This window comes from Enterobacter sp. 50793107 (assembly GCF_001463365.1).
In the GTDB taxonomy this organism is placed as follows: domain Bacteria; phylum Pseudomonadota; class Gammaproteobacteria; order Enterobacterales; family Enterobacteriaceae; genus Enterobacter; species Enterobacter cloacae.
The window spans coordinates 1-56,085 of record NZ_LNII01000021.1 but is presented as its reverse complement, the minus strand read 5'-3'; the positions used below and the strand labels follow the sequence as shown (position 1 = coordinate 56,085).

Here is a 56,085-nt window from a genome sequence, read left to right as displayed (position 1 = left end):
TCCAGTCGAGATTCGTTGACCAGGCATAAATTCCGGCTCCAGCATCATATCGGGCAAACCCGGATGCGGCGGACTGGGATGCATTCACCCCGTAATAAGTCTGCATGTACTTGCTGCTGCCCCAGCTACCGGTCAGCGACAGCGTCACCGCGTTGTTCGGTGAGGTAAAGAGCGGGCTGGAAATGCCGAAATGCAGCGCTTCGCCGTTGTCTCGCTCCGAAACCGGCACCTCTGCCTGTAATTGCAGATTCAGCCAGTCGGTCACTTTGTACCCCAGCCCTGGCACCACCAGCGCCGAACCTTTGATGTCGCCCATACCGCGCAAATAATCGCTGCCGCCGCTGATCGAATCGCTGTCCACGTCCCGATCCTTACGGCCCGCGCGATAGCTCAGCGCCGCGCTGTAATCCAGGTTGCCGATGTTGTTGCCGTAACCGATCCCTCGCGTGGTGCTGACGAAGAATCCGTTATACATCGCGTAATCCACCACCACCGCCGTGGTGGCGCGGTTTTTATCCGAACCCGAATAGCGGGGCGCAACATACACGCCTCCGCCTAAGGTCAGCACGTTGCCCTGTTGTTCTGCGGCCAGTACCGGGGTGGCCAGTAATGCCAGCAGCGCACCTGGCACGATGTTCTTCAGACTGAGCCCCGGGAGCGAAAGGGGGAACGAGTGACGCAGTTCGATATGTCTCATTAAAGAAGTCCTTTTGGATTCAAATGATTACGTTACAAGCGGTGTTAATCGCCAGAGCGCCCAGTTTGAATGTCCACCCTAAGGTTCTTATGAGCTCAAAATGAAGAAAGACTGAAGCAGATGCTGATGCTGCAAAACTGTTAAATTACCTGTTACCGTCTCTTTCTTAAGACGTTCTTCATTCACGGTTGATAAAGTTGCCCTTGTGAAAATATTACTTATTGAAGACGACCTGGATCTCGGCAATGGCGTGCGTATTGCCCTTGCAGATCAAGGATTAGATGTCATATGGGTCCGCCGCAAAGAGGATGCGCTGCATCAACTTGCTGTCTGCGCACCTGAACTTATTCTGCTCGACCTGGGGCTGCCGGATGGCGATGGCATGAGTCTGATGGCGTACGTACGTCAGCAGCTAAAAGGCATCCCCGTTATTATCCTGACGGCGCGAGGAACGCTGCAGGATCGCCTGAGCGGGCTGGATGCCGGTGCCGATGACTATCTGGTTAAACCGTTTGTGCTCGCCGAGCTGCTGGCCCGGGTGAGGGCGCTGGCGCGGCGCAGTTATGGCTATCAAAACGAGGCGGTAGAAATCAGAGGATTATCCCTGCATGTGCCGACGCGTCGCGTCGCGGTGAGTTCCCGCCATATTGAGCTGACGGCCAGCGAATACGCGCTGCTTGAAACCCTGATGTTGCGTGCTGACCGCGTGCTTACGCGCCGTTTTCTGGAAGAAAGGATCTTTGGTGCGAAAGAAAATATGAGTAATGCGCTTGATGTGCATATGGGGAACTTGCGTCGAAAAATTGGCGACGGCTATGTACGAACGGTGCGGGGCGTCGGGTATGTCATTGATACCGTTGCGATTCAGAAGGGAGCATATTGATGCAAAATCTGTGGCGTTTCCTGCGGGTGCCCACGCTGGTGCGGCGAATTATGGTCGCTCAGATGCTTCTGCTGACTCTGCTGTGGTGTCTTTTTTTAACCTGGATGCTGTGGGATGACTTACGTAGCCCCCCGATCCTGACCGGCGATACGACATATAAAACCATATTTACCCTTGTTGAACGCATGGAAGGACGTACGCAGGAGCGAAGCGAGGTGCTGGAGCAGTTCAGCCAGGCGTTGCGGGAAGATTACGGCGGCGGGGACGATGCGGGACTCTCCATCACCATGATTATTCGCAAGCATAACGCAATACTGTATGCCTCTGCTGGCGCGCCGATGGGCGTGAAAAATACCCGGTTGGGGAAGATCGAGCGAATTCACAGCGACGGGCGTAGCTGGACCATCCGCACGCTAAAATCCGCGAATTCCGACGTGGAGGTGACGCTGGTGACGCCTGCTGCGGGGTGGAATTTCTTTATCTACCTCAACTCGCGTGGCTACTACATCATGCCGCTGCTGGTGTGTATTCCTTTTCTGCTGTTTCCCGCATGGCTGTCAATCCGCATCGCTATGCGCCCGTGGAACAACGTCGTTAATGAAATTGCCTCGCGCGCGCCAGAAGATCTCTCTCCGTTAAAGGCTGTGCCAACGCACCGGGAGCTTAGCCAGATGGTGAATGCGATTAATCAGTTCCTTGCCAGGGTGCGAGAAAGCACGGAAAGGGAGCGGGTATTTATTGCCGATGCCGCTCACGAACTGCGCACGCCGCTGGCTGCGATGCGAATCAATGTGGAGGCGTTGCAGGCCTACGTCAGCAGTGATAATCAACAGGCGCTGCTGGCGGGAATTATTCGCAGCAATAGCCGGGCAGCGCGTCTGGTTAATCAGCTTTTACTGATGATGCACAGCGAAGCAAGCGTGGATACGGCGATGGAGCCGGTGCCGCTTACGACGCTCATCCAGGAGCGCATGGCGGTGCTGGCACCGCTCGCCGCGGAACGCAATATTGAGCTTGAATTCTACGCTCTGGAAGAAAGCTGGGTGAGCGGTGTCAGGGAGCGTCTGATGTCGCTTATCGATAACGTGATTGAAAATGCCATCAAATACAGCCCGCAAGGCGGGCGGGTGGCGGTCGATCTCTTTTCGGCGGAGACGTCCACTCAATTCAGCGTCTCCGATGCCGGGCCGGGTATTCCGGTGGCGTTGAGGGAACGGGTGTTTGACCGGTTTTTCCGCGATCCGAATCAGGTGCAGAACGGGAGCGGGCTGGGTCTGGCCATCGTTAAAGCGGTGGCGCAGCAGCACAACAGCAGCGTGAGCCTGAGTACCTCTGCTGACGGTGGGCTCAGGGTGACGGTGGATTTCCCCAACCCGGCGTTTGCCTGAAGAAAACGGGAGGGTGATCCCATTTCGTGCGCGATGGAAACTCTTTTTTACGGGACGGGTCAAAGTAGATAGCTTCAAAATAATTACGGTATTTGTTATATTGTTGCTTATTGATTATTCACCTCTGCGGTGCCAAAAAGAATAAGATTCACCGCAACCCAGGATACGTAAATGTTAGATTACCGCTTCCCGACAGCTTTGCAGATGGTTCTCAGCGTAGCGATGGCGGAGCAATTGGGTGAACGTTCGACGAGTGCGATTCTGGCCTACGGCCTGGAAGCGAATCCGAGCTTCATCCGCAAACTGATGGTTCCCCTCACGCGTGACGGCATTATCGTCTCAACGCTTGGTCGCAACGGCTCAATTCATCTTGGCCGCCCGCCGGAACGGATCACCCTGCGTGATATCTACCTTTCTGTTATAGAAGACAAAAAGCTGTGGGCGTCGCGCCCCGACGTACCGGCGCGCTGCGTGGTGAGCGCGAATACGTGCTGGTACTTTAAATCCATCGCTGAAGAGGCCGAGCAGGCATCCCTCGCGGTCTTAGCCGGTCATACCGTGGCAAGCGCGCTGGAAGAGCTCAAGAAAGCGGATACCAGCGGGTGCGATCCGGTGCCCGAACTGATTGCCCAGTACAAGAAAGCGCATTAATGGCTGCATAAAAAAACCGCCTTCATCGTGAAGGCGGTTTTTTGTTATCTGCAGCGTATTACGCGGGCAAGACCTCTCTTTCCACTTTGCCGCGCGTGACAAATTTACGCAGCGTCACGTAAAACACCGGCGTCAGGAACAGGCCAAACAGCGTTACGCCCAGCATACCGGAGAATACGGTGATCCCGGTGACGCCGCGCACTTCTGCACCCGCACCGTGGCCGAGGATGAGCGGGATGGTCCCGGCGATAAAGGCGATGGAGGTCATCACAATCGGGCGTAAACGCAGGCGGCACGCTTCGAGCGCCGCTTCCATTATACCTTTGCCCTGGATTTCCAGCTCGCGGGCGAACTCCACGATAAGAATCGCGTTTTTACACGCCAGCCCCATCAATACTACCAGCCCCACCTGCACGAACACGTTGTTATCACCGCCGGTCAGCCAGACGCCAAACAGGGCAGAGAGCATCGTCATCGGCACGATAAGGATCACCGCCAGCGGCAGCGTCCAGCTTTCGTACAGTGCCGCCAGGACCAGGAACGCCAGCAGAACCGCGACCGGGAAGACGATTAACGCCGTGTTCCCCTGAGTGGCCTGCTGGAAGCTCAGATCCGTCCACTCGATATTCATCCCGTTCGGCAGGATCTGCTTAGACATCCCCTCCAGTTGCGTCATTGCCTGGGTAGAGGAGAGGACGCGCGGGTCGGCATCGCCAATCAGGTCCGCCGCCGGATAGCCGTTGTAGCGGATCACCGGATCGGGCCCGTAAGTGGTACTGATATTGACCATACTGCCAATCGGCACCATCTCACCCTGGTTATTACGGGTGCGCAGATTCGCAATATCTTCCACGCTGTCGCGATACGGCCCGTCGGCCTGCGCCATCACGCGCCAGGTGCGCCCGAACTGGTTAAAGTCATTCACATAAGACGATCCCAGATAGGTTTGCAGCGTCCCGAACAGATCGGTCAGCGACACGCCCTGGGCTTTGGCCTTATCCCTGTCGACCTGCACATCCAGCTGCGGAACGTTCGCCTGGTAGGTGGAGATAGGGAAGTGCATTCCCGGCGTCTGCATAATTGCGCCCGACATGGTGTTCACCGCATTTTGCAACGCACCGTATCCCAGACCGGCCCGATCCTGGATGTACAGCGAGTAACCCGACCCCTGACCCAGCCCCAGAATAGGCGGCGGCAGAATGGAGAAGCCAAAGCCCTGCTGGATTTGCGCGATTTTGGCATTGATCTCGGCGTTAATTTCCGCCGCCGTGTGTTTACGCTGGTAAAACGGTTTCAGGCCAAAGAAGACCGTCCCGGTATTCGGCGTATTGGTGAACTGCAGCGCATTCAGCCCCGGGAAGGCGACCGCATAATCCACGCCCTCGGTGTTCATACCGATTTCGCTCATTTTGCGGATCACCGCATCGGTACGTGCCAGCGATGAGCCTTCCGGCATTTTCACGCCGCCAATCAGGTACAGCTTATCCTGAGTGGGAATAAACCCGCCGGGTACGGCTTTAAACATCACGCCTGCGGCACAGAGCAGCAGCACATAGACCACAAACACCGCACCGCGTCGTCCGAGCGTTTTGCCCACCAGCCCCTGATAACCGTTCGAGCTACGGTGGAAGAAGCGGTTAAACGGACGGAAAATCCAGCCGAACAGGCGATCGATAAGCCGGGTAGGGAGGTCTTTCGGCGCGCCGTGCGGCTTCAGGAGCAGGGCGGCCAGCGCAGGCGAAAGCGTCAGCGAGTTAATGGCGGAGATCACCGTTGATATCGCAATCGTCACCGCAAACTGCTTGTAGAACTGACCCGTAACCCCCGAAAGAAACGCCATCGGCACGAACACCGCGCACAGAACCAGCGCAATCGCGATAATGGGCCCGGAGACCTCACGCATCGCCTGATGCGCCGCCGCCAGCGGAGCCAGCCCCTCTTCGATGTTTCGCTCGACGTTTTCCACCACCACAATGGCATCGTCCACGACGATACCGATCGCCAGCACCAGCCCGAACAAACTCAGGGTGTTAAGCGAAAAGCCCAGCAGATAAAGAACGCTGAACGTGCCCACCACCGAGACCGGCACCGCGATCAGCGGAATGATCGACGCACGCCAGGTTTGCAGGAACAGAATGACCACCAGTACAACCAGCACCACCGCTTCCAGCAGCGTCTGCACGACCGCGCGAATGGAGTCACGCACGAATACCGTCGGATCGTACGGTGCCGCCCATTTCATGTCTTCCGGGAAACGGGTAGACAGTTCTGCCATTTTAGCGCGCACCGCGTTAGACAGATCGATGGCGTTCGCTCCCGGCGACTGGAAGATACCAATCCCGACCGCGTCTTTATTGTTGAGCTGCGAACGCAGCGCATAGCTGCCGGAGCCCATTTCAATGCGCGCCACATCGCGCAGGCGCACCAGCGAGCCGTCCTGCGCGGTTTTCAGGATAATATTGCCAAACTCTTCTTCAGTATGCAGACGACCCTGCGCGTTAATGGAGATCAGGAAATCGCTCTCTTTCGGCAGCGGCTCGGCGCCCAGCTGTCCGGCGGACACCTGCACGTTTTGTTCCTGCATTGCCGTTACCACGTCCGAGGCGGTCAGGCCGCGTGCCGCCACCTTATTCGGATCCAGCCAGACGCGCATCGCGTATTCGCCCGAGCCAAAAATCTGGATTTGGCCGACGCCGGGCAGACGCGCCAGTTCATCCTTCACTTTCAGCGTGGCGTAGTTACGCATATAGAGTGAATCGTACTTACCGCCGGGCGAAAACAGATGCACCACCAGCGTCAGTGTCGGCGACTGCTTCTGGGTGGTGATACCCAGACGGCGAACGTCTTCCGGCAGGCGCGCTTCGGCCTGTGACACGCGGTTTTGTACCTGAACCTGGGCCTGATCCGGGTCGGTTCCTGGGCGGAACGTGACGGTGGTCACCAGTACGCCGTCGGAGCCGGCGACAGACTTCATGTACATCATGTTTTCAACGCCGTTGATCGCTTCTTCCAGCGGCGTCGCCACGGTCTCTGCAATCACCTTCGGGTTGGCGCCGGGATACTCCGCGCGCACCTGCACGCTTGGCGGCACAACGTCAGGGTATTCGCTCACCGGCAACAGCGGGATGGCGATTAATCCTGTGATAAAAATCAGTATCGACAACACCGCGGCGAAGATCGGCCTGTCGATAAAAAAGCGGGAAAAGTCCATGGGTCGGATTCTCAGATAAGGGATCAGTTAAGGGCGGCGCGGGTGGTCATGGCAACGGTTTTCGCGTTTACCGGCATGCCCGGCATAAACACTTTTTGTAAACCGTCGACGATGACTTTATCGCCAGGCTTCAGCCCCTGCTGGACGATACGTAAACCGTCGGCCAGACGCCCTGGCGTAATATCACGTCGCTGCGCTTTACTCTCTTTATCAACGACATAGACATACTTACGATCCTGATCGGTCAGCACCGCTTTGTCGTCAATTAGCGTGGCCTGGAACTCCGCGCTGCCCGGCAGGCGGACGCGGGCAAACAGTCCCGGCGTGAACTGACGCTGTGTGTTATCCAGCAGCGCGCGCATGCGGATGGTGCCGGTACTGGGTGTTAACTGATTATCAAGAAAATCGACTTTGCCCTGATGGGGATAGCCGTCTTCGCCCACCAGCCCAATCTCAACCGGTAGCGCCTGGTGATTGCTGGCGGCACCTTGCCCGCTGAGGGCGAGTTTTTGATAGTGAAGGTAGGTTGACTCATCCACGTCAAAGTAGACGTAAACCGTCTTCTGCGAAACCAGCGTGGTGAGCACGCTGGCGCTATCACCGGCGGTAACGAGGTTCCCGCTGGTGATCAACGCGCGGCTGGCGCGCCCGTCGATAGGGGCGGTCACTTTAGTGAAATCCAGGTTCAGTTGCGCGGCATCCACCGCCGCCTGTGCGGCGCGAATGTCGGCCTGGGCCTGGACGGCAGCAGCGCGGCGCTGCTCCCACTCTTCACGTGAGACCAGATGGGTATTGACCAGTTTATCGGTACGGTTTGCCTCGCTTTGCGCCAGACTGGCCTGCGTTTTGGCTCTTGCCAGCGCTGCCTGCGCCTGTTCCAGCGTGGCGCGATAGGTTCTGTCATCGATCGTGAACAATACCTGGCCTTTTTTGACCTCCTGACCGTCGGTGTAATTCACTTTATCAATGTAGCCGGAGACGCGAGGGCGGAGCTGTACGCTTTCCACCGCTTCGATCCGGCCATTAAAGCTATCCCACTGGCTAATGGATTTGACGACCACGTCAGCGGCGCTGACGGTGGGCGCTTGTGGCGCGGCATTTTGCGCGACACCCTCGTCACACCCGACGAGCAGGGCGGAGAGTAACACCGCGCCCAACGCGTTCAGATGAAAATTACCCCAGGTTTTTTGCAGGCTCATTATTTTTATTCCGGTAGTTGTAGCCGCCGGGCAAGACGCAACGGGGGACGCCGCGCCACTTCCTTTGTCCGGGCTGGCTTAAGGCCATTTGTGTCGTTCATCGCCACAAAACTGTAACAATTGTGAATACACTATCGCGGCGATTGTAGGTAGGCGCTAAATTTAGTGCAAGAATAATTGTTGCACTTTATGTGCTATTTGATGCCGGGGAAAAAGGCGCGTTTCCGGCAGGGATTTAAATGCAACAATACAACTTGCATTTAACATCAAAACGGGCCATCTTTAAATGCAACAAACAAAGGTGCTTTTTACTACGTGGCGTGTGGGGGAGAAGATGGACACTGGCGCATTTATTCACGATCTGCTCGACTGGATCGATAACAACCTGGATAGTCGTCTGGACATTGAGACCGTATCAAAGCGTGCAGGCTATTCAAAATGGCATCTTCAGCGGATCTTCAAAGAACACACGGGTTATCCTATTGCCGAGTATATCCGTGCGCAGAAACTTCAAAAATCGATGGAGCGGTTAACCCATAGCGATGAGCCGATCCTGAACGTGGCAATCGCGTTGGGCTTTGACTCCCAGCAGTCTTTCAACCGCAGCTTTAAGCGTCAGTATGGTCAGGCGCCGGGGGCATGGCGTCGCAGCATTGTCAGCCCGAAAACGCGGCATTTATGCCAGACATCACCCTAGCCTGGGCGGGAACCGTTTTGCTCCCGCCTAAGGGGGTAATGTGCGGGGTTAACTGTTTATAAAGGCGAGAAGATCGGCATTGACCTGATCGGCATGTGTCGTTGGGATACCGTGAGGCGCGCCTTTATAGGTATGCAGGGTTCCGTTTTGGACCAGCTTGACTGACATCGCGCCGGAATCTGCATACGGCACCACCTGATCGTCATCCCCGTGGATGACCAGAACAGGGATGGATATCCCTTTGAGGTCTTCCGTGAAGTCAGTCTGCGAGAAGGCCACAATCCCATCGTAATGCGCCTTGGCGCTTCCCATCATTCCCTGACGGTACCAGTTATAGATGACCGCTTCGGAAGGCTTCGCCCCCGGGCGATTAAATCCATAGAACGGTCCCGCGGGCACGTCATAATAAAACTGAGGACGATTCGCCGCCAACTGGGCCTGAAAATCATCAAATACTGACTTTGGCGTACCCTGAGGATTACTCTCCGTCTTCACCATCAGGGGCGGTACAGCACTGATCAGTACGGCTTTGGAAACTTTGTCTTCACCGTGCCGGGCGATATAACGCACCACCTCACCGCCGCCGGTTGAATGCCCGACATGCATCGCACCCTGTACGCCAAGATGTTCCACAACGGCGGCCACATCGTCAGCGTAGTGATCCATATCATGGCCGTCCCACACCTGATCTGAACGACCATGACCGCGACGGTCATGGGCCACAACGCGGAATCCTTTATTGACGAAGAACAGCATCTGGGCGTCCCAGTCATCACTGCTTAGCGGCCAGCCGTGATGGAAAAAGATCACTTTCCCGTCTTTTGGACCCCAGTCCTTGTAGTAGATATTGACGCCATCGCGAGTTGTTACATAACCCATGATTATTCTCCACTCAGATAGACAGATTGCATGAAAGGCAGAAATGAAATGCGGTATACGGCCCGACTCCGCCGCGAATTAAGAAGTGTAGTTCATACGCTGGCCGTCTGGGTTAAGGCTCACCCACTGGCGGGCAGAGTGGGGCAGCGGTAAGGGGGACGGACAGAAAATAAATTTTAGCTGCAACCTACACCGTGAAAGGTTATACTGTATATAAATACAGTTAAAGGGGCGCATCATGGCGGTTGTAACAAAATATGTTGTTGTAAGAAAAGGTGAAGAGAAAATGACATTTGCCAGTAAGAAAGAGGCTGACGCGCACGACAAACTGCTCGACATGGCAGACGCGTTCACCGACTGGCTGCTGCAAAGCGGACTGCAGATGGACGAAACGCAGGCTGAAGATCTGGGGTTGTATCTCGCCGAGCAGAAAGAGGCCGTGCAGCATATTCTGCGTACCAGTAAACTGCCCGATCTCAACGCTGTAACCGATAAAACAGCCTCTGATGAGGCTGGCAGTAAAAAAATCCGAGCCGTGAAAGCTGCCTGACAGGGACATTAACGGTGGAAAAACAGTCGAGATACTGCAATACGTCTTACACCAGGGCGCCGGTGGCGCCTTTCACACCCTGACTGCTACGTCCTGGCCCGGGCGATTAATTTTCTCTCATTTCACAGCACCTCAACCACTTCAAATTCTTCTGCGATCAACTCCATATCTTCAGAAAAATGACCTTCTCGGGTGAAAAATCGCTGATGCTCTTTCTGCCAGTATTCAAGGCTTAAATCGCCTTCACCTTCTTTACGGGCAAACGCCTCGGTCACATCACAAAAACGCACCAGTCGCATTGAAACCAGCCGGGTTACACAGACCGGAACATTCTGGCCATCAAGAATAATGTTATAACTCCCGATCCGCGGGGCAGACTCCTCCTGCTGATAAGAGGCAAAAGATCCGCAGGAAGCGGTTTTGATCCCTTTTTTAATCAGGTCTGCAAGCTCGCTGGCCAGTTCCGGGCTGTCGCCCATTTGCCAGGCACCGGCGCCTGGGTACTTCACTTTTAATTTCTCAACCGCAAACATGACAAGCCCTTTTTATATGCAGGTCTGATGAATAATGATTACGATATAATAAAAACGTCTTTATTTCAGACTGTATAGAGTCTCTCCATACGTAAGGCGACAAATATGAAATCCAGGAGTGCGTTAGTTTTAGACGAGCTCAGATCCAAATTACGTCCTGCATCGGTGGCACAAGTGGGCGGTTTTCGTCCCCCGGCAGACCCCCTTACATCCTGGTTTTTAAACGGTGTCGCTCTTCCCGGTGAAGGATTACCACTCTGGAAGGAGCAGCCGATGTTTCCGCTTCTTCAGATTCGTATAGATGAGCTTCCCGTTATCCCTGAGCAACTGAAGGACGTGGCACTCCTGGTGCTCTTTCACAATATTGAAAGCCATCCATTTGATAAACCTCATGGTGAAGGTTGGCTCATACGGGAATATGCCACCCTTGAAGGGCTTGAGTTATTGCCAGCAACAGACACGCCTTATCGCGCATTTCCGGTTCTATGGAAGGGCGTTAATGATGATGCGCCGGGATGGGAGGATGCCTGGGATATTATCGACCTTTCTGACGTAAACGGTGATCAGGAGGCAAGTGACCGCTTCCATGATGATTTTAAACGCTACAGGGGAACCAAGGTCGGAGGATACCCGATGGAGATACAACATGGCGTGGGGATAGAAGACTTTGTCTTTCAGGTGGGATCAGAGGAAAAGGTCAACTGGATGTGGGCGGATAATGGTATCGGCTATTTTCACAAATCACCGGAGGGACTCTGGACGTTTTCGTGTCAGTTTTACTGAGCATACAACGTTAGCGTCTTGCTTCAGGTGGATTCTCCGTGCCACCGTCCCAACTCATTCATAAGAGACAGTGCATGTCTGCTACGGATTTATCAAAAATGGGCACCGCGAAAGTAATGCTGAGTGTAAGTGACTGCGGGCATAAAGTGATTGAAAAATGTCCTGTCGGAGAGGTGGAGTACAGCTTTTATCAGTACGCTGCAACGGAGCTTAATCAGGCTGGCATTGTTACCCCAATGCTCTTTTCCGCTAATGCCCCTTTACGCAAGTTAATACTGGAATATATTCCTGAAAAGGTTGAACAGAACGATGTCGCAGGTGACGACGCCACCGCTATGTTGGCACGCTTGCATGGTTTCCCCGCAAATTCTGAATGGATTTACCACAGCCACTCGTGGTCAGAACTGGCGCTCGAAAAGTCCCTCATGCTTTTAGCGTTACCAGATAAAAGTACACAGCAATTTCGGCTATTTCAGGAATGTAGTGATGTTTTGTTCGCTTACCCAAGCCTGATCTCTGGTGATAGCAATGCTGGCAATTGGGGAAGAAGAGAAAACGGTGATTTGGTTCTTTTCGACTGGGAACGATTTGGAAAAGGGAGTCCTGCGATCGATCTTGCCCCTCTGATAAAAGGGATGGGTTCGAAGCTAATGTTTACTGATATTGCTGAACGCTATTGCCAGTTCTCTTTCCATCATGACCGTAATGCGTTAGCGAGAGAAATTGCCATTGCCAAAGCATGGATTGTCACCGAAGTCATTGTGCTACTTAATGAGCGGCAAAACGCAGACTTTCCTTTATATCTCGACTGGTACAGGGAACATCTTCCTGGCTGGTTAGATGATGTCATCACGATGCTATGAATGATCATCTTCAGGCTTCATCGACATATTGAGTAGACAATATTCGATGTTGCCTGTCTTTCTTACATGTAAATGGCACTAACGGAAAGATGTCGCTCCGCCTCCCCATGCTATATCTCCACCAACACATACTCACTACAAACGGAGACATGAAGATGCTGAGAGGTAAAAGAGCCGTCATTACTGGCGGCAGCGGGGGATTTGGACAGGCGTTGTGCGTGTGGTTGGCACGAGAAGGTGTCGAGGTGGATTTTTGCGCGCGGCGCGCTGATGATATTCAAAACACCTGCAGCATCATCACTGCTGAAGGCGGCATGGCAAAAGGGTATCTCTGTGATTTAACCCAACCTGATTCCATTTCTCAGTTTTCTTCACAGCTGTTAACGTCAGACAAGCCTGTAGATATTTTAATCCTCAATGCTGCTCAGTGGTTGTCAGGCAGGTTAGACGATCAGCCAGACACAGAAATTATCAATACCATCAGTTCAGGTCTGACGGGTTCGATTCTCTTGACTCAGGCATTACTGCCCGGATTAAGACGTTCAGCCAGCGCTGATATCATCTCGATTATCTCTTCCTGTGGGATCCCTAATTTCACCGATTCAATTGCGCATCCCGCTTTTTTCGCCAGTAAACATGGGCTGAGCGGGTTTATAACGAAACTGTCGCGGCAAATGTCTGAAGAAAACATACGTGTTACTGGACTGTATCCACCCGATTTCGAAAATACCGGATTAGAGCCAGCTTTTGATGATCAATCCAGAATGGGGGACGGTCTGCTGAACGGGCGCTCGGTCTGGGAAACCATTCGTTTTGTACTGATGCAACCTCGCAGTTGCCATATCAGCCACATCTATTTTCAAGGCCCAACGCGCGAAGATCTGACTAGCAGGGGCTGAATCGGGTGACGTTGATGTGATAAGTACGTGTTTTTCGCGCACACTGCCAACCTTCACCACCCACGCCAGTATCCACAGCGTGTTACACTTCCTCACTTTCATCATCTACACGACAGGGAAGCGATGATAAATAAAATTCTGGTCAGTGCGTGCCTGATGGGGTTCAGGGTTCGTTATAACGGCAGCGAAAAAGCGAAGGCGATGGCGCAACTCTCCCGCTGGCAAGCGGAGCAGCGGTTAGTGATCCACTGCCCTGAACTGGCTGCCGGGTTGCCGGTGCCCCGACCACCAGCAGAGATTTTGTCGGCCGACGGTCGGGATGTCATGCGCGGGCAGGCCAGAATTATTGAGAATACGGGTCAGGATGTCACCGAGCACTATCAGCTTGCCGCCTGGCTGGCGCTACGTACCGCAGAGGAGCATGGTTGTCGCGCGGCGCTGCTCACGGATGGCAGCCCAACCTGCGGGAGCCAGCATATCTATGATGGTTCTTTTAGCGGCGTGCGCAACACGGGGATGGGTGTCGCGGCAGCATTACTCGCTGAACATGGGATCGCGGTATTCTCAGAAACGCAGCTTCCGGAATTGATGCGCTGGATTGACGAAAGAGAAAGGCCCGTATGCTGAACGCGAATGAACAAGCCTGACGTCTTAACCAGAGTAAGAGAGTCGATATCCACTTCCCACACGGAGAACGCGCGCAAACCCTTGTGGCCCGATATGCATTCCCGCAACGAGCAGATTCTCCCTGACCGCGCGTTCCAGCACCTCTTTACGCGTTGCTTCGGCCTGTGCAGGATCCGCGTCAAAGGCGATGCAAACCTCCGGCAGGGCAGACTGTATATGCGGGTAGTGGACAATATCTCCCCATATCAGTAAGTCCTTGTCATGCGAGTGAATGAGAAACCCGGTATGTCCGGGCGTGTGGCCGGGTAACCAGACCGGCAGGATCCCTTCGGCAACACTGTTCTCATCGAAAAAACGCACCTGTTTACTACACGCCTGTAACGTCTGGCGCACGAACCTGAAATTACGCGCTGCACGCGCATCGGCACTGTTTAGCGTGTTATCGTCCCACCAGTGTTCCGCTTCCAGAGGGTGAAGAAAAATATCTGCATGTTGATAGACAGGACGCTGTTCAGCATCCAGCAGACCACCAATATGGTCCGGATGACAGTGCGTTAATAAAACGGTATCCACCTCGTCAGGAACCACGCCAACCGCGGCGAGATGGGTGATAAGGTCACCCCCCACGTTGTTCACCCCACCTGCGCCAGCGTCAACCAGAATAATTCTCCCCCGGCCCCGGATGAGGTAGCCATTGATGTGAATATCGCCGGGTTCCGCGACGCCTGCATGCTCCTGGATTTCGTTTGCCGCTGCGTTTTCTATTCCTGAGAGCAAATCGAGACGAGCTGACAGAACGCCGTCACTGAGCGCGGTAATCTCAAAATCGCCAATCTGGCGTACCGGGAAGGTGGACTGAATCATCGCGTACTCCGCTGTTCTGGTTGCGTATTGATGCCTGAACGCTGCAACTGGGGTGTCAGTGGTTCGTAGAGATAGACCTCAGGAAGAGGCGAAGCCTGGATGGCAGTTTCACGAGGCAACACCCACGCAACGCGACGTTCCGGGGAACAATCCAGCCCCACGGCCTGCATGTCGATGGCCCTGTGTCCGGCAGGACTAACGAGATGAGTGCTTAACAGCAAAATTTGATCGCAGGAGAGAGCGGGCGCCGGATCTTCACAGGCATAGAGATTACGGTGCCAGTCAGTTATGCACCTCTGCCAGCGAGAAAAATTACCGCCGCCTTTCAGACGGTACTCTTCACTGTGCAAAACATCCGCGTTGGTAACGGTATGCAGGGCAAGATAAACCGGGCAGCCAGGCGTGATGGCCCGAAAACGCTGAGACGTCATAAATCCGGTCACGGAGAGAAGAGCGGGCAATTTCTCCTGACTATAAAACGTGCTCCACTCAGCTTCGCTTGGCGGATCGTTATACGAACATTCCACGATATAGAACATCACAACCTCTTCACTTAATGACTTTTCATCATGCTACAGGCTGTTTTTCGTGCGTTAAATCGATACTATGTCATGGTTCAGTGACATTAACTCATCGACTGCGCAGAATATGCGCGGCCTCAGGACCAGGCTTAATGCGCAAAAAGATACCCAGTAGCGCCTCTTTGCAGGCTTTTGATGCCGCTGCCAGGCATGGTAATTTTGCCCGGGCTGCAGAGGAGCTCTTTCTGACGGAAGGGGCGATTAGCCGCCAGATTGCACGTCTGGAATCGCTGTTAAACTGCAAACTGTTTGACCGTACCGGGAGCCGCGTAAAGCTAAATCCTGCTGGCGCGCGCTATGCTCATCATGTACGTGAAACTCTTGAGCGGCTCGAAAGGGAGACTCAGGACATCATGGGCATACAAGAGGGGACTCAGAGTCTGGATATTGCCGTGCTACCGACATTTTGCAGCCGCTGGCTCATTCCCCGCCTGAGCCGCTTTACCTCGCAGTTCCCTGAGATCTCAGTCAATCTTGCGGCCAGAACGGATCCGTTTATTTTGCCCGGGAGCGGCTTTGATGCCGTCGTTCATTTTCAACATCCCGCCTGGGCCGGGATGCGACTGCAGCCGTTGTTTGAGGAAAAACTGGTGCCGGTGTGTCATCCTGCACTGTTAATGGATAAGGAACCCGGTGAGCAACTCAATGCACTTGCGCGGATCCATCGCCGGCAGAATCCGGATGCGTGGCATCGCTATGCGTTGGAAAGCGGGATCAGTCTTGATAACCCGTCTCAGGGCGTACGGTACGATCTTCATGAAATGGCGATCGCTGCTGTGCTGGCAGGTCACGGCGTCGCATTGATACCACGCATGTATATCGAAAACGAACTACGCAGCGGCATGCTGGTTTCGCCATGGCCTGCCTCAGAAAGGTTAATTAAGACATTCTGTTTCATTAAACCGGCGGAAACGGGAATCAATGACGCGGCGTTAGTGACGTTTGAACGCTGGCTGCTGGCTGAAATCACTACGCCTGCCAGTCACTCAAGATGAAGCTCTGGTTTCGGCCGCCATCCTGTAAAGGGGAATTATGTCCTTACCACCACTCTATGCCCTGCGCGCCTTTGAAGTCGCTGCGCGAGTAAACTCCTTCAGTAAAGCCGCTGAGGTGCTCAATATTACTCCGGGCGCGGTCAGCAGACATGTCCGCACCCTGGAAATGTGGTTCGACTGTGAGTTGTTCAAACGGCAGGGGCCGAGAGTGGAGATCAGTGAGGCGGGGCGTGTTCTGGCCGGGCAGCTTCACGAAGGGTTCAGGAGCATCGAGTGGGCCTGTCGGGCTTTCAGAAGTGAAAACCACCTGTTGCGGCTGAAGGCACCCAGTACGCTCACCATGAGATGGTTGCTTAACGTCCTGCGATCGTTTCGTGAACATCATGAAAAACCCAACGTTGAAATAGCCAGCGTCTGGATGGACATCGATACCGTTGATTTCACGCGAGAGCCCTATGATTGCGCGATCCTGCTGGGCAACGGCCATTTTGGCGAGTCAACGGAGAGCCGATTGCTTTTCAGTGAATGGCTTATTCCGGTCTGTACCCCCGCTTTACTGGAATCTGCCCGAGAGCAACTTTCGCAGTGCGATCTGATCCATCCTTCCCCGGACAGACGCGACTGGCGGCGGTGGCTGAGAAGGACGGGGTTATTCCCCGGGCTTGATATGAGTCGCGGAGCGGTTTTCGACACCCTTGAACAGGGGAGTAGTGCCGCCATGAACGGCCATGGCGTCGCGATTGCCGACCTGCTGCTTTCGCTTGACGCGCTGAATAGCGGCCTGCTTGCGCTGCCTTTCAAAGAAGCCATCGCCACCGGGGACGGTTATTACATTGTCTGGCCGAAAAATTCACTCAGGAAAAAGAGTATTGAATGTCTGCTGGACTGGCTTAACCTGCATGCCCCGGTCATTCCTTCTCTTGATATCATCTGTCTGGAATACGACGAGCATCGGCTGTAGTTATCAAAAGCAGGATATGCCGCGGGCGTATCCTGCTCTATAAACTTCAGGCGTAAGGAATATTTGCCATTTTTTTATACCTTTCCGGCAATGCACCGTTCAGGTTGAGAAGTTTATCGAGAATAGCGATCGCAGGCGTATTGTTTGCGCGCTCTGAATCTACTATCGCTGCACGCAATATAGTGGCAGCCGACGTGACGTTCTGAAAGTATGCCTCGGACTCGGGCGTTTGTAATTCACCTGAAAGGGCGTAACGCACCAGCGGCCATCCTGAAAAATCCAGTACGGGAAGAGGCTCACCCTCTTTTGGCAGATTAGCGGCGAGCAACGCTTCAGCTTGCATGGGGTCGTTGTGAGCGGCACACAGAATGTGAAGGCGATGCACAAAGGCCGCAAGGGTGACATCGTTCTCTTTTTCTGCTGACAGCGATTCCAGCAGTGCCGATAAATTGGCGCCGGATGAATATTCATCTAGTGAGACCAGCTTCATTAAATGAAATATAACGTCAAGCGTCATGTTTGCTCCCTGAACATTTATCAATTTTGAAGGATGATATTTCAGGGACGTCGCGTTTGAAAAACGACAAATAGTCAGAATCAATGTGAGTTTAACTCAACATCACAAAAAGGCCCCGTCAGGGGCCCGATCTTGATTAACCACAACGGGATCAGAAGCGGTATTGCAGACCCGCAGTAATGGTATAGTTGCGGTTTGAAATACCGGCAGCATCTCCGCCAATAGAGCCCGATTCGCCAGTATTGGTATCAATAATCTGCGTACCGCCTTTACCTTCTTCGTAACTGCTATAGGTAAATTCTGCGAACACTTTGGCGTTCGGCGTGACGTAATAACCTGCGTCAACCGACGCACCGTAATAGCGGGAATCCGAGGTCTTCTCACGGAAGGTCAGATCGCGCATATAGTGCTCGTCGTTGTCGTGCGCGCGTACCCAGTCACTGAATTTAAACAGGGCATTGAATTCAAAATCATTGAAACGGTACTGACCCGCCAGACCAATATACGGCATGGAGAAGCGCTGGCTATAGCCAATACCGCGTTCACCTGCCGGGAAGTTGCCCGTATTGGTGCCGTTATCATAATTATAAGAGCCACCGGTCGCCGTCCAACTGAAGCGCGTTTCCTGATAACCTGCGGTTACGCCAGCTTTATAGTTATCGCCCTGGACGATCCAGCCTTTAACGTTGAGATCGTATTCATTGGCGTAATTGACGTTGGTCGCAGGATGGGATGAATGGTCTGTCCAGGAGGATTGTTTTGCATTCATCCAGTCGTAGTCATCCATATGACCCGAGCCTGATGCCAGAGACGTCCAGCCGCGGGCGTTCAGTGTCAAAAATGAATAAGCATCCCAGGAAATATCACCTTTCAGAATGGCGACATTTTTGATTTTCCAGTCGAGCTGGCTGATTTTTCTTCCTGTGACTTCGTCGTACACCATTTCATGGGATTTTCCGCTCAGCATCCCGGCAGAGGCTGAAACCGATAAACTTTCCGGTGAAAAATCCGGTATGGCTTGTGCGGATCCTGCATATACTGCCCCTGAAAACGCGGCCATCATCATTCCGGCAACAATATTTTTTGTCATTTTAATTTCCCTAAATCAAATTTTATCAATGCCTTGCAGACAAATCTTAAAAGTCATACAAATAAGAATCAACTGCCAGTTTTGGTATTTTTTTTATTATTTGACCCAGGGAGCGATATTTAACTTTGGGCCGCCTCAGTGAGGCGGCGAAAGGTGGGATGAATAAACATTAAGGCGGTGCAAAATAGCTGTCGGTAATTAAAAATGCACTCCCGGATGTAATAAACTTAACGTATTCTCCCCGTTAATTTGAAACGCTACTCGCAGGACGGATCCTGAACCAGATCGCATACATCGCCGGCAGGAAGACCAGGGTGATGATCGTTCCGCCCAGCGTCCCGCCAATCAGCGTATAGGCCAGCGTCCCCCAGAATACGGAATGGGTCAGCGGTATGAATGCCAGCACGGCAGCCAGGGCTGTCAGTAACACCGGCCGTGCCCGCTGGACGGTCGCTTCGACCACCGCATCGAACGGGGCGAGACCTTCCTTCTGGTTATGCGTAATCTGCCCGATAAGGATCAACGTATTTCGCATAAGAATGCCCGAAAGCGCAATCAAGCCGACAAGTGCATTGATCCCAAAAGGTTGATTGAACAGCAGCAGCGTGGGAACCACGCCGACAAGGCCCAGCGGGGCAGTCAGAAAGACCATCACCATCGCCGAGAGAGATCGCACCTGCACAATGATGATCAGTAACGTCAGGGCTATCATTATCGGGAACAACGGCACCATGGCCTGTGTGGCTTTACCTGATTCCTCAATTGAGCCTGCCATCTCAATGCGGTATCCGGGCGGGAGCGTATCAATAATCGGTTTTAGCTGTTTCATGATCGCCACCGACACATCCGGTGGCTGAAGATTGTCGGCGATATCTCCGCGCACGGTAATGGTGGGCGTGCGGTCGCGACGACGCAGGAGCGGGTCTTCCATTTTGACCTCAATCTGACCGATTTGCGACAGCGGCACCCGCTGTCCCGCACTGCCAACCAGGGTAAACCCTTCGATCTTCGCCGGATCAAGACGAATATCGCCCGCAGCGCGTCCTGTAACCTGTACAGCGCGAATATCTTCACGCACGGCAGTAATTGGTACACCCGATAACAGGAACTGGAGCTGCTGAGCCACGCTATTTGAGGTTAAGCCGGTGGCCTGCAGACGGTTCTGATCGAGGGTGAAATGGAGTGTGGGAACTCGTGAACCCCAGTCGGTGTTGACGGTTCTCATCATCGGGCTGGCCTGCAGAACGCCTTTAACCTTATCGGCGATATTGCGAAGCGTATCGACATCGGGCCCCATCACACGCCAGGCAACCGGGAAGGGGGAGTAGGGGCCAAACACCAGTTGTGTGACACGCACGCGCGCTTCCGGCGCAAGTCCACCGGCGACCGCTTCCCGGAGCCGGAACTTGAGCGCCTCGCGTGACGTCTGGCTGTCCGTCATCACCACGATTTTCGCAAAAGAGGGATCGGGTAATTCAGGTGCCATGGCCAGGTAAAAACGTGGTGAACCCTGCCCGACGTAGGCGGTCACGATGCTGGCTTCCGGCTGCTGTTTTAACCACGCTTCGATTTTCGCCGTTGCGGCGCTGGTCTGCTCAATTGAGGTGCCATAAGGCATCTGCACTTCCACCAGCACTTCAGGGCGGTCGGACGTAGGGAAAAACTGTTTTTTTACCAGTCCCATACCCACTACGGCCAGGGTAAAAATGAAGACCACGGAACCGGCCACGATCCACTTTCTGGCAATTACCCGGGCCAGCAGCTGGCGAAAGCGGTTATAGCGCGGGGTGTTATAGATGGCGGCATGACCCCCTTCGACTTTGGCGATATCTGGCAGGATCTTAACGCCAAGATAGGGCGTGAACACCACCGCAACCAGCCAGGAGGCAATCAGGGCGATGCCGACAATCCAGAACATATTGCTGGTGTATTCCCCGGCGGTCGACTGGGCGAACCCGTTTGGCATAAAGCCAATCGCCGTCACGAGGGTACCGGCCAGCATAGGCGCGGCGGTATGGCTCCAGGCGTAAGCGGAGGCTTTGATTCGGTCGTAGCCTTCCTCCATTTTCACCACCATCATTTCAATGGCGATAATGGCATCATCAACCAGTAAACCCAGAGCAAGGATCAGCGAGCCCAGCGTTACGCGGTCAAAGTTTATCCCCGCCGCCTCCATCACCACGAAGACGACTGCCAGCGTCAGGGGAACCGCCGCCGCGACGACCACGCCCACGCGCCAGCCCATGCTGACAAAGCACACCACCATCACCACAAGCAGGGCGACGAAGAATTTGATCATAAATTCATCCACCGACGAGCGGATATTCACGGACTGATCGGTGACTTTGGTCAGGGTCATTCCCAGCGGCAGGTTTTCGTTGATCTTAGCCGTTTCGGCATCCAGCGCTTTCCCCAGCGCCAGACCGTTCCAGCCCTCCCGCATCACAATACCTAACAGCAGCGCCGGTTCACGCTGGTTACGGATCTGCAGCGTGGGAGGATCTTCATAACCGCGTTCAACCGTTGCCACATCAGACAGCCTGAGCGTTTTACCCTGAGCGACCAGCGGCGTATCGCGGATCTTCTGCAACGTATCAAAAGCACCATCAAGGCGAATAAAGATCTGCGCACCCTGTGTTTCTATGGAGCCTGCTGGCGTGAGAACGTTCTGATTGTTCAGCGCGTTGAAAATATCCTGCGGTGCCAGCCCCATCGTTGCCAGACGGTCATGAGAGAGGGCGATATAAATCCGCTCGGCCTGTTCGCCGATGATGTTCACTTTTTTGACGCCAGGCACATGCAGGAGTTGCTGGCGCAGGCTTTCAGCATCACGCACCAGCAGACGCTGCGGTTCACCCTTTGCCTTTAGCGTAAAGAGGGCAAAGGTGACATCCGCAAACTCGTCATTGATCATCGGGCCCATCACGCCCGCCGGGAGATTTTTGCTCTCATCGCCAAGCTTTTTGCGCGCCTGATAGAACTCTTCCTGCACCTCGGAGGGGGGCGTCATGTCCTGTAAGGAGAGGGTGATAAACGCCATGCCCGGGCGGGTATAGGTTTCGGTACGGTCATACCACTTGAGTTCCTGCAGCCGTTTTTCCAGCGGTTCAGCAACCTGATCCTGCATTTCCTGTGCGGTTGCGCCGGGCCAGACGGTAATCACCGTCATTTGCTTTACCGTGAAGGGCGGATCTTCAGCCCGTCCCAGTCCAAAGAAGGCGTAAATACCGGCAAGCGTCACCAGAATAATCAGAAACAGCGTGATGGCACGCTCGCGCACGGCAAGCGCTGAGAGGTTGAAGCGTCCGTCGCTCATGGCTGACTCCCCGCCAGAGCCGTACCGCGTTGTTCAGCCAGACGGACAGCTTCACCGTCATGCAGAAGATGGGCGCCCAACGCCACAATTTTCTCGCCCGGTTTGACGCCGCCCGTCACCTGCGCGGCATCGTCGCTCACACTCAGCACTTTGACGGGCTGCCACATCACTTTTGCGGGCTGCGCGGAGATCCGCCACACGCCGGGCCCTTTGCCTGCATCGTACAGAGACGCCAGCGGAACCTGCATTACCTGACGTTCAGCATTTTGTTCGATATGCAGGGTGACGGTCGCACCCAGCGGCGCGTTAGCCAGCGAGCCTTCCAGCACATAGCGTGCTTCATAAGTGCGGGTGGTGGTATCGGCTGCATCAGAGAGCAGGCGCAGTGTCGCGGTAACAGGCTGTGCCTCGCTGCCATAGCGCGTTGCCAGCGCTTTACTACCGACGGCAGGGCGCAATGTCTCTGGCAACTGGACGAGCGCCTCGCGTTGCCCTGAGCGGGCCAGTCTGATCACCGCCTGACCTGCACTGACCACCTGGCCGGGTTCTGCAAGCGTCTCCATGACCACGCCGTCGGAATCGGCCAGCAGCACGGCATAGCCGGTCGCATTTTGCGCGACGGTGGCCTGAGCGCGTGCGGCACTGAGTTCAGCTCTGGCGGCATCCGCTGCCGCTTTTATCTGGTCATACTCCGAGGCAGAGACAGCACCTGTTGCCACCAGGCCGCGATAGCGCGCCTCATCGCTGGTGGCTTTTCTCGCCCGGGCCTGGGCGGCATCCACCGCCTGCTGCTGTGCTTGTGCCTGTAACTTCAGGTCAACCGGATCCAGACGCATTAACGGCTGGCCCTGCTTAACGGTCTGCCCCGTATCAACAAGGCGTTCAAGGATTTTGCCCTGAACCCGGAAACCGAGATCGCTTTGCGTTCTGGCAACGACCACACCCGTAAACGCGCGGGACGCATCGTTCGCCGGTTCAACGGAGGCGGATCTGACAAGCGGTGGCTGGGTGCGCGGATCGTCGGTGGCGGGGTTATCACCGCATGCCACCAGGGCGAAAGGGAGGAGACAAACGGCAAAACGGGCGGAATGAAGCCTGAGCATGGGGAAACCTTATCGTATCCAGGGACGGTTTCCGCATTCTCAGACCAGTGACCAATAAAGTCAATGGTCACAAATCAGGGGGCCAGGCTTCGTAAAATCAGGGAAGGGAGGAGGAGTGCTGCGGTCGGGGCGGTTTCGAGGTTATATTGCAACTGCACGGGGTTGATGAAAGGGCACATCACCATGTATATGGCGTAGGTCACCTCATCCAGGGGCGTTTTTCTTTCGAACTCCCCGCTTTGGCGGCCTTCAACAATGATGCTTTCAATCAGTTTCATCAGGCTCTCGGTATACCGCTCGGTAGACGGCCACTTATCCCGCGCGGCAACGGCGGCGATATCATAAAGTTTACGATCGTGGAAAAAGAGTTCGCTGCCAGCCTCGGTTAACGCCCGGAAAAGGCGGCGCATTTTTTCACTGGCCGACGGCGCGTCGGCGATGGCTGTTTCCACTGCCGTCATGATCAGCGCCAGGCGGTTAGCGCAGATAACCTCGCCAATTGCCTGTTTGGAATCGAAAAATTTATAGATATAGGCTTTTGAAAAACCGATGGATTTAGCCAGTTCTGCCACGGTGGTTTTTTCATAGCCGTAATGGCCGAAGTGCTCAAAAGCCGCTTCGACGATTTGCTCGCGGACAGAGTGGTCAAGGGGACCACGCGTGGATGGGGTGTTCATATTTTTCGTCATTATTTCAGCTTAGCGCGACGGGCATCAGTTGACAACGAGTGACCATCATATGATTTGGTCACTCTTTTAATCATGTATTTTTCAGTGCTGTGAGCCAGAGTGTATCACTCTTTGCCCGGAGTTATTGCACAAGCCCGGAGATATGAAAAATCCTATAACCCCAGATCGCTCAGGGACGGGTGATCGTCCGGGCGTCTGCCCAGCGGCCAGTGAAAGAGCCGTTCAGATTCCTTGATGGGCATATCGTTGATGCAGGCAAAACGCCGCTTCATGAGGCCGTCCGGCTCGAACTCCCAGTTTTCATTGCCGTAAGAGCGGAACCAGTTACCTGAATCATCATGCCATTCATAGGCATAGCGCACGGCGATGCGGTTGTCGGTAAATGCCCAAAGCTCTTTTATCAGGCGATAATCCAGCTCTTTCTTCCATTTCCGCTCAAGGAACGCCTGCGCCTCCGCGCGGTTCGTGGCGAACTCCGCACGGTTACGCCACTGCGTGTCCAGCGAATAGGCCAGTGCGATTTTTGCCGGGTCGCGGCTATTCCAGCCATCTTCTGCCAGCCTGACTTTTTCAATGGCGCTTTCACGGGTAAACGGCGGTAAAGGGGGGCGTGTGTTCATCTCGGCTACCTCGGGTTGATAGTATGTAGACAGGTCTGTCTACTTGCGTTAATCTATGCCTGTAAATACCGTCTGTCAACACACTGTTTGAGGCCAGATAAGCGTGAATACTCTCACTACGAATAACGATCAAAAAGTCAGCGTCAGAGATAAAATATTACTCACCGCGCACGAACTCTTTTATTCCACCGGGTTCAGAGCAACGGGCGTTGATACGCTTATCAAACAGGCAAAAGTGACTAAAGTGACGTTTTATCGCCATTTCCCGAGTAAGAGTTTGCTTATTCTTGCCTATCTGCAATATCGGCACGAGCTGTGGATTACCTGGTTTGAAACCACGCTTCGACAATATCTCGAAGAGGAGCGGGCTGCATCGGATGCATTAGCTGCAACGCTTAACGGGTGGTTTATTTCCCCGTTGTTTCATGGCTGTGCGTTTATTAATGCCAGCGCAGAAGCAAAATCAGAAGACAATGAAAGTGAAATAAAAGCCATTTGCCGCAACCATAAATCTGAAACCCGGGAAAAAATTGCCTCCCTCACCGGTATTGCTGATGAGGCTATTAACACGCAAATTTTAATGCTGATAGACGGTGCCATCATACATGCGCAAATGGGCATGGATACCAAAGAGGTGGTCAGTCAGTTGCGAAGGGGACTTGAAGCGCTGATACCGCGCTAATTACGGCTTTGCGTGCGCAGCCAAACCTCGGGAATGGCTGCGCCGTACGATTCAGATCTTAGTGAGGCTTTGCAGGAATTCGTCCACCTGCTGAGGAGTGGCTGAATCGGCCTGATAGAGGATATCGAGCGTCACGTTTTTAAGGCCACAGAAGCCAAACACCCCTTCAACAATCTGGGTCTGAATGGCACCGGAATAACCGTGCTTATCGAACCCGGCCAGATCGCTGCCCGCCGTTGCGACCAGGCGCACGGGCACATCACGTAAATTACCCACGATGCGACCATCTTCAGCCACTTTATAGGCCCAGTTTACGGTCAGCACCCGATCAAACCAGCCTTTCAGAAGGGCGGGAACGGACCACCAGTAAATCGGGAAGACAAATACCAGCATATCCGCGCGCTCGACACGCTGCTGCTCGCGCAGCACCTCGTCCGGCAGCGCGCGGGCATCGCCGTGGTAGAGGTCAAGGTCGGGTCGAATCATGGTCGGGGAAAAACCTTCGGCATGCAGATCGGCTATTTCAACCTGCGTACCCTGTTCCTGTAACTTCCCGGCAATTCGCTGCGCCAGGGATTGGGATAACGAATTTTCGACCGGATGAGCCGTCACGATCAGGGCAGTATTGATGACGTTTGATGCAGACATAGAGACCTCAACAGGGTGAGTGAAGATGTCTCTATGTTACTATTGGTAACTTAACTGTCAATCTGGCAGGGCACTCATTTTGTGCTGTCCAGATAGGTATTGAGGACGCCAGTCATCGCGCCGCTGAGCATCTCTTCGGCAACGTTACGCGCGAGGATCCCATTTCCGGCAGCCGTACTGAGCGCATCCGCGGCCCCAATAATGGCTGTCAGGGCCGCTTCACCTGTTACCCCTTGCAGCACAATAAAAGGGGCAAGCGCCATCCGCAGGCAGTCTGCGCAGTCGGCCACGCAGGCCTCGCGGAAAATCTGCAGCGCCCGCGAGCCGGACAGAGCCGCCGCTATGGGGCCCGTTTCGGGGCCCGCAGAGATCGCGCAGTCGATATACGCGGCGCTGAAAAAACGGATCGTCTGTGCCAGCGTTTTATTGTCTCTGTTCAACGTCTCGCGAAATTTCTTGAGCTGCCTGTCGCTGAAGTCCTGATAGAGCGCCATCAGCAGCCCTTCACGATCGCCAAAATGATCGTAAGGAATGGGTTTGGTGACGTTGGCGCGCTCGGCCAGGAAACCCAGCGTAAGGGCCTCAGTGCCTTGCTGGCGCACAATTCCGCGCGCGACTTCCAGCAGCTGTGCGCGGCGTTCTTCTTTTCTTAAGCGCTTAACAACCATCTTTTCCTCAAATCAGTTAACTACTAAAGGTAGTTTACACGCCTTACTGAACGGATGAGAAGCTCATTGCGCGGCTTTTTCCCGCTGAGCCATGTCGAGCACGCTGGCGCTTGCCGGGTCGAACAGCGCAAGGCTCTCAATCTGGTTGAGCATAATCACCTTTCTGAAATCCATCGCACTTCTGGGCTCAGAGTCGAGGGTGATGCCATGCCCGTCATACCATTTGCTGTAGTTATTTTCGATGCGAAAATTCATCGTCTGGCGATCGCGATAGCCACTCAGCATGGGAATAAGCACGATATTGGCCGTTTTCTCATATTCCAGCGTCGCCGTATGGATCATGCCGACATAGATACGCCCCGACCGTAGCGTCACCTGCGCCAGCTCGCCTTGCTCCATGCACTGATAAAGCAGTTGTTCAATCCCGCTCGCCTGCGCCAGGCGCTTATAGAGCTTTTTCCTGCCTTCACCGTCCAGTCGGGCGCTGCCCGCCCAGTTTGAGCGGTAAAGACAAAACAGGATGGCGAAGGCCAGCATCACCACTACGGGTGCCTGGATACCCAGGAAACTCCAGTTCATAAAGTCCATCTGCCAGTCGGCATAACGCTCTGACGTAAAGTGGAAGGTGTTGTCAGCCGCGGAGAGGGCGAGCAGCAGCAGCCAGAGCAGCCCGGTGGCGATCACACCTTGCAGAACGAAGATCGAGCCGTAAAGGGCAACCAGAAAATAGACATCCCAGCCGAAGGATCGCTTGATTTTGAAGCGGGTAGAGAGGTCGCGGCTGGTGTACCAGTACCCGCAGACCATCAGCACCATAAATATCGCCGTTCCCATATTACGCCCTCTTTAACGCATTGACGTGGCGCAGAAAATCCTGGCGTACCTCGTTGCTTTTATAGTTCACCGAGGCATTACCATCCTGGTCGATGATAATCCGGTCGCCATCCTCAACGGCTTCAATGATTTCCTGCTGACTCATCACCTGAAGTAACGATTCCGGGCTGGAGAAAAGGGAGAGAAAGAAACGTCTCATCGCATGTCATCCTTATGAATAAAAAGAATAAGCCTGGAAGAGAACGGGGGAATTTACCTTAGGGTTAACCTGAAAAAGTAGCCCGATGACGGTCAGACCTTATTGCGCCTCAACTACTGGCACGAAAGTAACTTACCCAACCAACTGATAATTAAAATAATAAAAATATATTTCTGCACAAACTTGGACAAATAACTCTAATTGTGTAAGTTTTAATTATGCGCTTACGCTACGTTGTTTACCGCCAGGATGTGACCCATGAACCTTTTGCCTGACGTCATCAGTCGGTTTGTTGATTACTACACCGCGCTGGATTCCCAGCCGCCCTCGGCGCTGGCGGGGCTTTACCATCCCGATGCCACGCTTATCGATCCGTTTGGTGAACATAACGGCCTGTTCGCCCTGCAGCGCTATTTCACCCATCTGCTGGCGAATGTCGAACACTGTCGTTTCACGCTTGATTCCCCTTTGATCGGCGAGCATCGCTTTGTTGTCACCTGGGTCATGCACTGGTCGCACCCGCGCATTGCCGGTGGCGAGCCTCTGGAACTGCCTGGCTGCTCCGTGGTGGACGTGGAAAAGGATCGGATTATTCGCCAGCGGGACTACTACGATGCCGGAGAGATGATCTACGAACATCTGCCTTTGCTTGGCTGGGCGGTTCGCGGCGTGAAGCGGAGGGTGAAATCATGATGACGGTCCTGATCACCGGCGCCAGTTCAGGCATTGGGGCGGGGCTGGCGCAATCTTTTGCCGGTGACGGTCACCATGTCATCGCCTGCGGGCGGGATCCGGCGCGTCTGGAAGCCCTGCATCAGCACAGTTCAAACATTACGGTACGCCTGTTCGATATGACAGACAGGGACGCCTGTCGCCAGGCGCTGACGGGCTGCGCGGCCGACCTGACGATCCTCTGTGCCGGAACCTGCGAATATCTGGAACACGGCGTGGTGGACGCCGCGCTGGTAGAGCGGGTGATGACCACTAACTTTCAGGGGCCTGTCAATTGCCTTGCCGCGCTGCAGCCACAGCTTGTGGCCGGTAACCGCGTGGTGCTGGTGAGCTCTATGGCTCACTGGCTGACGTTTCCACGCGCTGAAGCGTACGGTGCATCTAAAGCCGCGCTCACCTGGTTTGCGCAGAGCCTGCGTCTCGACTGGGAGCCAAAAGGGATTGCAGTCACCGTGGTATCGCCCGGTTTTGTCGACACCCCGTTGACCCGCAAAAATGATTTCGCTATGCCGGGCAGGGTGAGCGTTGAAGAGGCGGTAAAAGCCATTCGCCGTGGCCTGGAAAAAGGTAAAAACCACATCGCGTTTCCAGCGGGATTTGGTCTGACGCTGCGGCTGCTTTCCGGGCTGCCAGCGTTCTTACAGCGCGCACTGCTGCGCAGGATGGTGCGCTCATGAAGATCGCCATTATCGGCAGCGGCATCGCCGGGCTGACCTGCGCCTGGCGCCTTGCCGGCCATCATGAGGTCACCCTGTTTGAAGCCGGTGCCACCCCCGGCGGCCATACCGCCACGGTTGACGTGCCGACGCCGCAGGGTACCTACGCCATCGACACCGGTTTTATCGTCTACAACGACCGCACCTATCCGCGCTTTATGGGGCTGCTTAGCGAGCTGGGCATCAGCGGGCAAAAAACGCAGATGAGCTTCTCGGTACACAATCCGCAAAGTGGGCTGGAGTACAACGGCCACACCCTGACGACGCTCTTTGCACAACGTCGTAACCTGGTGAACCCGGCGTTCTGGCGTCTGCTTGGGGAGATTGTCCGTTTTAATCGCCTGGCGAAACAGGCTCTGAAAGAGGACGTGGAGCCCGGCGCGACGCTGCAAACGTTCCTGGAACAGCATCGCTTTACGCCGTTCTTTGCGCGTCATTATATTCTCCCGATGGGGGCGGCCATCTGGTCGTCGTCGCTACAGGAGATGAAACGTTTTCCGCTGCCGCTCTTTTTACGCTTCTTTGAGAATCACGGTCTGCTGGATATCACTCAGCGCCCGCAGTGGTACGTGGTGCCCGGCGGCTCACGGGAGTATATCCGCGCTATTCTGGCACAGCTGGGTGACCGGCTCACGCTGCACCTCAACGCGCCGGTGCAGCGGGTAAGCCGTGATGCACAGGGTGTCACCATCCATCTTGAAGAATCGAGCCACCGTTTTGATCAGGTGATTTTTGCCTGTCACTCAGCCCAGGCGCTGGCCATCCTCGACGCACCTTCCGCCGCTGAGCAGGAGGTGCTGGGCGATATTGGCTGGCAGCGTAATGAGGTGGTACTGCACAGCGATCCGCGCTGGCTGCCGGTGCGTCAGCGCGCCTGGGCCAGCTGGAACTACCGCCTGAGCGGCCAGGATCAGGCCAGCGCCTGCGTAACGTACAACATGAATATCTTGCAGGGGCTGCCCGCCGGTAGCCCGCTGTTCTGCGTCACCTTAAACCCCGAAACGCCGGTGGACGAACGCTTCGTGCTGCGGCGCTTTGTGTATGAACATCCACTGTTTAACCCGCAAAGCTGGCGGGCACAGGCGCGCCGCAGCGAAATCAACGGTCACCAGCGGAGCTGGTTCTGCGGCGCGTACTGGTACAACGGCTTTCATGAAGATGGCGTGCGCAGCGCGCTGGATGTCGTCAATGCGATAACAGCCGGGGAGGGAAACCGATGAACAGTTGCCTCTATCACGGCGTATTACGCCACCGCCGTCTCCAGCCGAAAACGCATGAGTTCAGCTACGGCGTCTTTATGGCCTGGCTCGATCTCGACGAACTGGATAAGTTGCCCACCGTTGGCGTGCGGCGCAACCGGTTTGCCGCCGCATCGTTCCATGATGCGGATTATCCGCTGGGCTCGCCGCTTAAAGAGAACGTGCTGAATCGGCTGGAAAGCCTGACCGGCGAACGTCCTGAGGGGCGGGTGATGCTCCTGACGCAACTGCGCTACTTCGGCTTTCATTTTAATCCCGTCAATTTTTACTACTGCTATGACCCGGCAGAGACGCTGCGCTGGGTGCTGGCCGAAGTGCGCAATACGCCCTGGAACGAACGACATTATTACGCCGTCAATGGTCAGCACGCCCAGCCCACGGAGAAAGCGTTTCACGTTTCTCCGTTTAACCCCATGGACATGATTTACCACTGGCGCTTCAACAACCCGGATAACACGCTGCATATGCACATTGAAAATCATCAGGCGTCAAAGGTATTTGATGCCACGCTGGCGCTTCGCCGCGCGCCGCTGACCCGCCCGGCACTGCGTGGACTGCTGCTGCGTATTCCGCTGATGACGCTCAAAACCGTTTTCGCGATTTACTGGCAGGCGCTGCGGCTGTGGCTTAAGCGCGTGCCTCTGTATAACCATCCTGTCAGCAGGAGTGAACGCTCATGACCGATCCTGTCTTTGCGCTTGAACCCGATATCCCGCGCAACGTTCGCGTCGCGCGCTGGCTGCTCTTTCGCGTGCTGAGCGGCCTTCGTGGCGGCTCGCTCACGCTGCGTGAAGGGGCGCAGACCTTTCATTTCGGTGAGCTGTCTGCCGCGCTGCATGCCGACGTGCAGATCCTCAGCCCGGGCGTCTACTGGCGCGTCCTGACCGGAGGCAGCCTGGCCGCGGCGGAAGCCTGGATGGATGGCGAATGGGAAACCACGCAGCTCACGCCGCTTCTGCAACTGCTTGCGCTAAACAGCCAGGTACTGGGGCGGCTCGAAAACGGGTTCCGCCTGCTTGGCAGACCGCTGGAGCGGCTTCGCCACTGGACGCGGCGCAACTCCCGGGCGCAGGCGCGGGAAAACATTGCGGCACATTACGATCTGGGTAACGCGTTTTATGCCCATTTTCTGGACAAGGAGTTGCTCTATTCCAGCGCGCTGTTTAGCGGGGAGGAGCAGGATCTTAGCGACGCGCAGCGGGCGAAAATGGCGCGTCTGTGCGAACAGCTGGCGCTGAACCCCAGCGATCATCTGCTGGAGATTGGTACCGGCTGGGGGGCGATGGCGGAATACGCGGCCCGTCACTACGGCTGCCGGGTGACCACTACCACGCTGTCGCAGGAGCAGTATCGCTGGGCGACAGAGCGGATTGCCCGGGCCGGTCTGCAGGACCGCGTTGAGGTGTTGCTCTGCGACTATCGCGATTTAACCGGCGAGTACGACAAGCTGGTGTCGATTGAGATGATTGAAGCCGTCGGGCAACGCTATCTGCCAACGTTCTTCCGCACCTGTCAGGCGCGTCTGCGTCCGGGTGGGCGCATGGCGATTCAGGCCATCACCATTCAGGATCAGCGGTATCGCGACTACAGCAAAAGCGTGGATTTTATTCAGCGGTATATCTTCCCCGGCGGCTTTTTGCCGAGCATAACGGCGATGAATGCGCTGATGACGCGCCACACCGATTTTGTGGTGCGCAACCTGTTTGATATGGGGCCGGACTACGCGCGCACGCTGGCGCACTGGCGTCAGCGTTTTCTCCATGCCTGGCAGGAGATTGAAAAACTGGGATTTGATGAGCGGTTTCGTCGGATGTGGCTCTATTACTTTGGCTACTGCGAAGCCGGGTTTAACGCCCGCACCATCAGCGTGGTGCAACTGACCGCCGAGCGCGTATGAAACGTTACGTGCAGGTTTTCGCCCTGGCTATCGCGTTCGATCTCTACTGGACGCTGGTGGTGCTGTTTCGCGAGCGTGGCCTGATTATCTGGTGCGTGCTGGCGATCTTCGCCTGCCTGATGTTGCCGCCTGCACACCGCGTTTATGCCATTCTGCTGGCACTCGCGGGCACTCTGCTGGATGCACTCTGGGCGCTGACGGGGCTGATCGCCTTCACCGGTGAATCGCTGATGCCCGTGTGGATGGTGGCGCTGTGGCTGATGTTTGCCACCGTCTGGACGCAGCTCACCCGCACCACAACGTTACCCGGCTGGATGCTGATGCTGCTGGCTTCCGTGGGCGGTCCGGTGGCGTATCTTATCGGTGAGCGGCTCGGTGCCATCGCCTTTCTGGAGCCAACCTTTATCGTCGTCAGCTGGATGGTGCCGGGCTGGCTGGTGCTGATGCTGTTTTACCACTTGCTGACAGGGAGGCAACAATGAGAGCCGCACTCCTGTTCCTCTGGCTCATCACCCTTACGCCTTTCGCCCAGGCAACCGACTGGCTTGGCTGGCGCAAGGTGGGGGATGCCACGCTGACCTGGGGGCCTTTCACCGTTTATACCTCCCAGTTGCGCACCCCTGAAGGGCGCTACACCGGCAAGATGCAGGATCAGGCGCTCATTATCACCTACGCGCGTGACATCGACAGTGAAGACCTGGTCGAGGCAACCCGCGACCAGTGGCGAGCACAGGGGGTTTTGCAGCAGGAACCGCAGAGCGAAGCCTGGCTGCGAATGCTTGCCTCGCTGTGGCCGGATGTCGGGCCGGGGGCGCAGCTGGCGTTCGTGCTTAACGATAAGCAAGGACAGTTCTGGTACCGCGCACCTTCTGCATCGGGCACTTTCAGACCCCTGGGGCCGCCTCAGTCGCAAGCGTTCAGCACACGTTTTCTGGGGATCTGGCTTGATCCCCGCACGAAATACCCTGAGCTGCGTCAGCAGTTAATCGGAGGACAACAATGAAACGTTTTTTGATCATGGCGCTGGGTGTGACGATGTTGCTGGCAGGCTGCAGCACGGACGTGACGGAGTACCGCCAGCAGCAGCCGCGGCTTGATATATTCCACTATTTCCAGGGCAAAACGGAAGCGTGGGGGATGGTGCAGGATCGCAGCGGGAAGCAGATCCGCCGCTTCCACGTGGAGATTGCCGGGGACGTGATTGGCGACACGCTGACGCTGAATGAACATTTTGTCTACGACGATGGTGAAAAACAGCAGCGGGTATGGCATATCCGCCGCGTGGCGACCGATCGTTATGAGGGCACGGCGGGCGATATCGACGGCGTGGCGACGGGGCAGGCGGCGGGCAATGCCTTCAACTGGAGGTACAGCATGAACGTGAAGGCCAACGGCAGCACCTGGCTGCTGCACTTCGACGACTGGATGTACCTGCAGGATGGCACACACCTGTTTAATAAAACCGAGATGAAGAAATTTGGCGTCACCGTCGCCACGGTGACGCTGTTCTTTACCCGCAAGGCGTAACGTTAATCGTGGGGAGGGGCGTTTTTACTGCCTGAGTAAATGAAAAACAGCGCAATACCCAGGCAGAGGACGGCGGCCAGTCGGCTCGTCGAAAACGGAATGGCCGCATTGCCCAGCCAGCCAAAGTTATCAATCAGCATACTCATGGTGAGCTGACCAAAAATCACCGCGACCGTGGCGACGGCGGTGCCGATGCGCTGCACCGCCACGACCATGATCACAATGTACGGCACGCCAAACATCGCCCCGAGAAGCTGCCATTTCGGCACGTCCAGCAGGGTGACTGTCTGTTTTGGTTCAAAGAAAAAAATCAGCAAGGCGGTGACCAGCGCGCCAACGGAGAACGTCAGGAACGCGCTTTTGAATACGCCCACGCGGCTGCCGAGTTGCCCGTTGATCGCCGCCTGAATGCTCAGCGTCGCGCCGCCGCACACGGCCAGAATAATCATCATCAGTGTCATCGTGTTACCCCTGTGCGACCAGAATCAGTGCCGCAATAATAAAACCCAGCGCGACGATCCGTTTCGCGTTGATCTTCCTGTGCGGTGTGCCCAGCAGACCGTAATGGTCGATCAGCAGGCTTTTAAAAACCTGCCCCGCCAGAATGCCAATCATCGTCAGGGCGATGCCGATGGCCGGGGTGGCTAGGGTCAGGATCACCACGTAAACCGGGCCAAGTACCCCGCCGAGCAACTGCCAGCCAGGCTGGGCAAAAAACGACGGGCTGTTGCGCGGGCTGAAGAACAGCATCAGCAGAAACGTCAGCGCGGCGCCGACGCCAAAAATGCTGAACGTGGCCCATAAATCACCGACTTTTCCACCCAGCGGCCCCAGCAGGCCAGCCTCTACGGAAAGCCCCATCCCCCCGGCAATCACCAGTAAAATCAAAACAAGCTGCATTGTTATTCCTCCGTTTTGCAGGCGGAGAAGATTACGTCGGTCTGGTCATGAGAAAAATGCCATAATGCAGGAAACACCTTTGCAGGATATGCACGAATGTACGATGCCGGGAGCATGAACCTCCGTTCGCTGAAGATTTTTATCGCGGTTTTTGAAGCCGAAAATTTTTCCGTGGTCGCGCGCCGCGAGGGCCTTTCCGCCTCGCAGGTTTCGCGCATTATCCACCAGCTTGAGGACGCACTCGGCCAGCAGCTTTTTTACCGCAATACCCGGGCGGTGATCCCCACAGAAAGTGGTCATCTGTTTATCCGCTATGCCAGGGAGATGATGACGAGTTTTGAGGAGGCTCGTCGGGAGCTGGATGCACGTTCAACGGAGCCTTCCGGCACGATCCGCATTAATGCACCGGTCTTTTTCGGCCAGCGGCACATTGCGCCAGGGCTGCCTGGTCTGACGGCGCGCTATCCGCGGCTGAATATCGAGCTGACGCTGACCGATGATTTTATCGACCCGCACAAGAATGCCGCCGACGTGATCTTTCGCATCGGCGTGCTGACGGACTCCACCTTTCACGCGCGCATTTTTGGTCAGCAGCGCTACCATCTGGCCGCCTCGCCGGACTATCTGCGACAGCACGGCGCGCCGCAAGGGCCGGACGATCTGGCGCATCATAAATGCCTGGTCTACCGTGGTTCGTCGGGGCCTAACCGCTGGTTGTTGCGCGGTGCGGGGGAGGAGTGGGTGCACTACCCGGTGATGCCATTAATGACGTCAAATAATGCGGAATCGCTGCTTGCTGCCGCGCTGGGCGGGATGGGGATTGTGCTGTTTCCGGACTGGCTGATTGGCGACCGCGTGCAGCAGGGCGAACTGGTCGCACTCCTGCCAGGGCTGGAATGCGCCATTCATACGGAGCCCCTGAATATTGCGGCGATCTACCCAAACGCGCGGCATCCGCCCCTTAACGTCAGGGCGGTGATTGATCATTACGTCGGGTGTTTCGGTACGCCGCTCTACTGGCAAACGCAGAGCAGGTGATTACGCGCCAAGCTCGTTGCGGATAATCGCGGCTCCGGCGCTCAGCGCCTTCAGCTTACCGTTGGCAACCTGACGGGAAAGCGGCGCCATACCGCAGTTGGTTGACGGGTAAAGCTTGTCGGCATCGACAAACTGCAGCGCTTTACGCAGGGTGTCAGCCACTTCTTCCGCGGTTTCAATGGTGTTGGTTGCCACGTCGATGGCGCCTACCATCACTTTTTTGCCGCGGATCAGCTCCAGCAGATCCATCGGCACGCGGGAGTTGTGACACTCCAGCGAGATGATGTCGATATTCGATGTCTGAAGCTTAGGAAACGCCTCTTCATACTGGCGCCATTCTGAGCCAAGGGTCTTTTTCCAGTCGGTATTGGCCTTGATGCCGTATCCGTAGCAGATGTGCACCGCAGTTTCGCATTTCAGCCCTTCAATGGCACGCTCCAGCGCCGCAATCCCCCAGTCGTTGACCTCATCAAAAAAGACGTTAAATGCCGGCTCATCAAACTGAATGATATCGACACCTGCGGCCTCTAACTCTCTTGCCTCCTGATTGAGGATTTTAGCGAACTCCCAGGCCAGCTTTTCGCGGCTTTTATAGTGCGCGTCGTAAAGGGTGTCGATCATGGTCATTGGCCCCGGCAGGGCCCACTTGATTGGCTTATCCGTGAGCTGCCGTAAGTATTTTGCGTCGTCCACGAACACCGGTTTTTGACGCGCCACGGCGCTGACCACCGTCGGCACGCTCGCATCGTAGCGGTTACGAATGCGCACGGTCTGACGGTTTTCAAAATCCACGCCGCTGAGGTGTTCAATAAAGGTGGTCACAAAGTGCTGGCGCGTCTGTTCGCCATCGCTGACGATATCAATCCCCGCGCGGATCTGCTCATCAAGCGATAAACGCAGCGCATCCTGCTTACCGGCCAGTAACTCCTGATCCTCTAATTTCCACGGTGACCACAGCGTTTCAGGTTGTGCAAGCCAGGTTGGCTTAGGCAGGCTGCCAGCGGTTGACGTCGGGAGCAATGTTTTCATATGTATAACCCTTTTAAATTCGATTAATTAACGCGCGTAGTTATCAGACCACTGCTCGAGTACGTGTTTGTAAGGTTTGATAAATTGTTCTTCCGTGAATTTACCCTGCTCAATGGCCAGCTGGCTGCGTTCAACACGGTCGTAAACAATTTTGGTTAATGAGTGATCCTGCTGATTCAGATCGGGGCGATAGCAGTGTCCTGCCGCCGAGTTAGCGTTATAAATTTCCGGGCGATAGATCTTCTGGAACGTCTCCATCGTGCTGATGGTGGCGATCAGTTCAAGATTGGTGTAATCACTGAGCAAATCGCCGGTGAAGAAGAAGGCAAACGGCGCCACGCTGTTTTCAGGCATGAAATAGCGTACCTTCAGGCCCATTTTCGCGAAGTACTGCTCCGTCAATGACTCGCCATCCGGCGTGTACTCAATGCCCAGCACCGGGTGCTGGTTACCCGTGCGACGATAAGTGTCTTTGCTGGACACGCTCAGGCAAATCACCGGTGCTTTTTTGAAATTCTCCCGGTATTCCGGTGAATTAACAAAATGGCGGAAGATATTGCCGTGCAAGACACCAAACTTCTCCGGAATGGTGAAATGGGGCTGGTTTTTATTATGCTCCAGCAGCAGGACGCTGAAATCGTAATCGCGCACGTAAGAGGAGAAGTTATTGCCGACAATACCGTCGATGCGTTCATTGGTTTTTTTATCGACGATTGTGGTTTGCAATATTTCAATGGCCGGGAAGGTTTTCTCCGCACCAATATTCAGATCCACAGAGACGATCTCAAGCTCGACCGCGTAACGATCGGCATTGGGGTTATCCCAGCGCGCCAGGGCGTTAAAGCGGTTATTGATCATCACCAGGGTATTACGCAGGTTCTCCTGACGCTTTTCCCCGCGGGCGAGGTTGGCAAAGTTGGTGGTCGTACGCGTATTCTCTGACGGGTTATAATTTTCATCGAAGCAACTGCGCTTAAGGGTAAATGTAAAAGCTTTACTCATCTTGGTTATGCATCCTAAGTTCATGTTGCCAGGAAGTTATCAATGCATAATTTATGCCTGACGCGGTGGCGCAGGGGAAGTGACTTAATTTCACAGCAACATGAGCGAACTTCATGAACTGCTCAGTTCCAGTTATACTGCCCAAAATTTCCAACCGGTTTAAACAAACTCATGACAAAACTCACCTTACAAGAGCAGATGCTGAAAGCGGGCTTAGTCTCCAGCAAGAAAATGGCCAAAGTTCAGCGCACGGCCAAGAAATCCCGCGTGCAGGCGCGTGAGGCCAGAGAGGCGGTAGAAGAGAACAAAAAAGCGCAGCTTGAGCGTGACAAACAGTTGAGCGAGCAGCAAAAACAGGCCGTGCTCGCCAAAGAGTTTAAGGCGCAGGTGAAGCAGTTGATTGAGATGAACCGCATCACGGTGGCAAAAGGCAACATCACCTTTAACTTCACCGACGGCAATTTGATCAAAAAAATCGAGGTGGATAAGGCAACCCAGACCCAGTTAATTAACGGTCGTCTGGCCATCGCACGTCTGGTGATTAACGCTAATGGCGATTGCGAATACGCCATTATCCCGGCGGTGGTGGCGGATAAAATTGCCCAGCGCGATGCCGACAGTATTGTGTTAAATAGCGCCCTGAGTCAGGAAGAGCAGGATGAAGACGATCCGTATGCCGATTTCAAAATCCCTGACGATTTGATGTGGTAAGACGGTTCAGAACGGTGCGGCGTGACGGGCGTTAACCGGCTCGCCGCTCACCGGATGAATAAAATTCAACTGACTGGCATGCAGCATCAGCCTCGGCGTTGTTCCGCTGCCAGGCCACGTCCGTCCTCCATATAAATCGCAGCCTAAAATCGGGTGGCCCAGCAGCTGACAGTGAATGCGCAACTGGTGGGTTCGCCCCGTTTCAGGCGTCAGTTCTACCCGCGTGAGCGGCATCGCCGCGTTTTGATGCAGGCGTTCCACCACCCGATAGCGTGAACGGGCGGGTTTGCCGTTAACGGCACAGATCGACATCAGCGGAAACAGCGCCGGGTCTTTGGCAATCGGCGCGTCAATTATCCCTTCATTGTTTTCCAGGTGGCCGCAAAGCAGGGCGCTGTAGACTTTTTCCACGCTGCGCTGGCTGAACTGCTGACACAGCGCGGCGTTGATCGACTTATTACGTGCAATCACCATCAGGCCGGACGTGCCAAAATCCAGGCGATGCACCAGCGTGCAGCCAGGAAAGTTTTGAACCAGACGATAGTGCACCGAATCGAGATTTTGCGGATTTTTACCTGAGAGGCTAAGCAGACCGGAAGGTTTATTGATCAGCAGCAGATGTTCATCCTGCCAGAGGATCTCAATGTCGTCATGACACGGTGGGGCAATAAAAGAATCAATAATCGCAGACATCAGGCCGCCCGGCTGGAGAGTGGGAGCGGATGATAACGAAATGCGGGAGAAAAGAAAAACCCTCTCACCGGGCGGTGAGAGGGGGAAATCTTAGGCAGCCACCAGGCTGTCGATCGCGGCTTTCGCGTCAGTCTGTGCTTTGGTCGCCACTTCAGGACCGTAAGCGATACCTTCTGCAAACACGAAGTTCACGTCGGTGATCCCGATGAAGCCCAGGAACAGGCTCATGTACGGCGCAACCAGGTCGGTTGGGGTATCTTTATGAATACCGCCACGGCTGGTCAGCACGATGGCACGCTTGCCTTTCACCAGACCTTCCGGGCCATTTTCGGTGTAACGGAAGGTAACACCAGCGCGAGCCACCAGGTCGAAGTAGTTCTTCAGTTGGGTTGGGATGTTGAAGTTGTACATTGGGGCGTTGATCACGATAACGTCGTGCGCCTGCAGTTCAGCAATCAGCTCATCAGAGAGCGCCAGGGCTTCCTGCTGGCGTGGGCTCAGCGGTGCATCGCTTGGACGCAGCGCGCCAACCAGCTCGCCATCCAGCACAGGAATTGGGTTTGCAGCCAGGTCACGCACGGTGATTTGGTCTGCGGAATGGTGTTCACGCCACTGTTCAACGAAGTAATCAGACAGCTGACCAGACTGAGAGTACCCTGCCAGAATACTGGATTTCAAAACTAATACTTTGCTCATGGGTGATTCCTGTTTTGCATTTGATTGAAGGGGGTTGCCCCGTTGCTTGTTGACACTTTATTCACAATCCTGCCACAGAGATAGCGCAATATATCGAAGCCTATGTTCGAATTTTTTGAATAAGGCGTGGGAAGCGCTGATGTGGTACTCTATAGCAATCATTACAAAGAGATTTTATCCGGCAGTGCACTGCCCGTTAATGCTATGACAGAACAACAAAAATTGACCTTCCCGATGCTCCTGCAACAGCTTGATTCACTGATGTTGCGCGATAAACAGCGCTTTGCTCGCCGCTTGCACGGGGTGAAGAAGGTTAAAAATCCTGATGCACAACAGGCCATTTTCCAGGAGATGGCGAAAGAGATTGAACAGGCGGCAGGGAAAGTTGTGCTGCGCGAAGCGGCTCGTCCGGCAATTACCTATCCGGAAAATCTGCCCGTCAGTCAGAAGAAGCAGGAGATCCTCAACGCCGTGCGCGACCACCAGGTGGTGATCGTGGCGGGGGAGACCGGCTCGGGGAAAACCACACAGCTGCCAAAAATCTGTATGGAGCTCGGCCGCGGAGTGAAGGGCCTGATTGGTCATACCCAGCCGCGTCGTCTGGCGGCGCGTACCGTGGCGAACCGTATTGCCGAGGAGCTGCAAACGGAGCCGGGCGGCTGCATCGGTTATAAGGTGCGTTTCAGCGACCATGTGAGCGATAACACCATGGTCAAGCTGATGACCGACGGTATCCTGCTGGCGGAAATTCAGCAGGATCGTCTGCTGATGCAGTACGACACTATCATTATTGATGAGGCGCACGAGCGCAGTCTGAACATCGACTTCCTGCTCGGCTACCTGAAAGAGCTACTGCCGCGTCGCCCGGATCTGAAAATTATTATCACCTCCGCGACCATCGACCCGGAGCGTTTCTCAAAACATTTCAATAACGCACCGATTATTGAAGTTTCCGGTCGTACCTATCCGGTAGAAGTGCGCTATCGCCCGATCGTGGAGGAGGCGGAGGATACCGAGCGCGACCAGTTGCAGGCAATTTTCGACGCCGTTGACGAACTGGGCAATGAGAGCGCGGGCGACATTCTGATCTTTATGAGCGGCGAGCGTGAGATCCGCGATACCGCCGATGCGCTCAGCAAGCGCGATCTGCGCCACACGGAAATTTTGCCGCTTTACGCTCGTCTCTCCAACAGCGAACAGAACCGCGTGTTCCAGCCACACAGCGGGCGCCGCATCGTGCTGGCAACCAACGTGGCGGAAACCTCGCTGACCGTGCCGGGCATCAAGTATGTGATTGATCCGGGTACGGCGCGTATCAGCCGCTACAGCTACCGCACCAAGGTACAGCGTCTGCCGATTGAGCCGGTTTCACAGGCGTCGGCCAACCAGCGTAAAGGGCGCTGTGGACGTGTGTCGGAGGGGATCTGTATTCGTCTCTATTCAGAAGACGATTTCCTCTCCCGCCCGGAGTTTACCGACCCGGAGATCCTGCGCACCAACCTCGCTTCCGTCATCCTGCAGATGACCGCGCTGGGGCTGGGCGATATCGCCGCTTTCCCGTTTGTCGAAGCGCCGGACAAACGCAATATTCAGGACGGCGTACGCCTGCTGGAAGAGCTGGGGGCGATCACCACTGACGAGCAGGCCACCGCGTATAAACTGACGCCGCTGGGACGGCAGCTCAGCCAGTTGCCGGTGGACCCGCGTCTGGCGCGCATGGTGCTGGAAGCGCAAAAACACGGCTGTGTGCGCGAGGCGATGATCATCACCTCGGCGCTCTCCATTCAGGATCCGCGTGAACGGCCAATGGACAAACAGCAGGCGTCGGATGAAAAACACCGTCGCTTCCACGACAAAGAGTCGGATTTCCTTGCCTTCGTGAACCTGTGGAACTACCTCGGCGAGCAGCAGAAAGCGCTGTCATCTAACCAGTTCCGCCGTCAGTGCCGCGTGGATTTCCTCAACTACCTGCGCGTGCGCGAGTGGCAGGATATTTACACCCAACTGCGCCAGGTGGTGAAAGAGCTGGGTATTCCGGTGAACAGTGAACCGGCGGAGTACCGCGAAATTCACATCGCATTGCTGACCGGACTGCTGTCCCATATCGGCATGAAGGATGCCGAAAAGCAGGAGTATACCGGTGCGCGCAACGCCCGTTTCTCCATCTTCCCCGGCTCCGGGTTGTTCAAGAAACCACCCAAGTGGACCATGGTTGCTGAACTGGTGGAAACCAGCCGTCTGTGGGGGCGTATTGCCGCGCGTATCGATCCGGAATGGGTGGAGCCGGTGGCGCAACACCTGCTGAAACGCTCATACAGTGAACCGCACTGGGAGCGCGCGCAGGGGGCGGTGATGGCAACCGAAAAAGTGACCGTCTACGGTCTGCCGGTGGTGGCCGCGCGTAAGGTCAACTACAGCCAGATTGACCCGGCGCTGTGCCGCGAGCTGTTTATCCGCCACGCGCTGGTGGAGGGCGACTGGCAGACGCGTCACGCCTTCTTCCGTGAAAACCTCAAGCTGCGTGCCGAAGTGGAAGAGCTGGAGCACAAATCCCGTCGTCGCGACATTCTGGTGGATGACGAGACGCTGTTCGAATTTTACGACCAGCGCATCAGCCACGATGTCATTTCCGCCCGCCACTTTGACAGCTGGTGGAAGAAGGCCAGCAAAGAGACGCCGGATCTGCTCAACTTTGAAAAGAGCATGCTGATTAAAGAAGGGGCGGAGTCGGTCAGTAAGCTCGACTACCCGAACTTCTGGCATCAGGGCAACCTTAAGCTGCGGCTGACCTATCAGTTTGAGCCGGGAACGGACGCGGATGGTGTCACCGTTCATATCCCGCTGCCACTGCTAAACCAGGTAGATGAGAGTGGATTTGAGTGGCAAATTCCCGGCCTGCGCCGCGAACTGGTGATTGCGCTGATCAAATCGCTGCCGAAACCGGTGCGGCGTAACTTTGTTCCGGCCCCTAACTACGCCGAAGCGTTTTTAGGCCGCGTCACGCCGCTGGAGATGCCGCTGCTGGATGCGCTGGAGCGTGAGTTCCGCCGCATGACCGGTACCACCATTGACCGCGAAGACTGGAACTGGGATCAGGTGCCCGATCACCTGAAAATCACCTTCCGCGTGGTGGACGATAAAAACAAGAAGCTGCAGGAAGGCCGTTCGCTCACCGCGCTGAAAGAGGCGCTGAAAGGCAAAGTGCAGGAGACCTTGTCCGCGGTGGCGGATGATGGGATTGAGCAGAGCGGGCTGCACATCTGGAGCTTTGGTCAGCTCCCCGAAAGCTACGAGCAAAAACGCGGTAACTACAAAGTGAAGGCCTGGCCTGCACTGGTGGATGAGCGCGACAGCGTGGCGATCAAGCTGTTTGATAACCCGCAGGAACAGCAGCAGATGATGTGGCGCGGGCTGCGCCGCCTGTTGCTGCTCAACATCCCGTCGCCGATCAAGTATCTGCACGAGAAGCTGCCGAACAAAGCCAAGCTGGGGCTGTACTTTAACCCGTACGGCAAAGTGCTGGATCTGATCGACGACTGCATCTCCTGCGGCGTGGACAAGCTGATCCACGAGGCGGGCGGTCCGGTCTGGTCAGAAGAGGGCTTTGCTCAGCTTCATGAAAAGGTACGCGCGGAGCTGAACGACACCGTGGTCGATATTGCCAAACAGGTCGAGCAGATCCTCACCACCGTGTTCAATATCAACAAACGCCTGAAAGGGCGCGTGGATATGACCATGGCGCTGGGGCTTTCGGATGTCAAAGCGCAGATGGCGGGCCTGGTGTACCGGGGCTTTGTCACCGGCAATGGCTTCAACCGTCTCGGCGACACGCTGCGTTACCTGCAGGCGATTGAAAAACGGCTGGAGAAAATGGCCATCGATCCGCATCGTGACCGTGCCCAGATGCTGAAAGTTGAAAACGTGCAGCAGGCGTGGCAGCAGTGGTTAAACAAACTGCCACCGGCACGTCGTGACGATGAAGACGTTCAGGCGATCCGCTGGATGATCGAAGAGTTACGCGTCAGCTTCTTTGCCCAGCAGCTCGGTACGCCGTATCCGATTTCGGATAAACGTATTTTGCAGGCGATTGAGCAGATTTCGGCTTAACACCCTGTTTTCTCCCTCTCTCTCCGGGCTGAGGGATCCCCATAAATAATGCCTGCACAGACGGCCCCCTCTCCCTTTGGGAGAGGGCTGGGGTGAGGGGGAACATACGGCTGTGGAGGTCATTCCGTTCACTTTATGTTCCTTGCTACTCTGTAACGGCATGACTTGTGAACGTGCCAGGGCGGCTCAGTCGCCGCCGCCCTGGCGACCCGGGCTCCCGGCGGTAAATCGCCGCTTCGCGGTGCCTTCGGCTTATTCCTTCCGGCTTATCGGGGACGGGCGGATGTAACGTCCCTGTAAAGCCGCCCTCTCGGCGCATCCATGCGCCTCGCCCCGGCCTGCAGGAAACGCCTCAGCGATTTACAGCCGGACCAGGGCGTCGCTATAAGTCATTCATTTTCCTGAAGCAACATTCATCGCTTTCGGTAAAAAATTACTGGGGATCCCTCTCCCGGTGGGAGAGGACCGGGGTGAGGGCATCAGGCCGCACAATTTTCACCCGTTCACAATTGCCAGCGTAAACCCATCCCACCCCTTAACCCCGACCGTTTGCAGCGCGGTGGTGGTTAAGCGCGGATTGTCCCCCATCATCTCGATAAACCGGCGAACACCCTGCACGCGCGCGTCGTCGCTTTGGCCGTTAATCACTTCGCCATCGCGCACCACGTTATCGCCGATAATCACCGTGCCGGGGCGGGAGTAGTGCAGCGCCCATTCGAGGTAGCCGGGATTGTTTGGCTTATCAGCATCAATAAAGATCAGGTCGAACGGCGGAACGTCGCCGAAATTTTCCAGAGAAGTCAGCGCCGGGCCTTCGATGAGTTCAATGCGTTGGTTGAGACCGGCAAGCTGAATATTCTGCCGCGCCACGCGGGCATGCGTGGAATCGGCCTCAAGCGTAATCAGCTTTCCGTCCGGCGGCAGGGCGCGCGCCATCCAGATTGAACTGTAAGCACCCAGCGTACCGATCTCCAGAACGCGCCGCGCCTGCGTCATGCGCACTAACAGCGCCAGCAGTTGCCCCTGATTGGCCGCAACATCGTGTTCGGGGAGTCCGGCGCGCTGGTTGTTTTCCAGTACCTTGCTCAGTACCTCATCTTCAGGAATAAGCGACGAAATCATGAAATTATCAACTGCAGACCACTGTTGTTGCATAAATTGTCTCCTGAGGGGGAATCGCCGGGTGGCGGCTGCGCCTTACCCGGCCTGTGTGACGAAATCCAGGCCCGTTAAGCGCCTTCAGAGATTGACCCAACCGCCGCCCAGCGCTTTATACAAATCAATCTGCGCCAGCAGCAGGTTATTTTTCACCTGCACCACGTTGGTTTGCACCGAGTAAAGTGTACGCTGTGCGTCGAGCACATCCAGATAAGATGAATAGCCGTTGCGATAGCGGTTCTGCGCAATGCGCAGCGTCTCCTGGGCCACCTCCTGCTGGGCCAGCAGTTCGCTAAGTTGTTCCTGATAACGCGTAATGGCGTCAAGGCTGTTGTTCACTTCGGCAAACGCATTGCGCACGGTTTTCTCATAGGCGTACAGCGCCTGATTACGCTGCGACTGGGAGATATCCACCTGCGCATTCAGCGCCTGGCGGTTCAGCAGTGGGGCGAGAATACTGCCGCCTGCGCTCCAGAGCTGTAACGGGTTGTCCAGCAGGCCGGAAAGGGTGCGATCCTGAATCGATCCGGTCGCCGTCAGGTTGATCGACGGCAACAGGCTGGCGCGCGAGGCGGCAAGGCTGGCATCGGCCGCAATAAGCTGACGCTCCGCCTGAACGATGTCAGGTCGTCGGTTAAGCAACGATGACGGCAACTGTGAAGGCAGCCTGAGCGGTGTAAGCGTGCTGAAGCTTTCACTGCGCGCCACCTCGCCCGGGTTACTGCCCAGCAGCAGACTCAGGGCATTCTCTTGCTGCGCGATCTGATGCTGCAGCAGCGGCACCTGCGCCCGGGTGGCCCGCAGCTCAGAGTCAGACTGCATCAGCTCCAGGCGCGAACTGTAGCCCGTTTCAAACTGCCGTTTAGCAAGATTAAATGCCTCTTCGCGTGATTTCAGCGTGGACTCGGTGACGCGAAGCTGTTCGTCAAGCGAGAGCAGGGTGACATACCCGGAGGCCACCGACGAGGCGACAGTTAAATCTGCGGCAGCGGCGGCGGCTTTTTGCGCCTCCAGCGAGGCCTGCGCGGCATTGGCCGTGCTGCGGTTGACGCCCCAGATATCCACATCATAGCTGGCGGTGAGGCTGCCTTTGTACAGAGTACTGTATACCGGTAACCCCGTGGCGGCCGATTGCGTCCGGGCGCGGGTGCCGGTTACGCCCGCATCCAGCGACGGAAACAGGCTGCCGTCAGCGGCATAGACTCTTGCCTGATACTCATTGATCCGTTCGCGGGCGATCAGCACGTCGCTGTTATTTTTCAGCGCCTGATCCACGTAGCGGTTGAGATTGTTGTCGTGAAAATTTCGCCACCACAACTGCTCAGGCGCGCTGGCGGGGCCGGATGCCGCCCGCCACTGGGCAGGAATATGCAGTGACGGTTGGGCAGGTTTGACATCCACCGACTGGCATCCGGCAAGCAGAACGGCAACCAGCAGGCTGGCTAGCGGGCGAAGTGTCATTGCTTCGCCTCCCGCGTATCAATGGTCACCTGTACCGACATGCCAGGACGCAACAGTGCCGACTCTTCCGGCTTACCCAGCACTTCGATACGCACCGGAATACGCTGGGCGATTTTGACAAAGTTCCCGGTGGCGTTATCCGGCGTGATGGCACTGAATTCGACGCCGGTCGCCGGGGAGATGCTCTCCACGCGACCCTGATAGGCTTTGTTATTGAGCGCATCAACGGTAAATTTCACCGGCTGGCCCACGCGCAGCTCCGCGAGCTGGGTCTCTTTAATATTGGCGATCACCCAGTGCTGCGGCGGTACCAGGGTGGTGAGATGCGTCCCGGCCGTGACATACGCGCCCAGACGCACCGCGATCTGCCCCAGCTGGCCGTCACGCGGCGCCACAATGCGGGTATTTTGCAGGTCGATTTGTGCCAGCTCCAGCGCCGCTTTGGCGTTTTCCACATCCGCCTCCAGCGCACCACGATTCACAATTACCGTCTGCAGATCCTGGCGCGACATCTCAAGCGTCGCTTTTGCCTGCTCAATATCGGCACTGCCCTGGGCCGCGCTGGCCAGCGCCGCGTCGCGTTCGCGGATGGAGAGCGATCCGTCAGCCGTCAGGTCTTTCACCCGCTTTAAATCCGCCTGGGTTTTCAGACTCTGGGCGCGGGCATTTTTCAGCGCGGCGTCATTTTTTGCGATGACGGCTTCCGCGCTTTTACGTTGCTGGAGGTTGTTATTCAGGGCGGCAATTTTCATCGCCAGCTGCGCCTCGGCCTGATGTACCCGCTGGCGATAGATACGGTCATCGATCTGCAGCAGAAGCTCGCCTTTTTTAACCTGCGCGAAATCCTGTACCTTCACTTCGGTGATATAGCCATTTACCTGCGGGCTGATGAACGTGGTCTGGCCGCGCACGTAAGCGTTATCGGTAAACTGCGCGTGGCGGGTGAACGGCGGGAGCTGCCACGCGTAAAGGATCACCAGCACGCCGACAATACCGATGGCAGCGGCGGTGAAAACGGAAACAATGCGCACATTTTTGCGGGTGTTGGCCTGCTCTTTGGCGGCATCCTGCTGACTCATAAACTCTCCAGAAATATTTCAATTATTTGTTGCCGGTGGCGTTCTTAAGCGCCATACGGGCAGTGATGCGCAGGCGCAGCAAGCGCCATAAAATCCAGACCAGCGTGGCCGCGGCAATACTCGCGGTCAGTAAATAGGTGTCGTTGTAAGCCAGAATGTTTGCCTCAAGCGCGGTCACCGTCTGCAACTGGGTGATCGCCTGCGTGCCCAACAGGGCGCTGTCGCCAATCAGGCTTTTGTACATCTGGGTATAAAGCTGAATCCGCTCGTTAACCAGCGGATTGAGCGTGGTGAGCTGGTCCGCCAGCAGGCTGGAGTGATACTTTTCGCGCCAGGTCTGGAAGGTACCGAGAATAGCCGAGCCCAGCAGGCCGCCGAGGTTCTGGCTCATGCCGAACATTACCGAGAAGCTCACCAGATTACGCGGGTCGGCGATCACGCCGCCAATGGCGGCCAGCATCGCGGGGGCGAGGAAGAAGGCACTGCCAAAGCCCAGCAGGAACTGGCTGAGCATCAACTGATCCGGGCGCGTCAGGTTGTTGGACTGGCTGTCCAGCAGCGAGGCGACAATCATCAGCACCAGGGAGGTGATAATCGGCCACGCCAGTTTGGTCGGCTTAATGGTCAGACAGCTGGTGACGATCCCGCAGACGATCCCGGCAAATATGGACCACGCCAGGTGCGTCATCTGCTCGTTCTGTAACCCCACGTACTGCAGCCAGCCGATGACGCCGGTGTTTTGCTCGGCCAGCACGATGCGGATCAGCAGCATAATCAACCCAAGGCGCACAATACTGCCGCTCGACAGCCAGCGGGTGTTCAGCAGCGGGTTACTGCGGTTATGTTCGAACACGATGGCGGAAACAATCAGCACCAGCGAGAGCGCCAGCGACCAGCCGATCCACGGCGCTTCAAACCACCAGTCCAGACGGCCCAGCGACAGCACCGCGCACAGCAGCGCCATACCCGGTGCCAGTAAAAAGAAGGTGATAAAGTCTTTTTTCTCAAAGACCTTACGCCGATCGCCTGGCGGCAGTTTCAGCGCAATCACGCACGCCAGCGAGATGAGGGCCAGCCCCAGCTCGAAGAAATAGAGCCCGCGCCACTCATCAAGCTGCAACAGCTCGGTTGAAAAGAGTCTCGCCAGCGGAATGGCCAGTGACGAGCCGGTGATGCCAATGGTCAACGCCTTCAGGCGGTGTTTCGCCGGCCAGGCCTGGATCTGGTAATAAATCCCCAGCGAGCTGAGCGCGGCGGCCACCATCCCGTGCGCGGCGCGCACCATCAGCGCCGAGCTAAGATCGTTGACAAACAGGTGGAAAAAAGTGACCAGCACATACAGCACCAGAAAACCTTCGGTGAAGGCGCGCAGACCATACTGCTGGCGGAATTTCACCAGCAGCAGGTTAATGGAGATATTGGTCATTACATAGACCGCCGGTAGCCAGGCGATCTCGGTTGACCAGGCGCCAAAGGTGCCCTGCAAATTTTGCAGGTTGGCGGTGACTACCGCATTCCCCAGGGCGCCCGTCAGGCAAACCAGCAGACCGACAACGCCATAGGCAATCCGCTTTGGCGTGCTGTGCTCCGGCGTGGAGGGTGAACCCAGCAGGGCGGGTTTCTCGTGTGGCTGCCACTCGCGAGGAGCATAAGGGTCGCGTTCGGGCAGGCGCATAACGTCGTTTACCTTTGATAAAATGGAAGAATTAACAGGCTGGCGATTCTACGTCTGCCGTAAAACATAATACAAGTGAATATGATTTACGCATGTTAATCAAATGTTGAACTGAAGGTTTTAGGAAAAAGAGCGGCCTTATCGCTGGCACTTTAGGAATCAACGCCTGTTTTGACGCGACAAGTGCGGTACGCTAATCCAAATGCTGTAAGGAGGTTACGATGATACCGACAATTTTTCCCTGTTTGCCCGGCAGCACGCTCAGTGCCGTAAACACGGTTGGGCAGTGGCTGGCGCAGGATGACCTGCAACCGGGTCAGTCCGTGGATATGGTGATTCTGGCGGGGAATGCCGTCATTCCAACCATCGAAGCTGCCTGCCGTCTGGCGGCGGAGAAGGGGGTGCCCATGATCATTAGCGGAGGCATCGGACACTCCACCACTTTTCTCTATGCCGCAATTGCGAAACATCCGCGCTATCACACCATTCCCACCACGGGCCGGGCAGAGGCGGCTATCCTGGCGGATATCGCCCGTCAATTCTGGCAGATCCCGGCAGACCGGGTGTGGGTGGAAGATCAGTCAACGAACTGCGGGGAGAACGCCCGCTTTAGCCGCGAATTAATGAAGCACCATCAGTTTGCCCCTGAAAGGGTGCTGGTGGTGCAGGATCCAACCATGCAGCGCCGCACCATGGCAACGTTCGCCCGCGTGTGTCGGGACGAACCCGTATCGCCGGAATGGGTGAGCCACGCGGGCTTTACGCCCGTCCTGCAAAACGGCGACGATGGGCTGGAGTTCAGCGATTCCGGAGAAGGGATCTGGCCGGTGGAACGCTATTTGTCGCTGGTGCTGGGTGAACTGCCGCGCCTTCGCGACGATGTTAACGGTTACGGTCCGGCAGGACGTGATTTTATTGCCCATGTGGAGATACCTGATGAGATCGAGGCGGCGTGGAATATCTTACGCAACGATGTCATTTTGACCGATGCGTTGGTAAGCCGATCCCTGTTGTGAATGTGGACGCAAAAAAATACCGGGCCAGCGTTTGCCGCTGACCCGGTATTGAACAAAGCGCGAAAAATTACAGATAAACCAGCGTCATGGTGTTCTGGCCGTCCAGTGGGGTATCGTCGGTAATGGCCAGGGTGGAGGTATCCCAAATCACCAGGTTGGTCACGAAGTTAAAGTTAGCCGTGGTGATAGCCAATGGGGTGGTGGTGCCGGTTTCAGCAAAGGCGATGGTCTGGAAAGTATCGCTGCGTGGAATACCGGAATATTTCCAACTTGTTGCGGACCAGTCGTGGTTATGCCCAATAGGGTCTACAGTTTTACCGTCTGCGGTGGTACCGGTCATCCACATGCCGTAGTTACCGATCTTTTTCCCGTCGTTCGTGAAACCAACGCCATAAGTATAATATTTATTTGTAATATTCTTATTCTTACCAATATCAACAGGAAGTTGTGCGTTGCTGTCGCTGCGATTATCGGTGATAGTGAAACCTATTTTGGTTGGCGCAGAGCAATTTATGGTCACAGGTATCTGTTTCTGACCGAGTTGATTATGTGAGTTTTCGGATAACTCACCGAGACGAATAAAGCCGTAATCGATAACACCGCCGTTACCCAGCTCAGCAGTACATGCTGCGTTGGTTAATGTACCTTTAACCTTAATAACAGCAGTTCCGGCTGCAAAAGCTGATGTGGTGCTCAACGCGATGGCTGTAGCCAGAATGATTTTTTTCATCCTTGATTTTTCCTTTTCATGAATATAAGACATGCGGGAATGATAAGTGAACGCAGCGATGGCGTTCCCATTCACCTGGCGGAAATAATATTGAGTATTGAGTTTTTGGTATATTTATTAAAGTTGAATTTATTTTGTAGAAAAACTAAAGATATGCGAAAGCGACAAATAAAAGAAGGCTTTTTATTTGTTGTGTGAATATAACGGGGAAAAGTACCGGTTCAGGGTTACGCTGAACCGGTATAAGCAAATTATATGATTAGAGATATACCAGGGTCATCGTCGCCTGACCGTCGAGAGGAGTATCGTCGGTAATCGCCAGCGCAGTAGTGTCACGAATCGTCAGATTAGTAACAAAGTTAAAGTTAGCTGTGGTGATAGCCAACGGTGCGGTGGTCCCTGTATCAGCAAAGGCGACGGTCTGGAACGCATCACTACGCGGAATACCGCTTTTTTTCCAGATATCAGGATTCCAGTCGTGGTTGTTGACAATCGGGTCTACGACTTTGCCATCTGCCGTGACATCCGTCATCCACATGCCGTAGTCACCAATATTTACGCCTTCGGACGTGGTACCCACGCCGTAAGTATAATATTTCACCGACTGGTTTAAGTTTTTACCGATATCAACCGGCAGTCGCGCGTTGCTGTCGCTACGGTTATCAAGAATGGTAAAGCCCACTTTGGTTGGCGAAGAACAGGTAATGGTGACAGGTACCTGTTTTTGTCCCAAATTATTATTTTCCAGTGCAGAAAGTTCTCCGAGGCGAATATAGCCGTAATCAATGACCCCGCCGTTGCCGATAGAAGGCGTACACGCCGCATTGGTCAACGTTCCGTGTACTTTTAATACAGCGGTAGGTTCTGCGAAAGCTGATGCGCTGGCCAGTGCAATTAATGAAGCCAAAATAACTTTTTTCATTGTTGTTCCTTAACAATTTCATAGGGGGTATTTGTTTTGACAGACCGCTTGCCTGTCTTGTGATTTATATTATTGGGAGTGTTTATGAAATTAAAGCAAGCATATTTAAAACTTCATTTTAGAAGTTCTAATGATAATTAACGTGTGATTCAAAAATTTCGTGAATAATTTTATTCTGGAAAACAGATGATGAAGAGTAAGCCATGCGGTAAGGGAGAGCGACGGATGGTATGACCACCCGTCAGCGTTATTAAAGTGCGGCGTATTTATCAAGCGTGCGCACCAGCTGCGTCACAAAGCCATACTCGTTGTCATACCAGGCGACGGCTTTCACCAGTTGCAGTTCGCCCGCCTCGGTCACTTCGGTTTGCGTGGCGTCAAACACCGAGCCAAAGTGCGAGCCAATGACATCTGACGACACAATCTCTTCATCGGTATAGCCAAAGGATTTATTTCCCTGCGTCGCTTTTTTCAGTGCGGCATTCACCTCTTCAACGGTGACCTTTTTGCCCAGAATGGCGACCAGTTCCGTTACCGAGCCGGTTTTCACCGGTACGCGCTGGGCATGACCTTTCAGTTTGCCGCTGAGTGCCGGGATCACCAGGCCAATCGCTTTGGCAGCACCCGTGGTGTGGGGAATGATGTTCTCCGCCGCCGCGCGTGAGGCGCGCAGATCTTTCCCGCGCGGACCATCCACCAGCGCCTGGGTACCGGTATAGGCGTGAATGGTGGTCATGGTGCCCACTTTAATCTCAAAAGCATCGTGCAGGGCTTTTGCCAGCGGGGCGAGGCAGTTGGTGGTGCAGGAGGCGACAGAGATAATGGTATCGCTGGCGTCAATGGTGTCGTCGTTAACGTTAAACACAATGGTTTTCATCTCACCTGCTGGCGCGGAGATCAGGACTTTTTTGGCGCCAGCATCCAGATGCGCTCTGGATTTTTCTTCCGACGTATAAAAACCGGTGCATTCCACGACGATATCCACCCCAGCGGCTTTCCACGGGATATGTCTGGCCTCTTTCTCGGCGTACACCGCGATGGTTTTACCGTCCACAATCAGCGCGTCTTCGGTGAAATCCACGCTCCATGGGAAGCCGCCGTAGTTAGAATCATGCCGGAGCAGATAGGCCAGTACTTTGGGAGAGGTGAGGTCGTTGATGGCGACGACGGTGTTGCTGTCCTGGGTTTCAAGAAGGCGACGAAGTACCAGGCGTCCAATGCGTCCAAATCCGTTAATGCCAATTTTACTCATGGTTTTCTCCTGTAAACGTGTCGATGCGACAGTTTGAACTTATCCAGGCTTAGACCATGAGGGGCGGGGCAGCAATTGAAGATGCTTCATGCCCCGGGAAGTATTTGAAAATCCATACAGAAAAGTTAATGAATTTTTAAGGAAAGGTCGTTATGTTGGCGCGGTAACTGTTTTTTATCGGAAAATCACATGCGCACTAAATATACAGGTCTGCAAATCGGCATTCACTGGCTGGTGTTTCTGTTAGTTATCGTCGCCTACTGCGCCATGGAGTTCAGAGGCTTCTTTCCGCGTACCGACCGACCGCTGATCAATATGATCCACGTCTCATGCGGGATCGCTATCCTGGTATTGATGGTGACACGTCTGCTGGTGCGCCTGAAGTTCCGCGCGCCGCCGATTGAGCCGAAACCGAAAGCGATGATCACTGGCCTTTCGCATCTGGGGCATCTGGTGATTTATCTGCTGTTTATTGCTTTGCCACTGATTGGCCTGGTGATGATGTATAACCGTGGAAACGACTGGTTTGCCTTTGGCATCGCCATGCCGCACGCGGCGGAATCCAACTTTGATCTGGCTGATGGGCTAAAAGAGTGGCACGAGACGCTGGCGAACCTCGGCTATTTTGTCATTGGCCTGCACGCAGCGGCGGCGCTGATGCATCACTATTTCTGGAAAGATAATACGCTGCTGCGCATGATGCCGAAAAAGCGGCAATAGCCCTCAACACTTTTGCCGCCTTTCTCGCCGGGTGGCGCTGCGCTTACCCGGCCTACAAAACCCGTTTTTTATTGCAGCAGAGCACGCTCTTCAGCTGTTAATGCCAGCCCCTGGGTTGACCCGGTCTCTGACGATTTCACCGCCGCTTCCAGTACCGCCATCACCGCTAATGCCTCGACAGGATGAACCGGATTGGCAATCTTCCCGAGCAGAGCATCGCGCACATTAATGTAATACTGGCGCTGATCGCCTTTCGGCGTGGTAATGGTCTGCGGCGCGCCGTCAGCCCCAAAGAAGACCATACTGTCGCTGTCCTCACCCCAGGTTTCACTTCCCGGAACGATGCCGGTCAGCAGCTGGGCTTCCTGCTGATCGATACGGGCCTTCACTACGCTGCCCTTATCCCCATGGACGGTAAAGCGCGCGGTACCCCCGGCGACCAGCATGCTGGCGTGCAAAATAACCTTATGATCAGGGTAGTTTAAGACCACATGCGCCCAGTCGTTCACTTCTGCGCCGTCGCGCAGCGTCGCGATATTCCCTTGCACCGAGTGAGGCAGACCAAAGAGCTGTAGCGTCTGGTCGATCAGGTGCGGCCCCAGGTCAAACCACAGTCCGCTTCCCGGTACGTTCTGTTCTCTCCAGCGCACGCGCACTTCCGGGCGGAAGCGGTCAATGTGCGACTCAAACAGTTTCACCTTCCCGAGGGTGCCCTGTGTGATAACGTCCTTAATGCCCAGGAAATCACTGTCCCAGCGGCGGTTGTGGAACACGGAGAGAAGAAGCTGCTTTTCCTCCGCCAGGGCAATAAGATCGCGCGCTTCCTGCATATCGAGCGTGAAGGGTTTATCCACCACCACGTGTTTTCCGGCGTTCAGGGCCAGCGTGGCCAGCGGAGCATGGGTGGCGTTAGGGGAGGCGATCACCACCAGGTCAATATCAGGGTGCGTAATGGCCTCTTCCGGGGTAGTAACCACCTGCACGTCCGGCAGATCGCGCTTAACTTTCTCCTCATCACGGGAGGAAACCACCGCCAGCGTAAGCCCGTCCACAGACTGGATGAGCGGGGCATGGAAGGTTTTACCGACAAAACCATACCCGATCAGCGCAATGTTGATTGTCTTCATTTTACTCATGACCTTCTCCACGTTAATGAGCGCAAACCGTGACGGGCACTGTGCTCTGGTCCCCAAGCTCAGGCCAGGGACGATCTAAAAACAGTTGATGAATTTCGTCTAACCCGCACACCAGATACGGCTCACAGCGGTTGACTTTCAGATGGTCTGCGACGATCCAGTGCGTCTGGCTGGCGGCAAGCATCGCCCGTTTGACTTCTGCATCGGCTTCCGTCCCGGCACTCAGACCGAGTGATGAATGAAGGGCGCAGGCGCCAAGGATGGCGATATCCGCCCGATACCGTGAAAGCAGGGAGAGGGTGGCACCGCCAGCAAACAGGCGTTGCTTCTGATCCCATTTCCCGCCGAGCAGGATCAGCTCGATATCCTCCCGGTCGCTAAAAGCGTGGGCGATATCCAGCGAGGTGGTGATCACCGTCAGCGGCCCCTGAAGAAAAGAGGCCACCGCCATGACCGTACTGCCCGCATCCAGAAACAGCGTAGAGCCCGGCGGAACCTGCTGTGCCACCTGTTTTCCCAGCCGCTGCTTGGTCGCCGGCAGGAGCGTATTTCTGCCCTGGCGATTCATGGCCGAAAGATTGAGCGCGATAGCGCCTCCGTGGTTCTTCTGCGCCAGCCCTTGTTTTTCGAGGTCCGTGAGATCGCGGCGAATGGTATCCGCAGAGACCTGCAGCTTTTCTGCCAGCTCAGTGATGCTGGCCTGTCCCTGCTCGCTGATGATGTCGAGCACATATTTTTGACGCGCGGTTTTGTGCATGGCAGCAATCCTGCAAAATGTCGCAATAGTTCGCATAATACAGCATTTTGTCGCAGAGAAAAGGGCAACCACACATTAGTTCAGTTGCGTGATAATTGAGCTGTTATTGATTAAATATAAGTGAACGGTTTCTAAGGGTAATCAATATGTTATGACGATGTTTTATCTGGCTGTTTGGACTTTGTAACCAGTTAATTTCGCTTTACTGGTTTGTTGTTCTATTAAGAAACTATTTAAACCAATAA

The 56,085-nt window shown here is 55.2% G+C and carries 57 protein-coding genes (1 of these 57 only partly in view); 25 read left to right on the top strand and 32 right to left on the bottom strand.

From position 1 onward, the window contains the following. On the bottom strand, positions 1-697 hold the 5' portion of the coding sequence (locus APU11_RS04095) for a MipA/OmpV family protein (RefSeq protein WP_058650351.1). The gene continues 137 nt to the left of window position 1, outside the view; 697 of the gene's 834 nt are visible here — the first part of the coding sequence; its start codon is at positions 695-697; its stop codon lies beyond the left edge, outside the window. A 205-nt stretch (positions 698-902) separates the two neighbouring features. On the opposite strand from APU11_RS04095, the gene APU11_RS04090 reads away from it, so the two are divergent. The 3 genes from APU11_RS04090 (at position 903) to APU11_RS04080 (ending at position 3,619) form a co-directional block, all read left to right on the top strand. After that, the gene (locus tag APU11_RS04090; protein WP_058650350.1) at positions 903-1,580 is read left to right on the top strand and encodes a response regulator; all 678 of its coding nucleotides are present in this window, start codon (positions 903-905) and stop codon (positions 1,578-1,580) included. Then, complete coding sequence (locus APU11_RS04085; RefSeq protein WP_060578324.1) at positions 1,580-2,968, top strand: ATP-binding protein; 1,389 nt, start codon at positions 1,580-1,582, stop codon at positions 2,966-2,968. Before APU11_RS04090 ends, APU11_RS04085 begins: the two co-directional genes overlap by 1 nt. Positions 2,969-3,139: 171 nt before the next feature. Beyond that, positions 3,140-3,619 (top strand): Rrf2 family transcriptional regulator, encoded by a 480-nt coding sequence (locus APU11_RS04080; protein ID WP_058650348.1) that lies wholly within the window; start codon positions 3,140-3,142, stop codon positions 3,617-3,619. Between the two features lie 58 nt (positions 3,620-3,677). On the opposite strand, the gene oqxB is transcribed toward APU11_RS04080, so the two are convergent. Both oqxB and APU11_RS04070 read right to left on the bottom strand, forming a co-directional pair. Then, positions 3,678-6,830 (bottom strand): multidrug efflux RND transporter permease subunit OqxB, encoded by a 3,153-nt coding sequence (gene oqxB / locus APU11_RS04075; protein ID WP_060578323.1) that lies wholly within the window; start codon positions 6,828-6,830, stop codon positions 3,678-3,680. Between the two features lie 23 nt (positions 6,831-6,853). Further along, a complete protein-coding gene (locus APU11_RS04070) occupies positions 6,854-8,029 on the bottom strand; it encodes an efflux RND transporter periplasmic adaptor subunit (protein WP_020688166.1) in 1,176 nt (391 codons plus the stop codon). A 334-nt stretch (positions 8,030-8,363) separates the two neighbouring features. Between APU11_RS04070 and APU11_RS04065 the strand changes: the two genes are divergently transcribed. Further along, complete coding sequence (locus APU11_RS04065; protein ID WP_013096738.1) at positions 8,364-8,726, top strand: helix-turn-helix domain-containing protein; 363 nt, start codon at positions 8,364-8,366, stop codon at positions 8,724-8,726. A 48-nt stretch (positions 8,727-8,774) separates the two neighbouring features. Here the strand turns inward: APU11_RS04065 and APU11_RS04060 are convergent, their stop codons facing one another. Next, positions 8,775-9,605, bottom strand: a complete 831-nt coding sequence (locus tag APU11_RS04060; protein WP_020688164.1) for an alpha/beta hydrolase — start codon at positions 9,603-9,605, stop codon at positions 8,775-8,777. 238 nt (positions 9,606-9,843) lie between these two features. On the opposite strand from APU11_RS04060, the gene APU11_RS04055 reads away from it, so the two are divergent. Next, positions 9,844-10,155 carry a YebG family protein gene (locus APU11_RS04055; RefSeq protein ID WP_058650347.1) on the top strand — a complete coding sequence of 104 codons (312 nt, stop codon included), beginning with the start codon at positions 9,844-9,846 and terminating at the stop codon, positions 10,153-10,155. A 122-nt stretch (positions 10,156-10,277) separates the two neighbouring features. Here APU11_RS04055 and APU11_RS04050 read toward each other — a convergent pair whose 3' ends face one another. Next, on the bottom strand, positions 10,278-10,688 hold the full coding sequence (locus APU11_RS04050) for an ASCH domain-containing protein (RefSeq protein ID WP_013096735.1): 411 nt from the start codon (positions 10,686-10,688) through the stop codon (positions 10,278-10,280). Between the two features lie 105 nt (positions 10,689-10,793). Between APU11_RS04050 and APU11_RS04045 the strand changes: the two genes are divergently transcribed. The 4 genes from APU11_RS04045 to APU11_RS04030 all read left to right on the top strand — a co-directional run bounded on the left by APU11_RS04045 (position 10,794) and on the right by APU11_RS04030 (position 13,860). After that, complete coding sequence (locus APU11_RS04045) at positions 10,794-11,471, top strand: DUF1963 domain-containing protein (protein WP_057072217.1); 678 nt, start codon at positions 10,794-10,796, stop codon at positions 11,469-11,471. A 74-nt stretch (positions 11,472-11,545) separates the two neighbouring features. After that, positions 11,546-12,334: a phosphotransferase gene (locus tag APU11_RS04040; protein ID WP_058650346.1), complete on the top strand. Its 789-nt coding sequence runs from the start codon at positions 11,546-11,548 to the stop codon at positions 12,332-12,334. Positions 12,335-12,489: 155 nt separating this feature from the next. Beyond that, the gene (locus tag APU11_RS04035; protein WP_058650377.1) at positions 12,490-13,233 is read left to right on the top strand and encodes an SDR family oxidoreductase; all 744 of its coding nucleotides are present in this window, start codon (positions 12,490-12,492) and stop codon (positions 13,231-13,233) included. Positions 13,234-13,356: 123 nt separating this feature from the next. Next, positions 13,357-13,860: a DUF523 domain-containing protein gene (locus APU11_RS04030; RefSeq protein ID WP_060578322.1), complete on the top strand. Its 504-nt coding sequence runs from the start codon at positions 13,357-13,359 to the stop codon at positions 13,858-13,860. A 24-nt stretch (positions 13,861-13,884) separates the two neighbouring features. Here APU11_RS04030 and APU11_RS04025 read toward each other — a convergent pair whose 3' ends face one another. Continuing rightward, a complete protein-coding gene (locus APU11_RS04025; protein ID WP_058650344.1) occupies positions 13,885-14,724 on the bottom strand; it encodes an MBL fold metallo-hydrolase in 840 nt (279 codons plus the stop codon). After that, complete coding sequence (locus tag APU11_RS04020) at positions 14,721-15,263, bottom strand: hypothetical protein (RefSeq protein WP_058650343.1); 543 nt, start codon at positions 15,261-15,263, stop codon at positions 14,721-14,723. The genes APU11_RS04025 and APU11_RS04020 overlap by 4 nt, the downstream gene beginning before the upstream one ends. Positions 15,264-15,397: 134 nt before the next feature. On the opposite strand from APU11_RS04020, the gene APU11_RS04015 reads away from it, so the two are divergent. After that, a complete protein-coding gene (locus APU11_RS04015) occupies positions 15,398-16,300 on the top strand; it encodes a LysR substrate-binding domain-containing protein (protein WP_058650342.1) in 903 nt (300 codons plus the stop codon). A 37-nt stretch (positions 16,301-16,337) separates the two neighbouring features. Next, positions 16,338-17,261 carry a LysR substrate-binding domain-containing protein gene (locus APU11_RS04010; protein ID WP_013096731.1) on the top strand — a complete coding sequence of 308 codons (924 nt, stop codon included), beginning with the start codon at positions 16,338-16,340 and terminating at the stop codon, positions 17,259-17,261. 46 nt (positions 17,262-17,307) lie between these two features. On the opposite strand, the gene APU11_RS04005 is transcribed toward APU11_RS04010, so the two are convergent. The 6 genes from APU11_RS04005 to APU11_RS03980 form a co-directional block, all read right to left on the bottom strand. Beyond that, positions 17,308-17,778: a hypothetical protein gene (locus tag APU11_RS04005; RefSeq protein ID WP_013096730.1), complete on the bottom strand. Its 471-nt coding sequence runs from the start codon at positions 17,776-17,778 to the stop codon at positions 17,308-17,310. 151 nt (positions 17,779-17,929) lie between these two features. After that, positions 17,930-18,868 (bottom strand): omptin family outer membrane protease, encoded by a 939-nt coding sequence (locus APU11_RS04000; protein ID WP_029883117.1) that lies wholly within the window; start codon positions 18,866-18,868, stop codon positions 17,930-17,932. 244 nt (positions 18,869-19,112) lie between these two features. Then, complete coding sequence (locus APU11_RS03995) at positions 19,113-22,184, bottom strand: efflux RND transporter permease subunit (RefSeq protein ID WP_058650341.1); 3,072 nt, start codon at positions 22,182-22,184, stop codon at positions 19,113-19,115. Further along, positions 22,181-23,287 carry an efflux RND transporter periplasmic adaptor subunit gene (locus APU11_RS03990; RefSeq protein WP_029883115.1) on the bottom strand — a complete coding sequence of 369 codons (1,107 nt, stop codon included), beginning with the start codon at positions 23,285-23,287 and terminating at the stop codon, positions 22,181-22,183. Before APU11_RS03990 ends, APU11_RS03995 begins: the two co-directional genes overlap by 4 nt. Positions 23,288-23,361: 74 nt before the next feature. Then, entirely contained in the window at positions 23,362-23,976 is a 615-nt protein-coding gene (locus APU11_RS03985; RefSeq protein ID WP_014831802.1) for a TetR/AcrR family transcriptional regulator, read from the bottom strand. A gap of 152 nt (positions 23,977-24,128) precedes the next feature. Then, positions 24,129-24,596: a nuclear transport factor 2 family protein gene (locus APU11_RS03980; RefSeq protein WP_013096727.1), complete on the bottom strand. Its 468-nt coding sequence runs from the start codon at positions 24,594-24,596 to the stop codon at positions 24,129-24,131. Positions 24,597-24,699: 103 nt separating this feature from the next. Here APU11_RS03980 and APU11_RS03975 point away from each other — a divergent pair, with 103 nt between their 5' ends. Then, positions 24,700-25,278 (top strand): TetR/AcrR family transcriptional regulator, encoded by a 579-nt coding sequence (locus APU11_RS03975; protein WP_058650340.1) that lies wholly within the window; start codon positions 24,700-24,702, stop codon positions 25,276-25,278. A 51-nt stretch (positions 25,279-25,329) separates the two neighbouring features. On the opposite strand, the gene APU11_RS03970 is transcribed toward APU11_RS03975, so the two are convergent. The 4 genes from APU11_RS03970 to APU11_RS03955 all read right to left on the bottom strand — a co-directional run bounded on the left by APU11_RS03970 (position 25,330) and on the right by APU11_RS03955 (position 27,627). After that, a complete protein-coding gene (locus APU11_RS03970; protein ID WP_013096725.1) occupies positions 25,330-25,926 on the bottom strand; it encodes an NAD(P)H-dependent oxidoreductase in 597 nt (198 codons plus the stop codon). 74 nt (positions 25,927-26,000) lie between these two features. Then, positions 26,001-26,594, bottom strand: coding sequence for a TetR/AcrR family transcriptional regulator (locus APU11_RS03965; protein WP_038419347.1), 594 nt, complete (start codon positions 26,592-26,594; stop codon positions 26,001-26,003). Positions 26,595-26,657: 63 nt separating this feature from the next. Further along, positions 26,658-27,428, bottom strand: coding sequence for a hypothetical protein (locus tag APU11_RS03960; protein ID WP_058650339.1), 771 nt, complete (start codon positions 27,426-27,428; stop codon positions 26,658-26,660). A 1-nt stretch (position 27,429) separates the two neighbouring features. Then, positions 27,430-27,627 carry a hypothetical protein gene (locus APU11_RS03955; RefSeq protein ID WP_013096722.1) on the bottom strand — a complete coding sequence of 66 codons (198 nt, stop codon included), beginning with the start codon at positions 27,625-27,627 and terminating at the stop codon, positions 27,430-27,432. A gap of 258 nt (positions 27,628-27,885) precedes the next feature. Between APU11_RS03955 and APU11_RS03950 the strand changes: the two genes are divergently transcribed. Genes APU11_RS03950 through APU11_RS03915 form a run of 8 tightly spaced genes read left to right on the top strand, consistent with a single transcriptional unit; the run spans position 27,886 to position 33,758 of the window. Further along, positions 27,886-28,320, top strand: a complete 435-nt coding sequence (locus APU11_RS03950; RefSeq protein WP_013096721.1) for a nuclear transport factor 2 family protein — start codon at positions 27,886-27,888, stop codon at positions 28,318-28,320. Continuing rightward, complete coding sequence (locus APU11_RS03945) at positions 28,317-29,036, top strand: SDR family NAD(P)-dependent oxidoreductase (protein WP_058650338.1); 720 nt, start codon at positions 28,317-28,319, stop codon at positions 29,034-29,036. The genes APU11_RS03950 and APU11_RS03945 overlap by 4 nt, the downstream gene beginning before the upstream one ends. After that, complete coding sequence (locus APU11_RS03940) at positions 29,033-30,295, top strand: FAD-dependent oxidoreductase (protein WP_058650337.1); 1,263 nt, start codon at positions 29,033-29,035, stop codon at positions 30,293-30,295. The genes APU11_RS03945 and APU11_RS03940 overlap by 4 nt, the downstream gene beginning before the upstream one ends. Then, positions 30,292-31,014 (top strand): DUF1365 domain-containing protein, encoded by a 723-nt coding sequence (locus tag APU11_RS03935; RefSeq protein ID WP_038419351.1) that lies wholly within the window; start codon positions 30,292-30,294, stop codon positions 31,012-31,014. Before APU11_RS03940 ends, APU11_RS03935 begins: the two co-directional genes overlap by 4 nt. Further along, positions 31,011-32,231 carry a cyclopropane-fatty-acyl-phospholipid synthase family protein gene (locus tag APU11_RS03930; protein WP_038980570.1) on the top strand — a complete coding sequence of 407 codons (1,221 nt, stop codon included), beginning with the start codon at positions 31,011-31,013 and terminating at the stop codon, positions 32,229-32,231. The genes APU11_RS03935 and APU11_RS03930 overlap by 4 nt, the downstream gene beginning before the upstream one ends. Beyond that, positions 32,228-32,713, top strand: coding sequence for a DUF2878 domain-containing protein (locus APU11_RS03925; RefSeq protein WP_013096716.1), 486 nt, complete (start codon positions 32,228-32,230; stop codon positions 32,711-32,713). Before APU11_RS03930 ends, APU11_RS03925 begins: the two co-directional genes overlap by 4 nt. Then, complete coding sequence (locus tag APU11_RS03920; RefSeq protein WP_038980571.1) at positions 32,710-33,234, top strand: hypothetical protein; 525 nt, start codon at positions 32,710-32,712, stop codon at positions 33,232-33,234. The genes APU11_RS03925 and APU11_RS03920 overlap by 4 nt, the downstream gene beginning before the upstream one ends. Further along, the gene (locus APU11_RS03915; RefSeq protein ID WP_020688129.1) at positions 33,231-33,758 is read left to right on the top strand and encodes a DUF3833 domain-containing protein; all 528 of its coding nucleotides are present in this window, start codon (positions 33,231-33,233) and stop codon (positions 33,756-33,758) included. The genes APU11_RS03920 and APU11_RS03915 overlap by 4 nt, the downstream gene beginning before the upstream one ends. Before the next feature lie 2 nt (positions 33,759-33,760). Here the strand turns inward: APU11_RS03915 and APU11_RS03910 are convergent, their stop codons facing one another. Then, on the bottom strand, positions 33,761-34,219 hold the full coding sequence (locus tag APU11_RS03910) for a DMT family transporter (protein WP_045901127.1): 459 nt from the start codon (positions 34,217-34,219) through the stop codon (positions 33,761-33,763). A 4-nt stretch (positions 34,220-34,223) separates the two neighbouring features. Further along, positions 34,224-34,658: a DMT family transporter gene (locus APU11_RS03905; protein ID WP_013096712.1), complete on the bottom strand. Its 435-nt coding sequence runs from the start codon at positions 34,656-34,658 to the stop codon at positions 34,224-34,226. 96 nt (positions 34,659-34,754) lie between these two features. Between APU11_RS03905 and APU11_RS03900 the strand changes: the two genes are divergently transcribed. After that, a complete protein-coding gene (locus APU11_RS03900) occupies positions 34,755-35,696 on the top strand; it encodes a LysR family transcriptional regulator (RefSeq protein ID WP_038980573.1) in 942 nt (313 codons plus the stop codon). Here APU11_RS03900 and APU11_RS03895 read toward each other — a convergent pair whose 3' ends face one another. Both APU11_RS03895 and APU11_RS03890 read right to left on the bottom strand, forming a co-directional pair. Then, positions 35,697-36,725 carry a methionine synthase gene (locus APU11_RS03895; protein ID WP_013096710.1) on the bottom strand — a complete coding sequence of 343 codons (1,029 nt, stop codon included), beginning with the start codon at positions 36,723-36,725 and terminating at the stop codon, positions 35,697-35,699. 27 nt (positions 36,726-36,752) lie between these two features. Next, a complete protein-coding gene (locus tag APU11_RS03890; protein WP_013096709.1) occupies positions 36,753-37,727 on the bottom strand; it encodes a DUF1852 domain-containing protein in 975 nt (324 codons plus the stop codon). 171 nt (positions 37,728-37,898) lie between these two features. Here APU11_RS03890 and APU11_RS03885 point away from each other — a divergent pair, with 171 nt between their 5' ends. Continuing rightward, entirely contained in the window at positions 37,899-38,438 is a 540-nt protein-coding gene (locus APU11_RS03885; RefSeq protein ID WP_013096708.1) for a DUF2058 domain-containing protein, read from the top strand. 6 nt (positions 38,439-38,444) lie between these two features. Here the strand turns inward: APU11_RS03885 and APU11_RS03880 are convergent, their stop codons facing one another. Continuing rightward, complete coding sequence (locus APU11_RS03880; protein WP_058650336.1) at positions 38,445-39,131, bottom strand: RluA family pseudouridine synthase; 687 nt, start codon at positions 39,129-39,131, stop codon at positions 38,445-38,447. 90 nt (positions 39,132-39,221) lie between these two features. After that, the gene (gene azoR / locus APU11_RS03875) at positions 39,222-39,827 is read right to left on the bottom strand and encodes an FMN-dependent NADH-azoreductase (protein WP_013096706.1); all 606 of its coding nucleotides are present in this window, start codon (positions 39,825-39,827) and stop codon (positions 39,222-39,224) included. Positions 39,828-40,031: 204 nt separating this feature from the next. Between azoR and hrpA the strand changes: the two genes are divergently transcribed. Then, positions 40,032-43,934 (top strand): ATP-dependent RNA helicase HrpA, encoded by a 3,903-nt coding sequence (gene hrpA, locus APU11_RS03870; RefSeq protein WP_058650335.1) that lies wholly within the window; start codon positions 40,032-40,034, stop codon positions 43,932-43,934. Between the two features lie 495 nt (positions 43,935-44,429). Here hrpA and APU11_RS03865 read toward each other — a convergent pair whose 3' ends face one another. From APU11_RS03865 to APU11_RS03850, 4 genes are all read right to left on the bottom strand, one after another. Next, positions 44,430-45,089 carry an O-methyltransferase gene (locus APU11_RS03865; RefSeq protein WP_058650334.1) on the bottom strand — a complete coding sequence of 220 codons (660 nt, stop codon included), beginning with the start codon at positions 45,087-45,089 and terminating at the stop codon, positions 44,430-44,432. 84 nt (positions 45,090-45,173) lie between these two features. Further along, entirely contained in the window at positions 45,174-46,553 is a 1,380-nt protein-coding gene (locus tag APU11_RS03860; protein ID WP_058650333.1) for an efflux transporter outer membrane subunit, read from the bottom strand. Continuing rightward, a complete protein-coding gene (locus tag APU11_RS03855) occupies positions 46,550-47,632 on the bottom strand; it encodes an HlyD family secretion protein (RefSeq protein ID WP_013096702.1) in 1,083 nt (360 codons plus the stop codon). Before APU11_RS03855 ends, APU11_RS03860 begins: the two co-directional genes overlap by 4 nt. A 22-nt stretch (positions 47,633-47,654) precedes the next feature. Next, a complete protein-coding gene (locus tag APU11_RS03850; protein ID WP_038980581.1) occupies positions 47,655-49,307 on the bottom strand; it encodes an MFS transporter in 1,653 nt (550 codons plus the stop codon). A gap of 221 nt (positions 49,308-49,528) precedes the next feature. On the opposite strand from APU11_RS03850, the gene APU11_RS03845 reads away from it, so the two are divergent. Further along, positions 49,529-50,323 (top strand): YdcF family protein, encoded by a 795-nt coding sequence (locus tag APU11_RS03845; protein WP_060578321.1) that lies wholly within the window; start codon positions 49,529-49,531, stop codon positions 50,321-50,323. Positions 50,324-50,390: 67 nt separating this feature from the next. Here APU11_RS03845 and APU11_RS03840 read toward each other — a convergent pair whose 3' ends face one another. The 3 genes from APU11_RS03840 to gap form a co-directional block, all read right to left on the bottom strand. Beyond that, positions 50,391-51,053, bottom strand: coding sequence for a DUF1120 domain-containing protein (locus APU11_RS03840; RefSeq protein WP_013096699.1), 663 nt, complete (start codon positions 51,051-51,053; stop codon positions 50,391-50,393). A 259-nt stretch (positions 51,054-51,312) separates the two neighbouring features. Continuing rightward, positions 51,313-51,975, bottom strand: a complete 663-nt coding sequence (locus APU11_RS03835) for a DUF1120 domain-containing protein (protein WP_013096697.1) — start codon at positions 51,973-51,975, stop codon at positions 51,313-51,315. A gap of 250 nt (positions 51,976-52,225) precedes the next feature. Continuing rightward, positions 52,226-53,227: a type I glyceraldehyde-3-phosphate dehydrogenase gene (gene gap / locus APU11_RS03830; protein ID WP_013096696.1), complete on the bottom strand. Its 1,002-nt coding sequence runs from the start codon at positions 53,225-53,227 to the stop codon at positions 52,226-52,228. Between the two features lie 189 nt (positions 53,228-53,416). Here gap and cybB point away from each other — a divergent pair, with 189 nt between their 5' ends. Then, entirely contained in the window at positions 53,417-53,947 is a 531-nt protein-coding gene (gene cybB / locus APU11_RS03825) for a cytochrome b561 (RefSeq protein WP_013096695.1), read from the top strand. Positions 53,948-54,015: 68 nt separating this feature from the next. On the opposite strand, the gene APU11_RS03820 is transcribed toward cybB, so the two are convergent. Together APU11_RS03820 and APU11_RS03815 are read right to left on the bottom strand one after the other, a co-directional pair. Next, positions 54,016-55,083, bottom strand: coding sequence for an oxidoreductase (locus tag APU11_RS03820; RefSeq protein WP_058650331.1), 1,068 nt, complete (start codon positions 55,081-55,083; stop codon positions 54,016-54,018). A 13-nt stretch (positions 55,084-55,096) separates the two neighbouring features. Further along, positions 55,097-55,840, bottom strand: coding sequence for a DeoR/GlpR family DNA-binding transcription regulator (locus APU11_RS03815; protein WP_020688693.1), 744 nt, complete (start codon positions 55,838-55,840; stop codon positions 55,097-55,099). Positions 55,841-56,085: the final 245 nt, after the last annotated feature.

Excerpts from the sequence above, each read along its gene's own strand:
- APU11_RS04085 (WP_060578324.1), top strand. The coding sequence starts at position 1,580 with ATGCAAAATCTGTGGCGTTTCCTGCGGGTGCCCACGCTGGTGCGGCGA.
- APU11_RS04080 (WP_058650348.1), top strand. The coding sequence starts at position 3,140 with ATGTTAGATTACCGCTTCCCGACAGCTTTGCAGATGGTTCTCAGCGTA.
- oqxB (WP_060578323.1), bottom strand. The coding sequence starts at position 6,830 with ATGGACTTTTCCCGCTTTTTTATCGACAGGCCGATCTTCGCCGCGGTG.
- APU11_RS04070 (WP_020688166.1), bottom strand. The coding sequence starts at position 8,029 with ATGAGCCTGCAAAAAACCTGGGGTAATTTTCATCTGAACGCGTTGGGC.
- APU11_RS04065 (WP_013096738.1), top strand. The coding sequence starts at position 8,364 with ATGGACACTGGCGCATTTATTCACGATCTGCTCGACTGGATCGATAAC.
- APU11_RS04060 (WP_020688164.1), bottom strand. The coding sequence starts at position 9,605 with ATGGGTTATGTAACAACTCGCGATGGCGTCAATATCTACTACAAGGAC.
- APU11_RS04055 (WP_058650347.1), top strand. The coding sequence starts at position 9,844 with ATGGCGGTTGTAACAAAATATGTTGTTGTAAGAAAAGGTGAAGAGAAA.
- APU11_RS04050 (WP_013096735.1), bottom strand. The coding sequence starts at position 10,688 with ATGTTTGCGGTTGAGAAATTAAAAGTGAAGTACCCAGGCGCCGGTGCC.
- APU11_RS04045 (WP_057072217.1), top strand. The coding sequence starts at position 10,794 with ATGAAATCCAGGAGTGCGTTAGTTTTAGACGAGCTCAGATCCAAATTA.
- APU11_RS04040 (WP_058650346.1), top strand. The coding sequence starts at position 11,546 with ATGTCTGCTACGGATTTATCAAAAATGGGCACCGCGAAAGTAATGCTG.
- APU11_RS04035 (WP_058650377.1), top strand. The coding sequence starts at position 12,490 with ATGCTGAGAGGTAAAAGAGCCGTCATTACTGGCGGCAGCGGGGGATTT.
- APU11_RS04030 (WP_060578322.1), top strand. The coding sequence starts at position 13,357 with ATGATAAATAAAATTCTGGTCAGTGCGTGCCTGATGGGGTTCAGGGTT.
- APU11_RS04025 (WP_058650344.1), bottom strand. The coding sequence starts at position 14,724 with ATGATTCAGTCCACCTTCCCGGTACGCCAGATTGGCGATTTTGAGATT.
- APU11_RS04020 (WP_058650343.1), bottom strand. The coding sequence starts at position 15,263 with ATGTTCTATATCGTGGAATGTTCGTATAACGATCCGCCAAGCGAAGCT.
- APU11_RS04015 (WP_058650342.1), top strand. The coding sequence starts at position 15,398 with ATGCGCAAAAAGATACCCAGTAGCGCCTCTTTGCAGGCTTTTGATGCC.
- APU11_RS04010 (WP_013096731.1), top strand. The coding sequence starts at position 16,338 with ATGTCCTTACCACCACTCTATGCCCTGCGCGCCTTTGAAGTCGCTGCG.
- APU11_RS04005 (WP_013096730.1), bottom strand. The coding sequence starts at position 17,778 with ATGACGCTTGACGTTATATTTCATTTAATGAAGCTGGTCTCACTAGAT.
- APU11_RS04000 (WP_029883117.1), bottom strand. The coding sequence starts at position 18,868 with ATGACAAAAAATATTGTTGCCGGAATGATGATGGCCGCGTTTTCAGGG.
- APU11_RS03995 (WP_058650341.1), bottom strand. The coding sequence starts at position 22,184 with ATGAGCGACGGACGCTTCAACCTCTCAGCGCTTGCCGTGCGCGAGCGT.
- APU11_RS03990 (WP_029883115.1), bottom strand. The coding sequence starts at position 23,287 with ATGCTCAGGCTTCATTCCGCCCGTTTTGCCGTTTGTCTCCTCCCTTTC.
- APU11_RS03985 (WP_014831802.1), bottom strand. The coding sequence starts at position 23,976 with ATGACGAAAAATATGAACACCCCATCCACGCGTGGTCCCCTTGACCAC.
- APU11_RS03980 (WP_013096727.1), bottom strand. The coding sequence starts at position 24,596 with ATGAACACACGCCCCCCTTTACCGCCGTTTACCCGTGAAAGCGCCATT.
- APU11_RS03970 (WP_013096725.1), bottom strand. The coding sequence starts at position 25,926 with ATGTCTGCATCAAACGTCATCAATACTGCCCTGATCGTGACGGCTCAT.
- APU11_RS03965 (WP_038419347.1), bottom strand. The coding sequence starts at position 26,594 with ATGGTTGTTAAGCGCTTAAGAAAAGAAGAACGCCGCGCACAGCTGCTG.
- APU11_RS03960 (WP_058650339.1), bottom strand. The coding sequence starts at position 27,428 with ATGGGAACGGCGATATTTATGGTGCTGATGGTCTGCGGGTACTGGTAC.
- APU11_RS03955 (WP_013096722.1), bottom strand. The coding sequence starts at position 27,627 with ATGAGACGTTTCTTTCTCTCCCTTTTCTCCAGCCCGGAATCGTTACTT.
- APU11_RS03950 (WP_013096721.1), top strand. The coding sequence starts at position 27,886 with ATGAACCTTTTGCCTGACGTCATCAGTCGGTTTGTTGATTACTACACC.
- APU11_RS03945 (WP_058650338.1), top strand. The coding sequence starts at position 28,317 with ATGATGACGGTCCTGATCACCGGCGCCAGTTCAGGCATTGGGGCGGGG.
- APU11_RS03940 (WP_058650337.1), top strand. The coding sequence starts at position 29,033 with ATGAAGATCGCCATTATCGGCAGCGGCATCGCCGGGCTGACCTGCGCC.
- APU11_RS03935 (WP_038419351.1), top strand. The coding sequence starts at position 30,292 with ATGAACAGTTGCCTCTATCACGGCGTATTACGCCACCGCCGTCTCCAG.
- APU11_RS03930 (WP_038980570.1), top strand. The coding sequence starts at position 31,011 with ATGACCGATCCTGTCTTTGCGCTTGAACCCGATATCCCGCGCAACGTT.
- APU11_RS03925 (WP_013096716.1), top strand. The coding sequence starts at position 32,228 with ATGAAACGTTACGTGCAGGTTTTCGCCCTGGCTATCGCGTTCGATCTC.
- APU11_RS03920 (WP_038980571.1), top strand. The coding sequence starts at position 32,710 with ATGAGAGCCGCACTCCTGTTCCTCTGGCTCATCACCCTTACGCCTTTC.
- APU11_RS03915 (WP_020688129.1), top strand. The coding sequence starts at position 33,231 with ATGAAACGTTTTTTGATCATGGCGCTGGGTGTGACGATGTTGCTGGCA.
- APU11_RS03910 (WP_045901127.1), bottom strand. The coding sequence starts at position 34,219 with ATGACACTGATGATGATTATTCTGGCCGTGTGCGGCGGCGCGACGCTG.
- APU11_RS03905 (WP_013096712.1), bottom strand. The coding sequence starts at position 34,658 with ATGCAGCTTGTTTTGATTTTACTGGTGATTGCCGGGGGGATGGGGCTT.
- APU11_RS03900 (WP_038980573.1), top strand. The coding sequence starts at position 34,755 with ATGTACGATGCCGGGAGCATGAACCTCCGTTCGCTGAAGATTTTTATC.
- APU11_RS03895 (WP_013096710.1), bottom strand. The coding sequence starts at position 36,725 with ATGAAAACATTGCTCCCGACGTCAACCGCTGGCAGCCTGCCTAAGCCA.
- APU11_RS03890 (WP_013096709.1), bottom strand. The coding sequence starts at position 37,727 with ATGAGTAAAGCTTTTACATTTACCCTTAAGCGCAGTTGCTTCGATGAA.
- APU11_RS03885 (WP_013096708.1), top strand. The coding sequence starts at position 37,899 with ATGACAAAACTCACCTTACAAGAGCAGATGCTGAAAGCGGGCTTAGTC.
- APU11_RS03880 (WP_058650336.1), bottom strand. The coding sequence starts at position 39,131 with ATGTCTGCGATTATTGATTCTTTTATTGCCCCACCGTGTCATGACGAC.
- azoR (WP_013096706.1), bottom strand. The coding sequence starts at position 39,827 with ATGAGCAAAGTATTAGTTTTGAAATCCAGTATTCTGGCAGGGTACTCT.
- hrpA (WP_058650335.1), top strand. The coding sequence starts at position 40,032 with ATGACAGAACAACAAAAATTGACCTTCCCGATGCTCCTGCAACAGCTT.
- APU11_RS03865 (WP_058650334.1), bottom strand. The coding sequence starts at position 45,089 with ATGCAACAACAGTGGTCTGCAGTTGATAATTTCATGATTTCGTCGCTT.
- APU11_RS03860 (WP_058650333.1), bottom strand. The coding sequence starts at position 46,553 with ATGACACTTCGCCCGCTAGCCAGCCTGCTGGTTGCCGTTCTGCTTGCC.
- APU11_RS03855 (WP_013096702.1), bottom strand. The coding sequence starts at position 47,632 with ATGAGTCAGCAGGATGCCGCCAAAGAGCAGGCCAACACCCGCAAAAAT.
- APU11_RS03850 (WP_038980581.1), bottom strand. The coding sequence starts at position 49,307 with ATGCGCCTGCCCGAACGCGACCCTTATGCTCCTCGCGAGTGGCAGCCA.
- APU11_RS03845 (WP_060578321.1), top strand. The coding sequence starts at position 49,529 with ATGATACCGACAATTTTTCCCTGTTTGCCCGGCAGCACGCTCAGTGCC.
- APU11_RS03840 (WP_013096699.1), bottom strand. The coding sequence starts at position 51,053 with ATGAAAAAAATCATTCTGGCTACAGCCATCGCGTTGAGCACCACATCA.
- APU11_RS03835 (WP_013096697.1), bottom strand. The coding sequence starts at position 51,975 with ATGAAAAAAGTTATTTTGGCTTCATTAATTGCACTGGCCAGCGCATCA.
- gap (WP_013096696.1), bottom strand. The coding sequence starts at position 53,227 with ATGAGTAAAATTGGCATTAACGGATTTGGACGCATTGGACGCCTGGTA.
- cybB (WP_013096695.1), top strand. The coding sequence starts at position 53,417 with ATGCGCACTAAATATACAGGTCTGCAAATCGGCATTCACTGGCTGGTG.
- APU11_RS03820 (WP_058650331.1), bottom strand. The coding sequence starts at position 55,083 with ATGAGTAAAATGAAGACAATCAACATTGCGCTGATCGGGTATGGTTTT.
- APU11_RS03815 (WP_020688693.1), bottom strand. The coding sequence starts at position 55,840 with ATGCACAAAACCGCGCGTCAAAAATATGTGCTCGACATCATCAGCGAG.